The organism is Nesterenkonia sp. HG001 (assembly GCF_034438835.1).
GTDB classification, from domain to species: Bacteria; Actinomycetota; Actinomycetes; order Actinomycetales; family Micrococcaceae; genus Nesterenkonia; species Nesterenkonia xinjiangensis.
On the sequence record NZ_JAOSZD010000012.1, the window covers coordinates 1 to 55,164 of the forward strand.

51 protein-coding genes, 4 tRNA genes and 2 pseudogenes are annotated in these 55,164 nt (G+C 68.0%); 36 read left to right on the forward strand and 21 right to left on the reverse strand.

Features of this window, described 5'->3' with window-relative positions; all coding sequences use genetic code 11:
* The 6 genes and pseudogenes from ODE13_RS15840 to ODE13_RS15865 all read left to right on the forward strand — a co-directional run.
* Positions 1–242 (forward strand): annotated as a pseudogene (locus tag ODE13_RS15840) (carbohydrate ABC transporter permease); the annotation flags it as partial.
* An 81-nt stretch (positions 243–323) separates the two neighbouring features.
* On the forward strand, positions 324–2,006 hold the full coding sequence (locus ODE13_RS15845; RefSeq protein ID WP_322480130.1) for an extracellular solute-binding protein: 1,683 nt from the start codon (positions 324–326) through the stop codon (positions 2,004–2,006).
* 88 nt (positions 2,007–2,094) lie between these two features.
* Entirely contained in the window at positions 2,095–2,760 is a 666-nt protein-coding gene (locus ODE13_RS15850; RefSeq protein ID WP_322480131.1) for a hypothetical protein, read from the forward strand.
* Between the two features lie 127 nt (positions 2,761–2,887).
* A tRNA-Glu gene (locus tag ODE13_RS15855) sits at positions 2,888–2,960 on the forward strand.
* Positions 2,961–3,044: 84 nt separating this feature from the next.
* A tRNA-Asp gene (locus ODE13_RS15860) sits at positions 3,045–3,118 on the forward strand.
* 46 nt (positions 3,119–3,164) lie between these two features.
* Positions 3,165–3,240 (forward strand) — tRNA-Phe (locus ODE13_RS15865).
* A gap of 113 nt (positions 3,241–3,353) precedes the next feature.
* Here ODE13_RS15865 and ODE13_RS15870 read toward each other — a convergent pair.
* Positions 3,354–4,055 carry a hypothetical protein gene (locus ODE13_RS15870; protein WP_322480132.1) on the reverse strand — a complete coding sequence of 234 codons (702 nt, stop codon included), beginning with the start codon at positions 4,053–4,055 and terminating at the stop codon, positions 3,354–3,356.
* 261 nt (positions 4,056–4,316) lie between these two features.
* Here ODE13_RS15870 and ODE13_RS15875 point away from each other — a divergent pair, with 261 nt between their 5' ends.
* Positions 4,317–5,303 (forward strand): DUF4282 domain-containing protein, encoded by a 987-nt coding sequence (locus tag ODE13_RS15875; protein WP_322480133.1) that lies wholly within the window; start codon positions 4,317–4,319, stop codon positions 5,301–5,303.
* A 136-nt stretch (positions 5,304–5,439) separates the two neighbouring features.
* Here ODE13_RS15875 and ODE13_RS15880 read toward each other — a convergent pair whose 3' ends face one another.
* Both ODE13_RS15880 and nadE read right to left on the reverse strand, forming a co-directional pair.
* Positions 5,440–6,243, reverse strand: coding sequence for an exodeoxyribonuclease III (locus ODE13_RS15880; RefSeq protein ID WP_322480134.1), 804 nt, complete (start codon positions 6,241–6,243; stop codon positions 5,440–5,442).
* Positions 6,244–6,295: 52 nt separating this feature from the next.
* The gene (gene nadE, locus ODE13_RS15885) at positions 6,296–7,120 is read right to left on the reverse strand and encodes an ammonia-dependent NAD(+) synthetase (RefSeq protein ID WP_322480135.1); all 825 of its coding nucleotides are present in this window, start codon (positions 7,118–7,120) and stop codon (positions 6,296–6,298) included.
* A 144-nt stretch (positions 7,121–7,264) separates the two neighbouring features.
* On the opposite strand from nadE, the gene ODE13_RS15890 reads away from it, so the two are divergent.
* Positions 7,265–8,218 carry an arsenic resistance protein gene (locus tag ODE13_RS15890; RefSeq protein WP_322480136.1) on the forward strand — a complete coding sequence of 318 codons (954 nt, stop codon included), beginning with the start codon at positions 7,265–7,267 and terminating at the stop codon, positions 8,216–8,218.
* A gap of 3 nt (positions 8,219–8,221) precedes the next feature.
* Here ODE13_RS15890 and ODE13_RS15895 read toward each other — a convergent pair whose 3' ends face one another.
* Positions 8,222–9,706, reverse strand: coding sequence for a potassium/proton antiporter (locus tag ODE13_RS15895; protein ID WP_322480137.1), 1,485 nt, complete (start codon positions 9,704–9,706; stop codon positions 8,222–8,224).
* Positions 9,707–9,768: 62 nt separating this feature from the next.
* Between ODE13_RS15895 and pyrE the strand changes: the two genes are divergently transcribed.
* Both pyrE and ODE13_RS15905 read left to right on the forward strand, forming a co-directional pair.
* Positions 9,769–10,365, forward strand: a complete 597-nt coding sequence (pyrE, locus tag ODE13_RS15900; protein ID WP_322480138.1) for an orotate phosphoribosyltransferase — start codon at positions 9,769–9,771, stop codon at positions 10,363–10,365.
* 112 nt (positions 10,366–10,477) lie between these two features.
* On the forward strand, positions 10,478–12,166 hold the full coding sequence (locus tag ODE13_RS15905; RefSeq protein WP_322480139.1) for a dihydroxyacetone kinase subunit DhaK: 1,689 nt from the start codon (positions 10,478–10,480) through the stop codon (positions 12,164–12,166).
* A 98-nt stretch (positions 12,167–12,264) separates the two neighbouring features.
* Here the strand turns inward: ODE13_RS15905 and ODE13_RS15910 are convergent, their stop codons facing one another.
* Positions 12,265–12,618: a metalloregulator ArsR/SmtB family transcription factor gene (locus ODE13_RS15910; RefSeq protein ID WP_322480140.1), complete on the reverse strand. Its 354-nt coding sequence runs from the start codon at positions 12,616–12,618 to the stop codon at positions 12,265–12,267.
* A 144-nt stretch (positions 12,619–12,762) separates the two neighbouring features.
* Here ODE13_RS15910 and ODE13_RS15915 point away from each other — a divergent pair, with 144 nt between their 5' ends.
* Positions 12,763–14,142, forward strand: a complete 1,380-nt coding sequence (locus ODE13_RS15915) for an FAD-dependent oxidoreductase (protein WP_322480141.1) — start codon at positions 12,763–12,765, stop codon at positions 14,140–14,142.
* Positions 14,143–14,206: 64 nt separating this feature from the next.
* Here ODE13_RS15915 and ODE13_RS15920 read toward each other — a convergent pair whose 3' ends face one another.
* Both ODE13_RS15920 and ODE13_RS15925 read right to left on the reverse strand, forming a co-directional pair.
* On the reverse strand, positions 14,207–14,965 hold the full coding sequence (locus ODE13_RS15920; protein WP_322480142.1) for a response regulator transcription factor: 759 nt from the start codon (positions 14,963–14,965) through the stop codon (positions 14,207–14,209).
* The gene (locus ODE13_RS15925) at positions 14,949–16,346 is read right to left on the reverse strand and encodes a sensor histidine kinase (RefSeq protein WP_322480143.1); all 1,398 of its coding nucleotides are present in this window, start codon (positions 16,344–16,346) and stop codon (positions 14,949–14,951) included. Before ODE13_RS15925 ends, ODE13_RS15920 begins: the two co-directional genes overlap by 17 nt.
* 129 nt (positions 16,347–16,475) lie before the next feature.
* Here ODE13_RS15925 and ODE13_RS15930 point away from each other — a divergent pair, with 129 nt between their 5' ends.
* Positions 16,476–17,426 carry a GAP family protein gene (locus ODE13_RS15930; RefSeq protein ID WP_322480144.1) on the forward strand — a complete coding sequence of 317 codons (951 nt, stop codon included), beginning with the start codon at positions 16,476–16,478 and terminating at the stop codon, positions 17,424–17,426.
* 130 nt (positions 17,427–17,556) lie between these two features.
* Here ODE13_RS15930 and ODE13_RS15935 read toward each other — a convergent pair whose 3' ends face one another.
* Positions 17,557–17,907 (reverse strand): MerR family transcriptional regulator, encoded by a 351-nt coding sequence (locus tag ODE13_RS15935; RefSeq protein ID WP_322480145.1) that lies wholly within the window; start codon positions 17,905–17,907, stop codon positions 17,557–17,559.
* Positions 17,908–18,166: 259 nt separating this feature from the next.
* Between ODE13_RS15935 and ODE13_RS15940 the strand changes: the two genes are divergently transcribed.
* Positions 18,167–19,678, forward strand: coding sequence for a SulP family inorganic anion transporter (locus ODE13_RS15940; RefSeq protein ID WP_322480146.1), 1,512 nt, complete (start codon positions 18,167–18,169; stop codon positions 19,676–19,678).
* A 135-nt stretch (positions 19,679–19,813) separates the two neighbouring features.
* Positions 19,814–20,749, forward strand: coding sequence for an endonuclease domain-containing protein (locus tag ODE13_RS15945; RefSeq protein WP_322480147.1), 936 nt, complete (start codon positions 19,814–19,816; stop codon positions 20,747–20,749).
* Between the two features lie 129 nt (positions 20,750–20,878).
* On the opposite strand, the gene ODE13_RS15950 is transcribed toward ODE13_RS15945, so the two are convergent.
* Positions 20,879–22,153 carry a MalY/PatB family protein gene (locus tag ODE13_RS15950; RefSeq protein ID WP_322480148.1) on the reverse strand — a complete coding sequence of 425 codons (1,275 nt, stop codon included), beginning with the start codon at positions 22,151–22,153 and terminating at the stop codon, positions 20,879–20,881.
* 59 nt (positions 22,154–22,212) lie between these two features.
* Here ODE13_RS15950 and ODE13_RS15955 point away from each other — a divergent pair, with 59 nt between their 5' ends.
* The 4 genes from ODE13_RS15955 to ODE13_RS15970 all read left to right on the forward strand — a co-directional run bounded on the left by ODE13_RS15955 (position 22,213) and on the right by ODE13_RS15970 (position 26,637).
* Positions 22,213–22,866: an RNA methyltransferase gene (locus ODE13_RS15955; protein ID WP_322480149.1), complete on the forward strand. Its 654-nt coding sequence runs from the start codon at positions 22,213–22,215 to the stop codon at positions 22,864–22,866.
* 128 nt (positions 22,867–22,994) lie between these two features.
* On the forward strand, positions 22,995–24,101 hold the full coding sequence (locus ODE13_RS15960; RefSeq protein ID WP_322480150.1) for a serine hydrolase domain-containing protein: 1,107 nt from the start codon (positions 22,995–22,997) through the stop codon (positions 24,099–24,101).
* A 133-nt stretch (positions 24,102–24,234) separates the two neighbouring features.
* On the forward strand, positions 24,235–24,927 hold the full coding sequence (locus ODE13_RS15965) for a hypothetical protein (protein ID WP_322480151.1): 693 nt from the start codon (positions 24,235–24,237) through the stop codon (positions 24,925–24,927).
* 225 nt (positions 24,928–25,152) lie between these two features.
* Positions 25,153–26,637: a PepSY domain-containing protein gene (locus ODE13_RS15970; protein WP_322480152.1), complete on the forward strand. Its 1,485-nt coding sequence runs from the start codon at positions 25,153–25,155 to the stop codon at positions 26,635–26,637.
* A 369-nt stretch (positions 26,638–27,006) separates the two neighbouring features.
* Here ODE13_RS15970 and ODE13_RS15975 read toward each other — a convergent pair whose 3' ends face one another.
* On the reverse strand, positions 27,007–27,861 hold the full coding sequence (locus ODE13_RS15975; protein WP_322480153.1) for a hypothetical protein: 855 nt from the start codon (positions 27,859–27,861) through the stop codon (positions 27,007–27,009).
* Positions 27,862–28,105: 244 nt separating this feature from the next.
* On the opposite strand from ODE13_RS15975, the gene ODE13_RS15980 reads away from it, so the two are divergent.
* Together ODE13_RS15980 and ODE13_RS15985 are read left to right on the forward strand one after the other, a co-directional pair.
* Positions 28,106–28,178: transfer RNA gene (locus tag ODE13_RS15980), tRNA-Ala, on the forward strand.
* 603 nt (positions 28,179–28,781) lie between these two features.
* Positions 28,782–29,357 (forward strand): hypothetical protein, encoded by a 576-nt coding sequence (locus ODE13_RS15985; RefSeq protein WP_322480154.1) that lies wholly within the window; start codon positions 28,782–28,784, stop codon positions 29,355–29,357.
* 60 nt (positions 29,358–29,417) lie between these two features.
* Here the strand turns inward: ODE13_RS15985 and ODE13_RS15990 are convergent, their stop codons facing one another.
* A complete protein-coding gene (locus ODE13_RS15990) occupies positions 29,418–31,415 on the reverse strand; it encodes a heavy metal translocating P-type ATPase (protein ID WP_416210746.1) in 1,998 nt (665 codons plus the stop codon).
* A 30-nt stretch (positions 31,416–31,445) separates the two neighbouring features.
* Here ODE13_RS15990 and ODE13_RS15995 point away from each other — a divergent pair, with 30 nt between their 5' ends.
* Entirely contained in the window at positions 31,446–31,616 is a 171-nt protein-coding gene (locus tag ODE13_RS15995) for a hypothetical protein (protein WP_322480179.1), read from the forward strand.
* 98 nt (positions 31,617–31,714) lie between these two features.
* On the opposite strand, the gene ODE13_RS16000 is transcribed toward ODE13_RS15995, so the two are convergent.
* Together ODE13_RS16000 and ODE13_RS16005 are read right to left on the reverse strand one after the other, a co-directional pair.
* Positions 31,715–32,341 (reverse strand): YdhK family protein, encoded by a 627-nt coding sequence (locus ODE13_RS16000; RefSeq protein WP_322480155.1) that lies wholly within the window; start codon positions 32,339–32,341, stop codon positions 31,715–31,717.
* Positions 32,342–32,564: 223 nt separating this feature from the next.
* Positions 32,565–32,894 (reverse strand): annotated as a pseudogene (locus tag ODE13_RS16005) (heavy metal translocating P-type ATPase); the annotation flags it as partial.
* A gap of 143 nt (positions 32,895–33,037) precedes the next feature.
* Here ODE13_RS16005 and ODE13_RS16010 point away from each other — a divergent pair.
* A complete protein-coding gene (locus ODE13_RS16010; protein ID WP_322480156.1) occupies positions 33,038–34,288 on the forward strand; it encodes a sugar-transfer associated ATP-grasp domain-containing protein in 1,251 nt (416 codons plus the stop codon).
* 42 nt (positions 34,289–34,330) lie between these two features.
* Here the strand turns inward: ODE13_RS16010 and ODE13_RS16015 are convergent, their stop codons facing one another.
* Positions 34,331–34,567 (reverse strand): hypothetical protein, encoded by a 237-nt coding sequence (locus tag ODE13_RS16015; RefSeq protein ID WP_322480157.1) that lies wholly within the window; start codon positions 34,565–34,567, stop codon positions 34,331–34,333.
* Between the two features lie 454 nt (positions 34,568–35,021).
* Between ODE13_RS16015 and ODE13_RS16020 the strand changes: the two genes are divergently transcribed.
* Positions 35,022–35,399: a VOC family protein gene (locus tag ODE13_RS16020; protein ID WP_322480158.1), complete on the forward strand. Its 378-nt coding sequence runs from the start codon at positions 35,022–35,024 to the stop codon at positions 35,397–35,399.
* A gap of 136 nt (positions 35,400–35,535) precedes the next feature.
* On the opposite strand, the gene ODE13_RS16025 is transcribed toward ODE13_RS16020, so the two are convergent.
* Positions 35,536–36,462, reverse strand: coding sequence for a LysR family transcriptional regulator (locus ODE13_RS16025; protein ID WP_179541685.1), 927 nt, complete (start codon positions 36,460–36,462; stop codon positions 35,536–35,538).
* Between the two features lie 265 nt (positions 36,463–36,727).
* Between ODE13_RS16025 and ODE13_RS16030 the strand changes: the two genes are divergently transcribed.
* Genes ODE13_RS16030 through ODE13_RS16040 form a run of 3 tightly spaced genes read left to right on the forward strand, consistent with a single transcriptional unit; the run spans position 36,728 to position 40,929 of the window.
* Complete coding sequence (locus tag ODE13_RS16030; protein WP_322480159.1) at positions 36,728–37,849, forward strand: PrpF domain-containing protein; 1,122 nt, start codon at positions 36,728–36,730, stop codon at positions 37,847–37,849.
* Positions 37,846–38,946 carry a hypothetical protein gene (locus tag ODE13_RS16035; protein ID WP_322480160.1) on the forward strand — a complete coding sequence of 367 codons (1,101 nt, stop codon included), beginning with the start codon at positions 37,846–37,848 and terminating at the stop codon, positions 38,944–38,946. Before ODE13_RS16030 ends, ODE13_RS16035 begins: the two co-directional genes overlap by 4 nt.
* Before the next feature lie 15 nt (positions 38,947–38,961).
* The gene (locus ODE13_RS16040) at positions 38,962–40,929 is read left to right on the forward strand and encodes a tripartite tricarboxylate transporter permease (RefSeq protein ID WP_322480161.1); all 1,968 of its coding nucleotides are present in this window, start codon (positions 38,962–38,964) and stop codon (positions 40,927–40,929) included.
* 137 nt (positions 40,930–41,066) lie between these two features.
* On the opposite strand, the gene ODE13_RS16045 is transcribed toward ODE13_RS16040, so the two are convergent.
* The 5 genes from ODE13_RS16045 to ODE13_RS16065 all read right to left on the reverse strand — a co-directional run bounded on the left by ODE13_RS16045 (position 41,067) and on the right by ODE13_RS16065 (position 43,770).
* The gene (locus tag ODE13_RS16045) at positions 41,067–41,819 is read right to left on the reverse strand and encodes a Pr6Pr family membrane protein (protein ID WP_322480162.1); all 753 of its coding nucleotides are present in this window, start codon (positions 41,817–41,819) and stop codon (positions 41,067–41,069) included.
* A gap of 181 nt (positions 41,820–42,000) precedes the next feature.
* Positions 42,001–42,576, reverse strand: a complete 576-nt coding sequence (locus ODE13_RS16050; protein ID WP_322480163.1) for a dihydrofolate reductase family protein — start codon at positions 42,574–42,576, stop codon at positions 42,001–42,003.
* Entirely contained in the window at positions 42,576–43,070 is a 495-nt protein-coding gene (locus ODE13_RS16055) for an SRPBCC domain-containing protein (RefSeq protein ID WP_322480164.1), read from the reverse strand. The genes ODE13_RS16050 and ODE13_RS16055 overlap by 1 nt, the downstream gene beginning before the upstream one ends.
* Positions 43,063–43,398, reverse strand: coding sequence for a metalloregulator ArsR/SmtB family transcription factor (locus ODE13_RS16060; protein ID WP_322480165.1), 336 nt, complete (start codon positions 43,396–43,398; stop codon positions 43,063–43,065). Before ODE13_RS16060 ends, ODE13_RS16055 begins: the two co-directional genes overlap by 8 nt.
* A gap of 105 nt (positions 43,399–43,503) precedes the next feature.
* The gene (locus ODE13_RS16065; protein ID WP_322480166.1) at positions 43,504–43,770 is read right to left on the reverse strand and encodes a glutaredoxin domain-containing protein; all 267 of its coding nucleotides are present in this window, start codon (positions 43,768–43,770) and stop codon (positions 43,504–43,506) included.
* Positions 43,771–43,980: 210 nt separating this feature from the next.
* On the opposite strand from ODE13_RS16065, the gene ODE13_RS16070 reads away from it, so the two are divergent.
* The 6 genes from ODE13_RS16070 (at position 43,981) to ODE13_RS16095 (ending at position 50,047) form a co-directional block, all read left to right on the forward strand.
* Positions 43,981–44,328, forward strand: coding sequence for a YciI family protein (locus ODE13_RS16070; RefSeq protein ID WP_322480167.1), 348 nt, complete (start codon positions 43,981–43,983; stop codon positions 44,326–44,328).
* A 15-nt stretch (positions 44,329–44,343) separates the two neighbouring features.
* On the forward strand, positions 44,344–45,654 hold the full coding sequence (locus ODE13_RS16075) for an RNA polymerase sigma factor (RefSeq protein WP_322480168.1): 1,311 nt from the start codon (positions 44,344–44,346) through the stop codon (positions 45,652–45,654).
* 115 nt (positions 45,655–45,769) lie between these two features.
* A complete protein-coding gene (locus ODE13_RS16080; RefSeq protein ID WP_322480169.1) occupies positions 45,770–46,948 on the forward strand; it encodes an iron ABC transporter permease in 1,179 nt (392 codons plus the stop codon).
* Positions 46,948–47,742: an ABC transporter ATP-binding protein gene (locus ODE13_RS16085; protein WP_322480170.1), complete on the forward strand. Its 795-nt coding sequence runs from the start codon at positions 46,948–46,950 to the stop codon at positions 47,740–47,742. The genes ODE13_RS16080 and ODE13_RS16085 overlap by 1 nt, the downstream gene beginning before the upstream one ends.
* 1 nt (position 47,743) lies before the next feature.
* Entirely contained in the window at positions 47,744–48,772 is a 1,029-nt protein-coding gene (locus tag ODE13_RS16090; protein ID WP_322480171.1) for an ABC transporter substrate-binding protein, read from the forward strand.
* Between the two features lie 6 nt (positions 48,773–48,778).
* Complete coding sequence (locus ODE13_RS16095) at positions 48,779–50,047, forward strand: MFS transporter (RefSeq protein WP_322480172.1); 1,269 nt, start codon at positions 48,779–48,781, stop codon at positions 50,045–50,047.
* Positions 50,048–50,195: 148 nt separating this feature from the next.
* On the opposite strand, the gene ODE13_RS16100 is transcribed toward ODE13_RS16095, so the two are convergent.
* Positions 50,196–50,552 (reverse strand): metalloregulator ArsR/SmtB family transcription factor, encoded by a 357-nt coding sequence (locus ODE13_RS16100; protein ID WP_322480173.1) that lies wholly within the window; start codon positions 50,550–50,552, stop codon positions 50,196–50,198.
* Positions 50,553–50,568: 16 nt separating this feature from the next.
* Between ODE13_RS16100 and ODE13_RS16105 the strand changes: the two genes are divergently transcribed.
* The 4 genes from ODE13_RS16105 to ODE13_RS16120 form a co-directional block, all read left to right on the forward strand.
* Positions 50,569–51,045: an SRPBCC domain-containing protein gene (locus ODE13_RS16105; RefSeq protein ID WP_322480174.1), complete on the forward strand. Its 477-nt coding sequence runs from the start codon at positions 50,569–50,571 to the stop codon at positions 51,043–51,045.
* A gap of 178 nt (positions 51,046–51,223) precedes the next feature.
* Positions 51,224–52,798, forward strand: coding sequence for an MFS transporter (locus ODE13_RS16110; RefSeq protein WP_322480175.1), 1,575 nt, complete (start codon positions 51,224–51,226; stop codon positions 52,796–52,798).
* A gap of 222 nt (positions 52,799–53,020) precedes the next feature.
* Positions 53,021–54,835: a hypothetical protein gene (locus ODE13_RS16115; RefSeq protein ID WP_322480176.1), complete on the forward strand. Its 1,815-nt coding sequence runs from the start codon at positions 53,021–53,023 to the stop codon at positions 54,833–54,835.
* 26 nt (positions 54,836–54,861) lie between these two features.
* Positions 54,862–55,164 (forward strand): hypothetical protein (locus tag ODE13_RS16120; RefSeq protein ID WP_322480177.1); only part of this gene is annotated, 303 nt, incomplete at its 3' end.

Consider the following 55,164-nt stretch of genomic DNA (forward strand, 5'->3'; position numbering starts at 1 on the left):
TTCAGGCGTTTTTGTATCTGGATCGGCGGGAGTTGTATCCGGTGACGGTGTATCTGCGGAATCTGTTGGCTGGGGCTACTGGTACTGAGCAGATGGGTGGTGAGGCTGCGGAGGCCACTCAGATCGCCTCGAATGTGCGGGCGGTGACGATGCTGCTGACTACGTTGCCGATTATCTGTCTGTATCCGTTTCTGCAGAAGTATTTCGTGCGCGGGATCATGCTCGGCTCCGTCAAGCAGTAGCCACGGCTCCATGACGTGCATCTGTCCGACGACGGCCTGGGCTCGACGCCTCGGCCGCCACCAGAAAGGAACACTCGCATCATGATCACCACACCTTCAGCAGGACAGCGACGTCGGCTGTGCTCGGTGACGGCCGCGCTGGCGACGGGGACCCTGGTCCTCTCCGCCTGCGGCGGCACGGCCGAGGGCGACGACGGCGCTGAGGTCGACCTCGACGAGGTCGGCGTGGGCGCCATGGAGGACTACGGCGTTGGGGACACCTTCGTGGCCTCCGAGCCGGTGGACTTCTCGCTGCTGTATCGCGATCACCCCAACTACCCGCTGCGGGCGGACTGGCGGTTCTTCACCTACCTGGAGGAGGAGCACAACGTCACGCTGAACCCGGAGAACGCCCCGCTCTCCGACTGGGAGGAACGCCGCTCGCTGGTGATCGGTGCCGGCGATGCCCCGGACTTCATTCCGATCGTCTATCCCGGCGACGAGACCCCCTTCATCGCCGGTGGGGCGCTGCTGCCGGTCAGCGACTACCTGGACCAGATGCCGCACCTCACCGAGAAGATCGAGGCCTGGGACCTGGAGGAGGACTTCAACGCGCTCTACCAGGAGGACGGCAGGTTCTACATCCTGCCGGGCATCCACGAGCAGCCTCAGCACCAGTACTCGCTGGCCGTACGCGGGGACATCTGGGATGAGCTCGGCTACGAGGACCCGGAGACCTGGGAGGAGTTCGCCGAGCAGCTGCGGGGAGTCCAGGAGGCATATCCGGAGATGGTTCCGTACTCGGACCGGTGGGAACTGCAGGCCACACTGAACCTGGCCTCCCCGAACTTCGGCACCTCTGCCGGTTGGGGATTCGGTGACGGGATGTACTTCGACGACGACGCTGACGAGTTCATCTACGCCGGCGTCACCGACGAGTATCGGGAACTCCTCGAGTACTTCCACGGGCTGGTCGACGAGGGTCTGATGGACTCCGAATCCATGGTCCAGGATGACGACCAGGCGATCCAGAAGTTCGCCTCCGGGCAGTCAGCCGTCATCGGCGCCAACGATCAGGAGCTGCTGACCTACCGCACCTCCATCGAGGAGGTCGGCGATGAGGACATGGACATCCGTATGATTCGTGTCCCGGCGGGTCCGTCAGGGGACAGCGTGGCCGGCGGCCAGCTGGAGTCCGGCCTGGTGATCTCCTCCTCGGCGGCCGAGCAAGACCACTTCGTGGCGCTGCTGCAGTTCATCGATTGGCTCTACTACTCCGATGAGGGGCTGGAGCTCGCCAAATGGGGAGTCGAGGGTGAGACCTTCGAACGCGATGGTGAGGAACGTGTTCTGGCTGATGACATCGACATCAACGGCCTGAACCCGGGTGCCGGCGAAGAGCTGAACGTCGACCACGGCTTCCACAACGGCGTCTTCATGCCGGCCCATGGCTCCACCACGGACCTGGTGCAGTCGATGTTGCGGGACGAGGTCGTCGATTTCCGTGAGTCCATGGAGGACAAGGAGATCCTGCCGGTGCCCCCTGCCCGGCCGCTGGACGAGCTGGAGCGTGAGCAAGCCTCACTGACAGAGAACGCGCTGAGTGACTCGGTGGACACCGCGACTGCCCAGTTCATCCTGGGCCAGCGGGACCTCGACGACTGGGACGCCTACGTGGCCGAGTTGGAGGCGCAGGGCCTGGGCGACTTCGTGGAGCTTCAGAACGAGGCCTACCAGCGGGCACAGGAGGCGATCGACGGCATCGAGGAGGAGATCGACGAGTGACATCGTTCCTAGGTCTGCGTCCCGCAGGTTGCCTCGTCGGCGTCCCGGAGCTGGCCATCACGGCCGCTCTGGGACGCGGAGGTGCGTCATGAGCGCGTCGGGCGAGGAGCGGGAGGGCCCGCTGACGCGGGTCACGAACTTCGTCTACCGATTGCTCGTCATCGAGGTGGCCTTCGTGCTGGCCACGCTGCCGGCGCTGCTGGGGATCCTGCTGCTGGACCAGGAGCCGAGCAACATCCCGCTCTACGGGCTGTTCGCGCTGTTCTTCGGCCCGGCGATCACTGCGGGGGTTTATGCCTGGCGAGGAGATCATGACCTGATCCCCTGGCTGAGGTACTGGAAGGGCTGGGTCGAGAGCTTCCGTCAGACCCTGGCTGTCTGGACGCCGGTGGTCGGGTTCGCGACCCTGGCCTCCTTCAACGCCGCCTTCGCTCAGGTGCCGGCGTCCTTCCTGCTCGGCGGGGCAGTGCTGGCCGGGGCCGTCGTCGTCGCTGGAGTGGCCACGCTGGTGGTCATCGCGACCTTTGACTTCCGGACCCGGGACCTGTTTCGCGTGGTGATGTACGGGCTGGCCTCCGCGCCGCTCTCTGCGCTCGGTGTGCTGAGCCTGTTCCTGGTGGTCGGGGCGATCGTGGTGCTCTGGTCAGACTGGGTGGCGGTGCTGCTGGCCTCAGTGATGCTGTGGCTGTTGACCCGCACAGTAGGTCCGATGCTGGCGCAGGTCCGGCAGGACCTCGTGGTCAACCGTGGGTGAGGGCCAGCCTCGGGGCGGGCCGGACGGTTCGCTCAGATTCTGCGCACGCCGTGGCGCGGAAGCGGGAGGTGTGATTTGCTGGAGGTCAGCATGAGCGCCTAGAATTCCAGTGTCCTCACGGGATCGCGCCCCCATCGTCTAGCGGCCTAGGACACCGCCCTTTCACGGCGGCGGCACGGGTTCGAATCCCGTTGGGGGTACTGCTCAGCTTCGATTTGGAGCCGAGTGAGAAGCTCTGCTAGAGTTTCTAACCGTGCCAAGCGGCACAAACAGCTGAACAGCAAGGCCCAGTGGCGCAGTTGGTTAGCGCGCCACCCTGTCACGGTGGAGGTCGCGGGTTCAAGTCCCGTCTGGGTCGCTCCAAGCTCTCGGAAGAGGGTTCTAGTCATCATGTGATGGCGCCCGGCTCTGTAGCTCAGTTGGTAGAGCGTTCGACTGAAAATCGAAAGGTCACCGGATCGACGCCGGTCGGAGCCACCACTGGAAACCCCCGCTTCTGGCGGGGGTTTCTTCGTGTGGTCCGAGAGCAGCCGCCGGAGCCTGCTAGGTGTGGCCCAACCTGTAGCCGTTGGTCGTGGGACGCGAAGCTCGGCCTAGGGGATGCCCTCGGCGTTCTCGAAGTCGTCCCGCTCAATCTCCCAATCCACATAGTGCGACCCGCCCGCGTAGACCAACGTCCCGTCCACTTCCGGCACGTCAAATACGTAGATGCGCTCGCGGGACTCGCCCACGCGGACCGAATCCGTGGCCCCGTTGAGGTAGTCCATACACTCCCACGTGTCAGAGGTGGCGATCTGCACATCAGAGCCACCCCAGCGGAAGTCGCCATCATTGAAGTCCAGTTCCTCCTCCCCATCTGCCTCTAGCAGGAAGGTGGCGTAGACGATGAACCCGTTTTGGGAGTCTGCCGACTCGTCATCGTAGGTGTAGCATCCGTCGCCGGCCACCAGCTCCGTCATGGTCACTGTGCCCACGTAATCGCCCAAGCCCTCGAAGACGCCTTGGTCAATCTCAACCGGGTCACCCAGGTGGGCTGTCACGTCGCCTGTCATGCGGCCCGTGAATTCGTGGTCCTCCAGGATCGGGTCATCGGAGAAGTCGCGACCCTTCGGCGCGACATCCTCGTCGGCCTCACTCTCTACTTCCTCCGCGTCCTCCTCGACTGCGGGCTCAGCTTCAGATGCGGTCTCCTCCTGTTCCTGCTCAGCCTCGGTGACCGGGTCCGTATCGTCCCCACATCCGGCGAGCGCGAGCAGTCCTACCAGGCCCAGCCCAGTGATGGTGGTTCCCCTCATGGCGTCTCTCCCTCGATAGCGCCCACACGGTGCGCAGAGATGCCCCGATGCTCCCAGTATGCGTGACCCAGCTCACGGAGAACGGTGGTGTGCCATCGAGGTTGACCATGCCCAGTCCTCAGGAAGGGCGCCCATTGCCTTGGTCGGGGTGCCACTCACCACCGATGCGCGTCAGCACGGTGTGTCCAGATGATCGACTGGCGCCGATGGCCTCGTATAGGTTGAGAGGTGACGGACGGAACGCAGACCTCAGGAGGCGTCATGACGCAGCAGCCCGGCCACCCTGGCCCCGGCCCCGACGACGAGTACACCGAGCAGAATGCGGAGGAGACCCCCGAGGGTGGAGCAGGGCAGGAAGACGCCCAGCCGACTCAGCCGTACCCCGACAGTGGGTTCCCCGGCGCTCAGGAACCGGTCCCGGACCCCCTGGCGGAGCCCGTCTCCGGGACCTCTGCGGCGTCGGCGCCCGAGGCTGGCCTGCCGTACGACCAGCAGCAGCCTGAGGTGCAGCAGGGCTGGGATGCGGGGCAGCAGAGTCACTACGGCGCCCCGAGTCAGGAGCCCAGCCCTGGCCACGGATATGACCCCGCCCCGGGCTCCTATGAAGCGCAGCAGCCCGGCCAGCCTGGATACCCGCAGGGCTACGGTCAGCCCGGTCCCGAGAGCCAGGGAGCCTATGAGCAGCCGCACCAGGGCTACTACGGACAGCAGGTACCTCCGGAGCAGGCCGCTCAGTCGGCCGGGTCGGCTCAGCCGGCCTACGGCTACGGTCATCAGCAGGATCCCTATGCCGCCCAGCAGGCGCACTACGGGCCGCAGTACGGAGGCCAGCCGTATGGTCAGCCGTATGAGCAGCAGTATCAGCAGCACTACGGTCAGCAGCCGCAGGCCGGCGCCCCTGGGCATGCGCCCGCCGGCAACTCGGTGGAGGGCAAGAGCTTCATCAGTGCACTGTTCGACTTCACCTTCCAGAGCTTTGTGACGGTGAAGTTCGCCAAGTTCATCTACATCATCCTGATGGCGTTCCTGGTGCTGGGATGGGTCATCGCCGTCATCTCCGGGTTCGTGGCTGACCCGGTGGTCGGACTGCTCGCGCTGCTGCTCGGTTGGATCCCCGCAGCGATCTACCTCATCCTCATCCGGATCACCCTGGAATTCTTCATCGCGATGATCCGCACCTCGCAGAGCACCGCGGGAGTCAGGGTGGAGATCGAGGAGCTCCGCGGCGAGCTGAGAGACCGCGCCTGAGAGCCCTTCGGCGACACCTGCCCAGTGCTGAGTCAGCCAACAGGGCACGCGCGACGACGGCGCCCGCCCCTCCGTGAGGAGGAGCGGGCGCCGTCGTCGTCTGCAGGAGTCTCCGGGACCGGTGCGGGTTCCCGGTTCAGGCCAGGTCGACCACCACGGGGGCGTGGTCCGAGGCACCCTTGCCCTTGCGTTCCTCACGGTCGATGAAGGCGTGGCCCACACGCTCGGCCAGCGTCGGGCTGGCCAGCACGAAGTCGATGCGCATGCCCTCCTTCTTCGGGAAGCGCAGCTTGGTGTAATCCCAGTAGGTGTAGACGCCGGGGCCCGGGGCGTGTGGGCGGACGACGTCGGCGTAGCCGGCCTCGAGGAAGCCGCGGAACGCCTCACGCTCAGGCTCGGAGACATGGGTCAGACCTTCGTTCCGGAAATAGTCGATGTCCCAGACGTCGTCGTCCTGCGGGGCGATGTTCCAGTCACCCATCAGCGCCACCTGCGCCTGCGGGTCATCGGTGAGCCAGGCGGAGGCGTGCTCGCGCAGCTGCTTCAGCCAGGCCAGCTTATAGGCCATGTGCTCGTCCTCCAGAGCGCGCCCGTTGGGCACGTAGAGGCTCCAGATGCGGACGCCGTCGCAGGTGGCGGCGATCGCCCGCGCCTCCTGGATGGGGTCCTTGCCACCCTTGCCGAACACGGGCTGGTCCGGGAAAGTCCGCTCTACGTCGGACATCCCCACGCGGGAGGCGATGGCCACGCCGTTCCACTGGTTGAGGCCGAAGTGGGCGACGTCGTAGCCGTTGTGCTCGAAGACCTCCCAAGGGAAGTTCTCATCCTTGCACTTGGTCTCCTGGATGGCGAGGACGTCTGCGTCCGTACGCTCCAGCCAGGCTTCGACCCGGTCAGCCCGGGCCCGCATCGAGTTCACATTCCAGGTCGCGATTCTCACGGGGCAACGCTATCAGCCGAGGCTGACGCGAGGAGGGCGCGGCCGGCGACCCTCAGCCCTTCCACCAGGAGTCCTGGATGGTCACCGGCACGGTGCGCTTGTGGCGGGTCGCCAGGTAGCGACGCTCGATCTGCTCGGCTGCGTCCGCGGGGATCTCGCGGCCCTCCAGGTAGTCGTCGATGTCTGCGTAGCTCATACCCAGCTCGGCCTCGTCCAGCTGCCCCGGGCTGTCGTCGAGCAGGTCGGCGGTGGGCGCCTTGGACCATAGGAGCTCATCGGCGCCCAGATGCCGCAGCAGCTGCCGGACCTGGCGCTTGTTCAGTGTGAACAGCGGGAGGACGTCCGCACCGCCGTCCCCATACTTGGTGAAGAACCCGGTGATGGACTCTGCGGCGTGATCGGTGCCGACCACCAGCCCGGAGTGTTCTCCGGCGATCGCGTACTGGGCGGTCATCCGGATGCGGGCCTTGACGTTTCCGCGGTGATAGTCGGCCATTGGCTGACCCAGCGCCTCCGAGTAAGCGGCATCCAGCCCGGCGACCGCCTGGGCGATGTTCACGGTGTGCACGTGGTCCGGGCCGATGAAGTCCACCGCCGAGGCGGCGTCGTCCTCGTCATGCTGCACCCCGTGAGGGAGCCGGACCGCGTGGAACCGCGCCTCATGGCCCTGGGATCGCAGCTTCTCTGCCGCCAGCTGGGCCAGCTTGCCGGCCAGAGTGGAGTCCACTCCGCCGGAGATCCCCAGCACCAGGGATCGCGCCCCGGTGGTGCGCAGGTACTCGGCGAGAAACGCCACCCGGCGCTCGACCTCCTCCGCGGGGTCGATCTCCGGGCTCACGCCCATCTCTTCGATGATCGAACTTTGCAGCTCACGCATGGCAGCGAGTCTACCGATCCCTGTGTCACGCGCATATGACGTGCCCAGGAGGAAGTCTCGGCGGTGTCATGGGCGCAGATTAGGGTTGGGTCCCGGGACGAGAGCCAGGCCGCCGGGGCCGCCGAGGGTGTTGAGAGGGGACATATGACCAGGGCTGAACGCTTCCAGGGCCTGCTGGTGGCCGGCGCCGCGCTGCTGGGCCTCGGGCTTGGCACCGCCACGGAGATCGGGCACCTGGGCGAGCACGTCGTGCTGCCCGCACTGCTGGTGATGCTGACCGCGGTCTTCACCCAGATCGACCTTGGACATGTCAATGAGGTCCGCCAAGCACGGTCGATGGTCGCCGCGAGCCTCGTGCTGAACTACCTCTTCACGCCGGCGCTGGCCTGGGGGCTCGGTGCAGGGCTGCTCGGGGATCAGCCGGACCTGCGGATTGGACTGCTGCTCCTGCTGGTCACCCCCTGCACCGACTGGTATCTGGTCTTCACCGCGATGGCCCGAGGTCATACCGGCATCGCCGTCGCGCTGCTGCCCGTCAACCTCATCCTGCAGGTGCTGCTGCTCCCGGTCTACGTGCTCCTGCTGGGCGGGGACGCGGCCGCCGTCGAGCCTGCGGCCCTCGTGGGAGCCGTGCTGATCGTCCTGGTCATTCCCCTGACACTGGGATGCGGTCTGCGCTGGGGCGCAGAGCGGAGCAGGGGGCGCCGGTGGCGCGAAGAGCATCTCGACATCTGGGCCTCCCGGCTGCAGATCCCGCTGCTGTGCCTGGCGGTGCTCGCCATGTTCGCCTGGCAGGCTGAGACGATCACCCAGAGCGGCGCGGAGCTGCTGCTGCTCCTGCCGCCACTGGCGATATGGTTCGTGCTGCTGCCGCTGCTCGCCACCGGAGTCGCCCTGGCGCTGCGCCTGCCGGGAGGTCAGCGTGTCACCCTGACCATGGTCACCGTGGCCAGGAACTCGCCGCTGGCCCTGGGGATCGCCGTGGGGGCCTTCCCGGATCGGCCGCTGATCGCGCTCGCTCTGGTCATCGGGCCGCTGATCGAGCTTCCGGTGCTCGCCGTGCTGGCACAGATCGTGCGGCAGCGCAGCGATCGATGACCGTCAGCGACCGTCGCCGTGCTCGGGTCCGCCCAGGTGCCTGTGGAAGCAGGACTCCACGGCCTCCCTGTGGTCCGCCGGAGCGACCACGAGGAGCTCGTCGTGGGCACGCAGTACCGTCGCGCCGTCGGGGACGAAGACGGTGTCCTCCCGGATCACCAGAGAGATGTCGGCGTTGTCCGGCAGATCCAGCAGCTCCAGCGTGGTTCCGGCGAGGTGGGACGCTGAGGTGAGCTTGACCTTGAACAGGTCGGCGCGCTGCTCGTCCATAGGGGCCGGTTCGAAGATCACCGCCGTGGTCTCCCCGTCGTCCACCAGCCCGAGCTTCCTCGCCACCCAGGGCAGGGACGGTGCCTGGATGGCGGTGTAGGCGATCACGAACACCAGGACGACGTCGAAGAGCCTGTCCGCATCGTCCAGATGCGCGGCCATGGGCACGGTGGCGAGGATGATGGGGACCGCGCCGCGCAGCCCCGCCCAGGAGAGGAACGCCTGCTCCCGCCAGGGGATGCGGAACCACACGGCGCAGAGCACCACGGCCACCGGACGCACCACGAAGGTCAGGAACAGGCCCGCCACCAGCCCCAACAGAATGATGTCCCAGGTGATCCTGCTGGGACTGGCGAGCATGCCGAGCATGACGAACAGTCCGATCTGGGCCAGCCAGCCGGTGCCCTCGGCGAAGGCCTGGGTCGCGTGCCGGTGAGGCAGCCGCCCGTTGCCCAGGAACATCGCACAGATGTAGACGGCGGCGAATCCGGAGACGCTGATCTGAGTGGCCACACCATAGGCCAACACGGCCCAGGCCAAGGCGGCGATCGGGTAGAGGCCGGCGGCCGGGAGCGCGAACCGGCGGAGTACGAAGACTCCCAGCGCACCCAGTGCGATGCCCAGCATGATGCCGCCGACCAGCTGCGCCATGATCAGCACCGCTACCCCGGGGATGCCCCCGGGCTGGGGTTCGCCGACGGCGGCGGCAGTGGCGGCCGCGACGATCAGCACGGTCGGAGCGTCGTTGAGCCCGGACTCGCCCTCCAGAGTGGAACGGACCCTGGCGGGCAGCGGGATCCCGCGAAGTACGGAGAACACCGCAGCGGCGTCCGTGCCGGCGTTGACCGCGCCGAAGAGCAGCGCCAGGATCAGCGGCAGTCCCAACGCATAGTGGCCGATGACCGTCATCAGCCCGATGGTGACCAGCACGCCGACCGTGGCCAGCATGGCGGCCAGGCCGATGGTGGGGCGGATGTCCTCCCATTTCGTGCTGAGCCCGCCTTCGGCGAGGATCAGTGTCAGCGCCGCGTAGCCGAGCCCCTGGGCGATGACGGCGTCGTCGAATTCGAAGCCGAAGCCCGATTCGCCCAGGATGATCCCGACCAGCAGGAACAGCAGCAGCGCAGGCAGTCCCAACCTCGTTCCTACTCGCACCCCGCCGATGGCTACCAGCATCACCAAGGGGGCCACGAGCATGAAGAGGTTGATGAGGTCCATGGCCTCCATTCTTTCAGACGGGACGCGGGGCCGGGCGGGCGCGTCACCAGTAGGATGGCCCCATGATCTCGACCACCACCGGCAGCAGCATGGATGTCTCCACTCCCAGCGCCGAGCGCCGGCGGCTGAAGCAGCTCATCAGCGAGCTCGCCGTCGTCCGCGGAAAAGTGACCCTCTCCTCCGGCAATGAGGCCGACTACTACATCGACCTGCGCCGCGTCACCCTTCACCACGAGGCCTCCCGCCTGGTGGGCCGGGTGATGATGCGCCTGCTCGACGATGCCGGCATCGACTATGTGGCCGCCGGCGGCCTCACCATGGGTGCCGACCCGGTGGGCTCGGCCATCATGCACGCCGCCCACGATCAGGGCCGCGCCGTGGACTCCTACGTGGTCCGCAAGCAGCAGAAGTCCTACGGCATGGGCCGCCAGGTGGAGGGGCCCGGCGTGGAGGGCCGCAAGGTCGTGGTGCTCGAGGACACCTCCACCACCGGAGGCTCCGCGCTCACCGCGGTGGAGGCGGTGCGCAACGCCGGGGGCCTGGTGCAGGCCGTGGCGGTCATCGTGGACCGGGACACCGGTGCCCGCGAACACATCGAGGACACCGCCGGGGTGCCCTACCTCTACGCCTACTCCAAGTCCGACCTCGGACTCGACTGACCTTCTCCTCTTCTCCCGACGGCGACCGGGCCACAGTCCGCCGGTAGCGGCCGCGGGTCCCGGACCCGCGGTGGGTGAAGCACTGACGGACCACTCTGGATGGAGGAAGACCGTGGCCTTCTACAACTCTCGCGCGCAGCTGGTGCCGGACATGCTTTCCGGCCTGCTGTCCACTGCCGCCGTGGATCGGCTGGACACCTCGGACGGCACTGCCGTGCTCGTCCGCCGTGGGCATGACCCGCAGGCCGGCGTCGCGGTGATCAGCGGCGGCGGCTCCGGGCATGAGCCCGCCCACGCCGGGTTCCTCGGCGAGGGGATGCTCACCGCCGCGGTGCCCGGCTCGCTCTTCGCCTCCCCGCCGGTCAGTGCGGTGCTGGAGGCGATTCGCGCGGTCACCGGGACAGCCGGCTGCCTGCTGATCATCAAGAACTACACCGGCGACCGGCTGAACTTCGGGCTGGCCGCCGAGCGCGCCCGCGAAGAGGGCCTGGACGTGCGCACCGTGCTGGTGGCCGACGACGTCGCCCTGCCGGACCTTGACCAGCCGCGCGGACTGGCCGGCACCGTGCTGGTGCACAAGGTCGCCGGGCATCGGGCGGTCTCCGGGGCGCCGTTGTCGGAAGTCGCCGACGCCGCCCAGCGCACGGCGGAGAGTCTGCGCACCATCGGCCTGGCGAAGACTCCCGCGAACCTGCCTGGGGAGGACGTGCAGTCCAGCCGGGGTGCTGAGCTGGGCCTGGGGATCCACAACGAGCCGGGAGCGCGGGAGGTCGTCGTCGACGGCGCCGCCGGGGCCGCGCAGCAGGTCCTCGACGCCCTGGACGCCGACGAGGTCATCCGTGGTGCCGGCCAGGCCGGTGTGGTCGCCATGCTCAACGACCTCGGCGGCTGCTCCCCGCAGGAGGGCCTGGTGCTGACCCACGAGCTGCTGGACCGGCTCGGCCGGGACACCGTCACCCGGTTCATCGGCCCCGCCCGGCTGATGACCTCCCTGGACATGCATGGTTTCTCCGTGACGCTGGCGCCGGCCAGTGAGGAGCTCATCGCCGCGCTGGACGCGCCGACGTCGGCACCGGGCTGGGTGCCGCCGAGCCGACCGCAGGCCCCGCAGTCGGTGGAGGGAGCAGGTACCGCGACCGGCGCCCTGCCGGTGGTCCCCGACAGTGCCGAGGCGCTGGAGCGCACCGCGGACAGAGGGCTGGAGGACGCGGTGGTCGCCGCCTGCCGTGCCCTGGAGTCCGCGCAGACGGAGCTCGACGACCTGGACCGCGCCGCAGGGGACGCCGACGCCGGCACCACCTTCGCCGCCGGAGCACGGGCGGTGCGGGAGCTGGTGGAGTCCGGGCAGCTGGGCTTCGCAGACCCCGCGGCCGCGATGCGCAGGATCGCCCGCACCCTGGAGACCGCGATGGGCGGGTCCTCCGGGGTGCTGCTGGCCATCCTCTCCACGGCGGCAGGGCGGGCACTCGACGGTGCAGAGGGTGAGGCCCGCTCCGACTGGTCCTCTGCCCTGCAGTCCGGCATCGAGGCGGTGCAGCACCACGGCGGCGCCGCCGAGGGCGACCGCACCATGCTCGATGCGCTGATCCCCGCGCAGCGGGCGCTCGCCGAGGGTGACGGCGCCGTCGTCCCTGCCCAGGTGGCCGAAGCCGCCGAGTCCGGGGCCGAGGCGACGGTGGCCCTCACCGCCCGGGCCGGTCGCGCCGCCTATGTGCCGGACTCTGCGACCCAGGGCTCCCCGGATGCCGGGGCCGCCGCCGTCGCGAAGCTGGTGCGAGCGCTGGCTGACTCGCTGAGCTGAGGTCCGGGAGGCGTCGAGGCGTCAGAGCTGGCGCTGCCTCAGGACCGCTCCGCACGCCGGAAGATCCCGCGCTGCGGCCGGACGCACCTGCACCGGGCTCACGCGGCTGCCGCCCGCTGGCGGCGAAGAAGGGCGCCGAATTCGTCGAGCGCGGGGCGCTGGACCGCGTAGTAGGCCCAGCGGCCACGCTTGGTGCGGGTGAGCAGCCCCGCGTCCACGAGGATCTTCAGGTGGTGGGAGACGGTGGGCTGGGAGAGGTCGAGCGGTTCTGTGAGGTCGCAGACGCAGGCCTCGCCGTCCTCGGTGTGTTCGATGATCGAGAGCAGCCGCAGCCGCACCGGATCCGCGACGGCTTTGAAGACGGCGGCCAGCGGCTCGGCCTCTTCAGCGGTCAGCGGGCCCTGGAGGGTGGGAAGGCAGCAAGCGGCCTCGGCCGGTGTGGTGGTGCTCATGGACTCATCGTAGCTCACGTATTGACGGATTTCGATGGATGGATCTAGAGTCTCACGTATCGAAGTTTATCTATGCGTCCAGGGTTTCGGTTCTCCCGACGACGAGCACCTCAGAGAAGAGCACCTGCCGACAGGGGAAATCACATGTCAGCCAGCACCTCAGTCCACTCCGACCCCGCCCTTCCGATCGTGGTCATCGGCGCCGGCCCCGTGGGGCTCGCCGCCGCAGCCCATCTGCTGGAGCACGGCCTCGAGCCGCTGATCCTGGAGGCCGGTGACGACGTCGGTGCCGCGATCCGGCAATGGGGCCACATCCGGCTGTTCTCCCCCTGGCGCTATGACCTCGACGCCGCCTGCACCCGACTGCTCGAGGCCGCCGACTGGGCGCCGCCCCGACCCACCGCCCTGCCCTGGGGCCGAGAGCTCGTTGAGGACTATCTGCAGCCGTTGGCCCAGGTTCCGGCGATCCGCGATCGTCTGCGCACCCGAGCTCGGGTGCTGGCGGTGACCCGCGGCACCCGCGACAAGACCCACGCCCGAGGCAGGGAGAGCTCACCGTTCCTCCTCAGGGTGCAGGAGCAGGCCGACGAGGGGCCGCGGCTCGTGGAGATCCGGGCCCGCGCCGTGATCGACGCCTCGGGCACTTGGGGTGCCCCGAACCCCGCCGGGGCCGCCGGGCTGCCGGCCCTCGGCGAGCAGGACCCCGCGGTGATCCCGCATCTGACCGGGTCGCTGCCCGATGTGCTCGGCACGGAGCGAGAGCGTTTCGCCGGGCGGCGCACTCTGGTGGTCGGCGCCGGTCACAGTGCGATCAACACGCTGCTGGACCTCGCCCAGCTCGCCCGGCAGGACCCCGGCACCGAGGTTCACTGGGCCATCCGGGGGCAGGACCCGAGCCGCACCTACGGCGGGCGCGACGCCGACGGGCTGCCAGCCCGCGGGATGCTCGGCACCCGGCTCCAGCGCGCCGTGGAGAGCGGCGTGATCCAGCTGCACCTGGGTGCGCCCGTGCATGCGCTGCGCGCCGCCGCTCAGGGCGCTGCAGCGGAGGAGAGCGCCGGCGTCGTCGTCGAACTGGGGGAGGAGGGCTCGGGGCGGAGGCTCCTCGTGGACTCTCTGGTCACCGCCACCGGCTTCCGTCCTGAGCTGGAGATGCTGCGCGAACTGCGCCTGGAGCTCGACCCCGCCGTGGAGGCTCCGGTCCGGCTCGCGCCGCTGATCGATCCCGAGATCCACTCTTGCGGCACAGTCCCGGCGCACGGGGCGGAGGTGCTGGCTCAGCCCGAGGGTGGGTTCTTCCTGGTGGGCATGAAGTCCTATGGGCGGGCGCCCACGTTCCTGCTCGCCACCGGCTATGAGCAGGTGCGTTCCATCGCCGCCCACCTGGCCGGTGCGGACGCCGCCGCACGGGACCTCGCGCTGCCGGAGACCGGAGTCTGTTCGACCTCGGCCTCCGTGGAGGAGCTGGAGCCGGTGATGATCGGCGTTCCCACCGGGGTGCAGCACGGCCGCGCCGGGGTGTGAACGGGTGCGGTGTGAACGGGTGCGGCGGGGCCTGAACGGGCGCGGCCCGATGAGCCGAGGGCGCTCACTGGGCCAGGCCCGCCTCCCGAGCGAGGATCGCCGCCTGCATCCGGGAGTTCAGATGCAGCTTCGCGAGCACGCTGGAGACGTGCGTCTTCACGGTCGCCAGGCTGATCACCAGCTCTTCGGCGATCTGCGCGTTCGACAGTCCCCGGCCCAGCGCCCCCAGGACGTCGATCTCACGCGGGGTGAGCACCTCCGCCAGGGGCTGTGAACCAAGGGCCGGCAGTGTCGCGCGCCCGGGGCCGGCGCTCGGCCCTGTCGGGCCGTGTCCGCCAGCGCCGGCGTCACCTCGTGGGTCACCTCTGGAGTCATCTCCTGTGTCGGCGAAGGCGCGCAGCAGCTTGCGTGTCACCTCAGGGGCGACGACGCCGTCCCCGGCGCCCACCCGGCGGATCGCCTCCAGCAGCTCGCGCGGCTCGGCGGACTTCAGCAGGAACCCCGCCGCCCCGGCACGCAGCGCTCCGAAGACGACCTCGTCCAGGTCGAAGGTGGTCAGCATCAGCACCTCGCAGGCTCCGGCGCCCACGATCTGCCGGGTGGCGCTGATCCCATCGGTGCCGGGCATGCGGGCGTCCATGATCACCACATCCGGGCGCAGCGCCTGCACCTGCCGCACCGCTGCGGCACCGTCGGCGGCCTCGCCGATCACCTCGATGTCGTCTGCGGTGTCCAGCAGCAGGCGCAGGCCTGCCCGGATGCTGGCATGGTCATCGACGAGGACCACCCGGAGCGGCCGAGTCGGCTCAGCGGCGCCCATCATCCCCTCCTTCCACATGCGGAAGTTCTGCGGTCAGCACCCACTGATCCCCGTCGCGGGCGGAGTGCAGCGTGCCGCCGGCCTGGACGACCCGCTCCTGCATGGAGATCAGGCCGGTGCCGGTGGCCAGCGCACACAGCGTCGACGACGACGGAAGTCTCCTGCCGCCGAGGCCCTGGGACGGCCCCTGGTTGGGGCCCCGGTCGGGGTCCTGGTCGGCCCTCCGCAGCCCATTGATCACCCGCAGGCGCAGATGTGCGCCCGAACGGGAGAAGTCCACCCGGGCGGTGCCATCCCCATGGGCGGCGGCGTTGGTCAGCGCCTCCTGCAGGACTCGGGCCACCACGCCGCACACGGAGCGGCCCGTCGCCTCCCCGGATTCATCGCCCGCCCGCGGGGCGTGACCGCTCACCTCCAGACGCAGGCCGTGGCGTGCCGCCGAGGCCAGCACCTCCTCCACCGAGGGCGGCGCCAGCAGCTCCTCGGCCGGGCTACCTGCTCCGCGGCGCGCGCCCCACGGGCCGGCGCCGTCGTCGTCGGCTCCTTCCTGTCCGCGCAGCAGGCTCACCATGGCGCGCAGGTCCTCCAGCGCGGTGACGCTGGTGCGGCGCACCTCCTCCAGGGTCCGGCGGTCGCGGGATGAATCCGGTGCGGCCGTCAGGGCTGCTCCGGAATGCAGGGCGATCGCCGAGACGTGGGAGGAGATCACGTCGTGGAGCTCCCGGGCCATCCGTTGGCGTTCGGCGGTCACCGCGCGACGCCGGTCCAGCTCGTGGAGGCGCACCAGCACAGCGTGCCGCTCAGCGTCCAGGCGGTCACGCTCCACGTCCATGGGGCCCAGCGGGTAGCCGCGGCGGACCTCCACGGACCACCAGAGCGGCAGCAGCAGGACGCTGCCGAGCAGCAGCACCACGGAGATCACGTTCCGGAGGTCGGCTCCGAGGAGGAGCAGCGCGGCCGCGGCGGCGACCACCGCGGCGGTGAAGACACCGGTCAGCCAGGCCAGAGTGCGCCGGTCTCCGCGCAGCCCCAGGTAGTAGATCAGATCCATCAGGCAGAACCAGATGCCGGCGCTGCCGCCGATGGCCAGGTCCGCCGTCACGCAGGCTCCACCGATGAGCAGAGCGGTCAGCGGGCGGGTGCGCTTGACCAGCATCGCGACGGCGATCACCGCCAGGGGGATCAGATGCCACCAGCCGGGCGGGGTCAGGCCCAGCGCGCCGAGCCAGGGGGTGGGCAGCAGGTCGGTCCACTGCGCGACCAGCAGCACCAGCGCGATCAGCAGCGTCATCCAGGTCTGCAGGTGCTCTCGCCCCACCAGCAGGTTCTGCAGCGTCTCCCGCCACGGGCGACGCGGCGGCACGGTGCCAGATGCGTGGTCCATGATGACATCCCACCACAGCCCGACGCGGCCTGCCTCCCTCCGAAGAGGGAGACGGCGGGGCCGCACTGCGGGCCAAGATCAGACTTTCGCCCGATGCGGGGAGCCAGGCCGGAGGGCAGGATGCGGAGCATGACGATCACGATGATCCTGGCCACGGGGGTGCAGTCCGTGGATCAGCTCACCGCAGGGTTGGAGGCCGGTGGCCCCGGGGCGCTGTGGGGGATCCTGGCGGTGCTCGCGCTGATCGACTCCACCACGTTCGGGACCTTGCTGATCCCAGTCTGGCTGCTCATGGCCCCCGGGCGGCTGCGTGGTGGCCGGGTGCTGGCCTATCTGGGTACGGTCGCCGTCGGCTACGCGGCTATCGGGCTGGTGCTGCTGGCCAGTCTGACGTTCTTCGGCGAGGGGCTCGTGGACTGGTTCGCCGAGGTGCGGGACACCCGGGCGTTCCTCCTCGGGCAGGCGCTGCTCGGCGCAGGACTGCTGGCCTACAGCTTCCATCTCGACCCGATGACGAAGGCCGGGAGGGAGCGGAAGGCGCGTCGTGAGGCGCAGAGCGGCTCCACGGGGCGTGTGACCCGGTGGAGGGCTCGTGTGCTCGGCACCGAGGCCGCAGGGCCAGGTGACAGAGGGTCGGGGGACAGAGGGTCGGGGGACAGGGTGGAGGCGAGTGTGCAGATCCGCGCCGCGGGCGGCGGACCGGGCGCGTCCTCAGCCGGTTCGGTCCCTGGGGCGAGGACCGCGGCGCGACCGGCCGGGGTCGCGGCACTTATGGGCTTGGCGCTGCTGGCGGTGCTGCTGGAGATCGGGACCGTGCTGCCCTATCTGGCCGGCATCGGTATGGTCGCCGCGGTCGGGCCCGAATGGCCGGCGTCGACGGCGATGATCGGCTTCTACTGCCTGGTGATGATCCTCCCCGCCCTGGTGCTGCTGGCCGGGCGGGTCCTGGCGCGCCGGGCTGTGCAGCGGCCGCTGGAGCGGCTGGATGCGTGGCTGAGCCGTCACGCCGCCGGGATGGTCTCCTGGGTCGTGGGGATCGCTGGAGTGCTGCTGCTCCTCAACGCGCTCAACGCCCTCTGATTCCTGTGATTTTCCTCACCCCGGCAGGTAAGCGCTCGCCGCGAGCTCTCCGCTCGCGAGGGCCGGACAGGCTGGTGACGCCGGTTCGAGGAGCAGGCCGATATGTGAGGGAAGGGCTGGCTGGAATCCCTCAGATGTCGCGCAGGGACTCCAGGAGCTCATCGGCCTGGCGGAGATTCCGCGCCAGCTTCTCCCGGCGGGCGGTCAGCTCCTCCTGGAGCGCGGCGAGACCCGCGCGTGCTGCGGCGTCCTCGGGTGAGGCGGTGACGGCGTCGATCGCCTCCAGCACATGGGTGATCTCCTCCAAGGAGTAGCCCATGGGCTTGAGGGAGCGGATCGCCAGCAGGCGCTCGCAGTCGGTGGCCGTGTAGACCCGGAAGCCGCCTTCGGTGCGGGTCGCCGGCAGGAGGCCGACGTCGTCGTAATGGCGGATGGTGCGATGCGAGAGCCCGGTTCTCTCGGCCAATTCTCCGATGTGCATAGTGATATTTTCTGCTGGGCTGGAAGCTTTTTTGTGCGGGGTGCTGTGATCATTCATCGGATGTCGTCTCCGTCCATCTTCCAGTCCAACCCTCACGTGGCGTCAGGGTAGTGTCGTGCGTGGCCCCCGCGGTGGTGGGCCATGATTCGGTGCGCCCGCGCGTCAGCGGCGCGCCCTCATCGTGCTCCAGCAGGCGGATCACTCCGTCTCGGACTCACTCGCAGATCACCACGTGAAGGGACTTTCGGTGACTCAGTCTATGTCTCACACCGCCGGCTCGCTCTCCCCGGAGGAGCGCCAGTCGGTCTGGCGGACGCTGCGCTCGCCGCGGCTGCTCAAGACCGAGGTGCTCGCCGGGCTCGTCGTCGCCCTCGCGCTCATCCCGGAGGCCATCGCCTTCTCCATCATCGCCGGGGTGGACCCGCGGGTCGGGCTCTTCGCCTCCTTCACCATGGCGGTGACCATCGCCTTCCTGGGTGGGCGCCCGGCCATGATCTCCGCGGCCACGGGGGCCGTCGCGCTGGTGATCGCCCCGGTGGTGGCCGAGCACGGCATGGAGTACTTCATCGCCACCGTCATCCTCGCCGGCGTCCTGCAGGTGGGACTCTCGCTGGTGGGTGTCGCCAAGCTCATGCGGTTCATCCCCCGGTCGGTGATGATCGGCTTCGTGAATGCGCTGGCGATCCTCATCTTCAGCTCCCAGGTCCCCGAGCTGCTGGGGGTGCCCTGGCTGGTCTACCCGCTGACGATCCTCGGCCTGCTCATCGTCTTCGGGCTGCCGAAGGTCACCACCGTGGTGCCGGCCCCGCTGGTGGCCATCGTCGTGCTGACCGTCCTGGCGGTCGCGTTCTCCTGGAACGTGCCGACCGTCGGAGACAAGGGAGACCTCCCGGACAGCCTGCCGCAGCTGTTCATCCCCGATGTACCCCTCACCGTCGAGACCCTGCAGATCATCTTCCCCTTCGCGCTGGCGATGGCCTTCGTGGGGCTGCTGGAGTCGCTGATGACCGCCAAGCTGGTGGATGACATCACAGACACCCACTCGGACAAGACCCGCGAGGGCTGGGGCCAGGGTGTGGCCAACCTGGTGAGCGGGTTCTTCGGCGGCATGGGCGGCTGCGCGATGATCGGCCAGACCATGATCAACGTGAAGGCCTCCCAGGCGCGCACCCGGATCTCCACCTTCCTGGCCGGCGTCTTCCTGCTGATCCTGGTCGTGGCCCTGGGAGACGTCGTCGCGACCATCCCGATGGCCGCGCTGGTGGCAGTGATGATCTTCGTGTCCTGGGCGACCTTCGACTGGCACAGCATCCGCCCGGCCACGCTGAAGGCCATGCCGAAGTCCGAGACCACCGTGATGCTGGTGACCGTGGTGATCACCGTGTGGACCCACAACCTCGCCCTGGGCGTGGGTGCCGGCGTGCTGATGGCCATGGTGCTCTTCGCCCGCCGGGTGGCGCACTTCGTCACGGTGCACCGCCAGGTGGAGGGTGAGGGCGAGGACACGGTGGCCACCTACGTGGTGGACGGCGAGCTCTTCTTCGCCTCCTCCAACGACCTCTACTACCAGTTCTCCTATGTGGAGGACCCCGCGCAGGTGCGGATCGACATGAGCCAGTCTCACCTGTGGGACGCCTCCACGATCGCCGCCCTGGACTCGGTGACCGCGAAGTACGAGCAGTACGGCAAGACGGTGGAGGTCTTCGGGCTCAACGACGCGTCCGCCGCGATGCGTGAGCGCCTGGCAGGGAAGCTGGAGTCGGAGGGATAGGACCTGCTGCGTCGAAAGGTCGATTCGAAGGGATTTTGGGGCGTGGAGAGCGCCGAAATCGCTCCGAATTGACCGATGGATGCGAGCCTGTGGAGAACGACAGCGGAGCGACGCTGATCTGGGCACACTGACGGGGTGGCATCCATCCCTCGTGAACTCCGCAGTCGGGCCTTCACCACCGCGACGGCGGCTTCGTTCGGCCTGCCGCGCAGTCGTCTGCAGCATCGCGACGTCGTCTCCCTCGGCGCCGGCGTGTACGTGCACCGAGAGCTGGCGGAGCGGCTCAGCCCCGAGGCGCGGCTGCGGCTGACCGGGCAGGCGCTGCTGCAGGACGCGTCCCAGGCCTGGCTCTCCCACACGACTGCCGCGACGTTGCAGGACCTCTGGCTCCCGGGGCATCTCGAGGGCGACCCGCAGCTGCACCTCTCCGCGCCCGGGCCGGTGCGGATGCGGCGCCGGGGGGTGCTGGGTCATCGCGTCCGCGCCCGGCCGCGGGACATCCTGCAGGGGCCGGGCATTCGGATGAGCTCCCCGGCCCGAACGTGGCTGGACCTGGCGCCGCAGTGCACCGACCGGCAGCTCGTCATGCTCGGCGATCACCTGGTCCGCCGGCCATATCGCCACTATGAGATGCGCGATGAGCCGCACGCCACCGTGGAGGAGCTGCGTGACCTGCTCGATGATGCGCGCGGTGTCCCGGGCCGCCGTCGGAGTCTGCGCGCCCTGGAGCAGGTGCGTGTGGGTGCTGACTCCGTTCAGGAGACGCGGCTGCGCCTGGCCATCCTGGAGGCCGGGCTTCCAGAGCCGGCCCTGCAGGTGCCGGCTGACCCCACAGACCGGTGGTCTCCGTGCGCGGACCTCGGATACCCCGAGCTGATGATCGCCATCCAGTACGACGGCGGGGTGCACTACACGCCTGAACGGCACCGGGCCGACCAGCATCGGGACAACGCCTTCCTCTCCCGAGGCTGGGACGTCCTGCGGTTCCACGTGGAGGACCATCGTGACGACTTCCACCGCGCCGTGGGGCAGATCCGGATGGTCGTGAACCGGCGGCTGACCGGCGGGTGAGCGGGGGAAGTGGTCATCTGGAGGTCGATTCGAAGCGATTTCGGGGGCTGTGGAGCGCTGAAATCGCTTCGAATCGACCAATGGATGAGGGGGGGGCGGCGGAGCGGGAGTGGGCGAGCTGCGCGCAGGTCAGCCGCGGGTAGCCCGTCCCATCCGCTCCACTGCCGCCGTGAGAATCGCCTGCGACGTGGCCATGTTCAGCCGTGCATGGCCCTCGCCGCCGTCGCCGAACGCGGCCCCGCCGGTCAGCGCGACGCCGGCGTGGGTGAGCATGAACTGCGCCGGCCCGGAGAGCGGCGTCTCCTCTCCGGGGCGCGGGACGTCCTCGGCAAGGCCAGGCAGCGCGGTCCCACGGAAGTCCAGCCATGCCAGATAGGTGCCCTGCGGGGCGGTCCAGCGCACCTGCGGGAGGTGCTCGTCCAGCAGTCTGCTGAGGAGCTCACGATTGGCCCGCAGGCCCTGCAGCAGTGCGTCCAGCCACGGTTCGCCTGCCTCGAACGCGGGGGTGTGCGCGAGCACGCCCAGGTGGCTGGGCCCGTGAGTGACGATCTCGGGAAGTCTGCGGAGATCTTCGACGGCGTCCTGCCCGGCGATCATGACCGCAGCCTTCAGGCCGGCCAGATTCCAACCCTTCGAGGCGGACATCAGGCTGATCCCGCGTGGATCCACGGTCAGGTACGGGGTGAACGTGGCGTCCCCGGTGCGGGAACCGCCGTCGTCTGACTGATCGGCGGCGCCCAGCACCAGCGGGGCGTGGATCTCATCGGCGATCACCCGCACCCCGTGCCGGTCTGAGAGCACGGCGAGCTGCTCCAGCTCGGTGCGGGTGTGCACCGCCCCGGTCGGGTTGTGCGGATTCGCCAGCAGGAACGCTGGGGCGCGTGAGCTCCGCGAGACCGAGGCGAAGGTCTCCTCCAGCGCCGCGAGGTCCAACCGCCCGGACGGCGTCAAAGGCACCTGCACCACGCGGCGTCCCGCGTTGCTCGGGTACTGGAAGAACGGGGGATAGACCGGGGAGGCGACGACGACGGGGTCGCCGGGCCCGGTGACCAGCTTCAGCGCTTCGGTGGCTCCGCGCATCACATCCGGGACCGTGCTGGTGTGTGCGACGTCGACCGTCCAGCCCCAGCGTCGTTCCGCGAAGCCGGCCAGCGCCTCCGCGTAGGCGCGCCCGGCGGGGTAACCGGTGTCCCCACGGGTGATGGCCCCGTGCAGGGCCTCTGCGATCGGCTCGGCGAGCGGGACGTCCATCTCGGCGACCCAGAGGGGGAGGACCTCGTCGCCGAAAGCTCGCCACTTGGCGCTGCGCCGGCCGCGCAGGGCTTCCAGGCTGAGCTGCTCCAAGGGGTTGGAGATGGGGCGGGCGGAGTCCGTCGAGGGCGGGGTGTCCGTGCTGTCGACCATGGCTCCGAGCCTACGCCTCAGCTCGGGGGCGGGGGAGGGGCTCCGGTAGCCTCGAGCGCATGGATTCAGCGCGTGGTGCCCAGCAGGACGAGACTGCCTCCCCCTCGGAGCGGGAGGTCGGCGTCGGGCCGTGGACGGGGCCCTGGCCCGAGGGCGACCACTGGGACCCGGAGCTGCTGCGCGAAGGCGACCGGCGCAATGTCGTGGACCGGTACCGCTACTGGCGCCATGAGGCGATCGTCGCGGATCTGGACACTCGCCGCCACGGTTTCCACGTGGCCATCGAGAACTGGCAGCACGATTTCAACATCGGCACCGTGGTGCGCACCGCCAACGCCTTCCTGGCAGCTGAGGTGCACATCATCGGCCGGCGTCGCTGGAACCGCCGGGGCGCAATGGTCACCGACCGGTACCAGCATGTCCGCCACCACCCCTCCGTGGAGGAGTTCACCGCCTGGGCCCAGAAGGAAAGGCTGCCGGTGCTGGGAGTGGACCTCTTTCCGGAGTCAGTGCCGCTGGAGACCTACACCCTGCCGCGGGAGTGCGTGATGGTCTTCGGGCAGGAGGGGCCGGGGCTGAGTGAGGAGATGCGACGGGCCGCCGAGGTGACGCTGTCCATCGCGCAGTTCGGCTCCACCCGGTCCATCAACGCCGGCACTGCCGCTGGAATAGCGATGCACGCCTGGATCCGCCAGCACGCGCAGGTGGGGTAGCGCGACGGCGGCGCGGCGAGGCTCGACGCCGTCACGTCCGCGGGTGGGCAGCCACGCGGGTGCCGACGTCAGCGCGGTGGCCCCCGCTAGCATGGGCAGAGCCGACGCCTTCTGACGAAAGGGTCCCTGTGTCCAACGCACTGCACGAGCTCCTCGCCCGTCAAGTCGAGGCCGGGACGATGCCCGGAGCCGTCGGCATCTTCGGAGCACAGTATGAGCCGTTCAGCGTCGGTCTCGACGCGCCTGATGGGGCTCCTCTGGAAGTGGACGCGATCTTTCGCATCCAATCGATGACGAAGCCCATCACCGCTGTGGCGACTCTGAGGCTCGTGCAGGAGGGTGTGATCGCGCTCGATGATGCGGTCGCGACCTGGTTGCCGGAGCTGGCCGAGCCGCGCGTGCTTCCCCATCCCGATGCCCCGCTGGAGGATGCACAGCCTGCCCGGGGGCTCATCACCGTGCGCCACCTGCTGACGAACCAGTCCGGTTACGGCATGATGACCACCGATTCGCCCCTGAAGCAGGCGATGATCGAGGCGGGGGTCGAAGCGGGCTCCGAGCCGGTCGCTCTCAGTGCTCAGGAGTGGCTCGACGCACTGGCATCTCTGCCGCTGGCCTTCGACCCCGGCGACGGGTGGCGCTACCATCACTCCTTCGGTCTGCTGGGCATCCTGCTGGGCCGCCTCGGGCACGGCAGCACCTATGACGTGCTCGCTGAGACGGTGTTCACGCCGGCAGGTATGACGGACACCGAATTCACGGTGCCGCGCGATCAGGCGCATCGTCTGCCGGCCGTGTTCCAGCGCGGTGCTGAGGGCTTCGAGCAGTGCGAGCCAGCCGGTGCGGGCTTCTACGTCGCCCCGACGCCGTTCGACGTCAGCCACTCCGAGCTGGTCTCGACGCTTTCGGACTATCACGCGTTCCTCAGCGCACTGCGGGATGGTCGCTTGATCAGCCCTGACTTCAGAGATGAGCTCTGTCGCGACCAGGTCCATCCGGCGGCGAAAGCCCCGGACAGCTTCTTCCCCGGATTCTGGGACCGCGCGGGGTGGGGCTATGGCGTATCCGTGGTGACACACGGTCCACATCGTGGCCGGTTCGGCTGGTCCGGCGGACTCGGCACCGATTTCTTCGTGGAGCCCGATGGCAGGATCTGTGTGGTGATGACGCAGGTGGCGATGGACGAACGGGTGTTCGCGCTGCTCGCTGAGCTGCGGGAGCTCGGCGAGGCGTAGCACCTGATCCGGTGCAGGTCTGTCATGACGAGAGTCCTGACGACGCAACCAGCAGTCATACTTCCCAGGAAACTGACCTATGTGATGTCATGGCATTGATCACGTCGACGGGGAGGCGCTGGTGGTGCATGCGGTGAGGGGTACGGGAGCCCATCGGCTCTCTGCGCGCCCACTGCCGCCGCTGACCCGCCTTGCCCGCGGCTCAGGGGCCTCCCTGATCTCAGTGGGCGGTGCCGGCCTGGCCCATGTGGCGGCCGGGCATCATGCCCCGCATTGGGTGGTGGTCCTCCTCGCGCTGGCGGTGAGCACTCCGCTCGGCGTCGCTCTGACGTCAGTGCGGCACAGCCGGGTGCGCCTGGCGGCGGCCGTGCTGCTGAGCCAAGCAGTGCTGCATGGCCTGTACGCACTGTTCCCTGCCCACTCCGGTTCCGGGACCAGCCTCAGCACCGGCGCCGCTGCCGGGGGAGGCCTCGCCGGTGCCCACCCTGGAGACCGCGGAGACCTCACTCTCCTGGCGGCCGGGGAGCTGCAGGCCAGCCCTCACGGCACACACGTCTCGGTGATGCCGGATGCGTCGATGGCTGCCGCTCATCTGCTGGCGGCCGTGATCACCTATGCGCTCCTGCGCCGAGGCGAGATCCTGATGACCTCGCTGCGAGAGCTGCTGGACGTCGCGCGGGTGCTCCTGCTGGTCGTCGCCGCACCTCTCGTCCCGGTCAGAGCGGTGCGGCGCATGCCGCTCACCTTCGATCGTCCGCGGCTGGCGGATCAGTGGTCGGGCCGCAGCTCACGGACCCTGCGCGGTCCGCCGGCTCTGGCTGCCTGACACGTTCATGGTGCGCCGCCAGATGGCAGCACCAGCCTGTGAGCCCGCCTGGCCGGGCACATGCGCGTGATGAATCGGACGTCCAGTCGGTGGCCCAGCTCGGGCGCCGGCTGATCGAGCAGTCCCCGCTCACCGTCGCGTTCACGTGCTGTGCCCTGAGAAGCCCCTGCCACGAGGCGGCCACAGGTCTGACTGACCCGATCGACTTTCTTCCTGGAGACAGACATGACATTGACGACCGAGAACCCGGAGACGGCGCGTCCTCCGGTCGGTGCGACGCGCGGCTGGCTGCCAGCCATGCTGCGCCGCCTTCATTTCTACGCCGGGGTGCTGGTCGGCCCCTTCATCCTGGTCGCTGCGGCGACCGGAGCGCTCTACGCGTTCTCCCCTCAGCTGGAACGGGCCCTCTACGCGGATCTGTTGGAGGCACCCTCGTCCGAGACCGCGCTGCCGTTGGCGGATCAGGTGGAGGCCGCTGTGCAGTCGGTGGGCGGCGATGTGGTCCCGACGGTGGTGCGGCCAGCTCCGGAGCCCGGGGACACCACTCGGGTGATGTTCACCCTGGATGAGGAGGCCCAGATCCACGGATCGGAGCTGCTGGGGGTCTTCGTGGACCCGGGCACCGCCGAGGTGCTGGGGCAGGATCAGGTCTATGGCACCAGCGGCTCGTTGCCGCTGCGCACGGACATCGCTCAGGCGCATCGGCATATGTTCCTGGGCGACTGGGGCCGGCTGTACAGCGAGCTCGCGGCCTCCTGGCTCGGCGTCGTCGTGCTCGCCGGGGTGGGTCTCTGGGCGCTGCGGTGGAGGCGGCTTCGGGCCTCACGCCGTTCGGCCCGGGGACTGCTGGTTCCCCAGGGTGGGGAGCGCGGGTACCGTCGGACGCGCTCCTGGCACGCAGCGCTGGGGATCTGGATCGCGGCGGGTGGACTCTTCCTGGCCGCGACCGGGATCACCTGGTCCACCTATGGGGGGTCGAACGTGACGGACCTGCGTCAGGCACTGAGCTGGGAGACCCCCTCGGTGCAGACAGACCTCGGCGACGCGGCCCACGCCGAGGACGAACATGCGGGACATGAGCACCATGGCGGTGACCACGGTGCATCTGATGAGGCCGACGTCGACCCGGCCGCAATCGACGAGGTGCTGCAGGCAGGACGGGACGCCGGGTTCACCTCGACCCGGCTGGAGATCATCCTGCCCAGGGAAGCGGACCAGGCGTGGACCATCCAGGACGTGAGCATGCGTGCCCCGGCTCCGGAGGTGTTCTCGGTGGCGGTGGACCCCGATGCGGCGAGTGCCACCGACGTGCTGAGATTCGAGGACTACCCGTTCGTGGCGCAGCTGGCCCAGTGGGGCATCTGGCTGCACATGGGCACGCTGTTCGGACTGGCGAATCAGGCCCTGCTGTTCGGGCTCTCCACGGGGCTGGCGCTGATGGTGATCTGGGGCTACGTGATGTGGTGGCAGCGACGACCCCGGCATGGCGGGCGCGCCATGGGTCCGGCGCCTGCTCCTGGGGCGCTGAGGCGGGCTCCCTGGTGGGGTGTGCTCCTCACCGTGGGGTCGGCGGCGCTGGTGGCCTGGTTCCTGCCGGTGCTGGGGGTGAGCCTGGTGGCGTTCGTGATCGGGGACGTGCTCTGGCAGGCGCATCTGCGCCGACGGTTCCGCCAGGAAGTGGACAGGTGGGAACCATCGGTGAGGGAGTGAGCGGGGACGAGTGATCTGCGGCGCCGGCGGTAAAGATCTGCGCAGCGTGCATCGGAGGGATTGTGACTATCGTTGGATCTGCCACCGAACTTATGGTCAGGGGGTACTTCAATTGACACGAGCAGACCGGACATTCGTGGCCTGGCTGATCGGCCTGGTCGTGTCGACGGTAGTTCTGATGTTTCTCGTCGTCACGCTGTTCAGCTCGTATGACTCTTGGGTGCTGCTCGCCTCCCTGGTCACGGGTGCCCTATACGTGACCTGCATGGCGGGGATGTGGATGACCAGGCCTTCGCTGAGGTCGAGTTAGTGCAGCTCCGAGCCAGGCCGTGTACGAACGTCCTGGATTGAACCCGCGGCTCTCTGGCCTCAGCCCAGCGAACGGGCCCAGCGGCTGAGGAACTCGGCGCCGGCGTCGTCATGGATGGCGCCGGTGTCCGAGGTCAGCACCGGATGCGCGGTCTCGGGGACGCCGTCTGCGGGGCGGACGTCCACGTGGCTGACCTGGTGACCGCGCTCGTGCAACCAGGACGCCATCGCGTAGTCGGTGCGGGAGTCGCCCATGGTGAACCAGGACTGCGGGGTGATGCCGCGGGCTTTGAGCAGTTCGAGGGCGCGGGCCGCGCCCAGGTCCTTGCCGAGACGTTCGTGCTCCACATCTGTGGAGATGATGGTCGGATCGATGCGCACCTGGCCGACGTCGTGCTTGTCCAGCAGGAGCGGGATGGCGGCGTCGAAGTCCGACTGGACCGCCAGGTAGTCGTCATTGTCGACGTCGGTCCGCTGCTCCACGGAGATCATCGCCCGCTTGGTCTCGTCGAAGAACATGTGCCCGCTGAACCGCTCGGCCACCATGTCGCGGACCTCGTCGCCCAGGGCGGTGGGCAGCCGCAGCTCCGCGTCGATGTGAATCTCGCCCAGGCCCTCCGGGGTGACCTCGGCCCACACCGCGCCCTTCTCGCTGATGGTGAAGACGGGCGTGCCGTGCCGGAGCCCAGCCTCGCGCAGGGGTGGGACCACCTGCTGGGCGATGAAGTCGTCGGAGCGGCCGGTGTTGAAGATGACCGGGATGCCCTGGTTCGCCATGTCGGCCAGATCCTGGGCGATGGAGGCGATCGCCACGGTGCGGGAGATCGGCGAGGCGATGGGACCGTCCACATCCAGCAGCAGCCCGAAGGCGGGCTCGGCGACGACGGCAGGGGAGGGTGCGGTGGAGGTGGTCATGACTCCAGTATCGGGGATCACGGCGCGCTCAGCAGTGGTGGCGCTCACGCTGTGCGGGTTCGGTGGAGTGAGCCTGCGGTGTGACAGATCCAGGGTGTGGAGCTGACCAGCGACGACGACGGCGGCAGTGTCCGTGGTGGTGTCATCTGCGCGGCCGGAATTTCTGTGAGTGGGTCTACGGTTATATCCTGGTGTGGTCGTCCGCGGCGCCTACCGGGGGTTACGGAGCGGCAGAACTGCATACGGGGCTATAGCTCAGCTGGTAGAGCGCGTCGTTCGCATCGACGAGGTCAGGGGTTCGACTCCCCTTAGCTCCACAACTGAAGACGTCCGAACCCTGCCCCGCGGCGACGCCGGGCAGGGTTCGTCCGTTGCGGGTGCGTCCTCCTCGAGCTCTTCGGCCTCGATCCCCGAACCTCGGGCTGCCCTTCTTCGGGGGTTGCCTACCCTTCCGCTCTGAGGCCGCGGAACGAACGCTGTCGCCTGCGACCAACCGCGATCCGACGGACGGTGGCCAGACAATCGAGATGGCAGCAGGTACAGGTCCGGTGCCCCACTCCGCCGAACCTTCCTCTGGAGCGATCGAGAACATGTGGCTCCAGGTCGGCGCGTCGTGGTCCCATTCCAGTCCCTACCGATTCGCGCCTGGTTCGGAGACCGTCCGAGGGCCTGCAACGGGCCGGGACACCCGTTCGAGCGGACCGATGGCTGCCCGTGCGACGCCTCAGTCGATCTGACGCGGAACGATTTTCGATCGTGTTCTCGCCGAGTATGCCCGCAGGCCTGTGAACCCAGCGGCGTGTCTATGTCAGGGTGGGTGAACTGGCCGTGCGGTCGTTCAGAAGTGTCCCCACGCACTGCATACTGTCGGGGTCGTCTGACCGACCCTGACACTAACTGGAACGGGAGGCGGAGAGCAAGTGGAGGTTGATCACTCTTCGAAGGGTCAGTGTGTTGTCATCATCGGGGGCACCGGGATGCTCAGGCCAGCCGTACGGACTCTCATGGAGCGGGGAATCTCCGTCGTAGTGGTGGCCCGCCGTCCCCTCCGCGGCGTCGCACCGCAGGTCAACGGAGGGGCATACATTCCCGTCGAGGGAGAGTGGAGCGCTCCTCAGTCGTTGGCTGAAGCGGTTCGTGATGCGCTTGACGACCGAGGAATCTCGCGCTCGAAAGTCTGCGGCGCGATCATCTGGGTGCACTCGCCGCACCGCCAGAGCGTCCTGGACGAGCTCAATCGCGTATTGAATCCCGACGCCCGGGTCCTGCAGCTTTGGGGAAGCGCAGCTCAAGACCCCCGGGAGGTCATGGACAACGAAGACCGTTCAGGCAGGCCCTGGAGAATGCGCCATCTGTTCCTCGGCTACCACCGTGACAGCGGTGGATCGCGATGGCTTACAGATGGTGAGATCTCGCGCGCGACCGTGCTCGCCTGGGACAGCGGGAGCGAGTACGCCAGCGCCGGTCAACTCGACCCCTGGGAGCTCCGTCCCTGAGTGAACCGCCTGTAAGTCTTGTGGTGGCCGGCCTGGGGCTGGCTGGCAGGGTTGGTGTTGTCACCTGATCCCAGGCGTGACCCTTGAATCGCCTGACCTCCCCGGAGTGTCTTTCCCAGGATCTGTCCGTCTGGCTTCGGGGGTCAGGTCGAGACGCCGCAATAGCTGAGCGTTGAGGGCGACGACGACGGTGGAGACCGACATCAGGATTGCGCCGATGCTCATGGGTAGGACGAACCCGATCGGTGCCAGGACCCCGGCGGCCAAGGGGACAGCGGCAAGGTTGTAGCCGGCGGCCCACCACAGGTTCTGCTTCATCTTGCGGTAGCTCGCGCTAGAGAGTTCGAAGACTGACAGGACCGAGCGTGGGTCAGAGGAGGCCAGGATGACTCCGGCGGAGCCGATGGCGACGTCGGTACCGGCCCCGATCGCGATGCCGACGTCGGCCTGGGCCAGGGCGGGGGCGTCGTTGACTCCGTCGCCGACCATGGCGACCTTGCGACCCTCGTCCTGGAGCTCGGCGACCTTGGCCGCTTTGTCTTCGGGTCGCACGCCGGCGAAGACCCGGTCGATGCCGAGGTCCTTGGCGACGGTGTCGGCCACGGCTTGGGCGTCGCCGGTGATCATCACCACCTGCACGCCGCGGGCGTGGAGAGCGTCGACGGCGTCGCGGGATTCGGGGCGGATCTCATCGGCCAGCCGCAGGGCGCCGATGACGTCCTCGTCGGCCAGGACGTGCAGGATGATCGCGCCCTCATCGCGCCAGGCCTCGGCGACGCCCAGCTCGTCACGGTCGTGCTGTTCGAGCAGGTGGGGGCCTCCGACTTCGACCACCGTGCCGGATCCGTCGGAGGTGACGGTGGCCTTGACCCCGACTGCGGGAGAGGAGGAGAAGTCCTTGGCCTTGGGCACTGAGAGGTCCTTATCGCGCGCGGCTCTGACGATCGCCCGGGCGAGCGGGTGCTCGCTGTCGGATTCGGCGGCAGCAGCCAATGCGAGGATCTCGTCGGCGTCACGGCTGCCCGCAGGGTCGACAGCGGTGACGGTGGGCTCGCCCTTGGTCAAAGTGCCGGTCTTGTCGAACAGCACCGAATCGACTGTCCGCATGGATTCAAGCGCGAGCCGGTCTTTGACGAGGACGCCGCCGCGGGCGGCGCGTTCGGTGGCGATAGACACCACGAGTGGGATCGCCAGGCCCAGGGCGTGCGGGCAGGCGATGACCAGGACGGTGATCGTGCGCACCACCGCGGCATCAGGCACGCCCAGCAGGGCCCAGACGATCGCGGTGATCGCCGCCGCGCCCAGGGCGAACCAGAACAGCCACGCGGCCGCGGTATCGGCGATCCGCTGCGCCCGTGAGGAGGATGCTTGGGCGTCTGTGACGAGCTTCTGGATGCCGGCCAGGGCTGTGTCCTGACCGATCGCGGTGACCTCGACCCGCACCCCGGAGTCGGTCGCGACGGTCCCGGCGACGACGTGGTCGCCGCTCTCGCGGCGGACGGGCTTGGACTCGCCGGTGACCATGGATTCATCCATGCTGGCGGAGCCGTCGACGATCTTCCCGTCGGCGGGGACCGAGGATCCGGGACGGACGATCACAACATCTCCGACCGCCAGGTCGGCCGGGGCGACCTTGATCACGCCATCACCCTCGACCTTCTCGGCCTCATCCGGCAGGAGAGCGGCCAGGGAGTCCAGCGCGGAAGTTGTCTGGGCCAGGGAGCGCATCTCGATCCAGTGGCCCAGTAGCATGATGACGACCAGGAGCGCCAGCTCCCACCAGAAGTTCAGCTCATGGTCCAGGATGTGCAGGGACGCGCCCCAGGAGGCGATGAAAGCCACTGTGATGGCCAGCCCGATCAGCAGCATCATGCCGGGTTTGCGGGAGCGGATCTCGTCAATCGCTCCGGTCAGGAACGGCCAGCCGCCCCAGAAGTAGATGACAGTGCCCAGGATCGGAGAGACCCACCACACCCACTCGGCCTCGGGTAGCTGGTATCCGACCAGGTGGGCGAACATCTCGTTGAACCCAACCACCGGGATGGCCACGATGAGCATGATCCAGAACAGCCGGCGGAACTGGCCCACGTGATCACCATGCCCGCTGTGGCCTCCATGACCGGCATGGGCATCGTGCCCACTGTGCCCGTGATGATCGTCATGCACGGGCTCGTGCTCGTTGTGAGTGCTGCGCTCGCCGCCTGGCCCGTGGCGGGTGTGGTCAGGGTCAGCGGCGAATTCTCTCGTGCTGTGGCCTGAACGGCCGGAATGGTCTCGGTGGTGGTTGGTCATGCTCTACTCGGCTTCCTGGTGTGCTCCGTTCCGGAGGCGGGGCGCTGCGTTGGGATGAGGGTCGATCAGAGCGAAGGATCGATCTCGCTCTCGGTGACCCACTTGTGATTGGTCATCGCCATCCCGTCGGATTCGAAATCGACGACGTACACGGTCTCCTGAGTCGAGGAGGCGATGGTGGCGGTGGCACCGTCCATCCCGCTCATGTGCTCCGCAGCCAAGGTCACCTCGGTCCCATCGGCCAGGCGCTCCTGACCGACATTCTGAAGCTCTTCGTGGACGACCCACCGATGGTCGAGGACCGGGTCACCGCCGGTGGTGGGGGTGTAGTTCACGGCGTAGGTGTAGGTGTCATAGGCACCGACTATGGTGGCGGTGGCGCCGTCCATGCCGGACATGTGGTCCGCGGTGAGCACCGCCTCGCTGCCGACAGGGTAGAGCGGGTCTGTTGCCTCGCTCATGCCCTGAGGCACCGGTCCACCATCGACGGGGTGGTCATGGCCATCATGGTCCTGACCAGCCTCGCCCTCAGTCGCAGTGTCGTCCGTGGTGTCGCCGTTGTGGCCGTTGTCGTGGTTGCCGTGATCCTGGGCGCCGGTGCTCTCATTGGTGTTGTCGCTGGCGCAGCCTGCCAGGACCAGCGTCGCGGTCAGCGCGCCGGTGGCCAGGGTTGTGGTGAGTGTTCGGGCCATGAGTGGTGTCCTTTCTGGGGTGTCGCGGGTGACGTCAGAATGGGAGCGAAACCGCGCTCGCGCCGGCGGCGGGTCAGGAAGCATCCGCGTACCGGTCGGGGTCGGCGTCGACCCACCAGTCGAGGTGTTCAGGTCCGGACCGACTCCTTCGTCTGGTTCTGAATGTCGGTGGGGTTGGTCGAGTCCGTGACAGAAGGGGCGGCGTGGGCAGCGCGGCCGGAGTGGCCATCTGCGCCAGCTGAGTGTCCGAACCGATGCGGGTGGCCCTCACGACTATCCGGTCGCCAGCGTGCACGGGGGCACCGGTGACGGCATCGCCGTCGGTGGCGATCTTCTCACCGGGCCGGACCACGAACTCATCCCCGACCGTCAGCTCCTCGATTGAGATGCGCTCCTCGGCACTCTTGCCGTCCGGGCCATCGCGCAGAACGGGAAACTCTTTCGCCCCGAGTTCCAGCAGTGCACGCAGCGCGGCGCCGGCCTGAGGCGTGGAGCGCCTCTCGAAGTAGCGGCCCAGCAGAATGAAGGGGATGACTCCGGCCGCGATTGCCATGACCCACAACTCCTTCATCTATGTGCGACTTCTACGACAGTATACCCCAAGGGGGTATATCTCAGCCTGAGCCGGTGTCCTCGACTTCAACGGGTTCGCGGTCCGCTCCGGTGGGCCTCACGTGACGTAGCCGGGTGGCCGCGATGAGCGCTGCCAGGGAAGCAATGGCGGCCGAGGCGATCGCTGCCGGGTTCAATCCGCCGCTGAACGCCGTCTGGGTCGCGGCGAAGCCTTACTCGCAGAGCAGTCAGGACATCAGTCCAACCTCCACCAGACCCGCCCCTGGTAGCTTGGCCTCACATCCCCTCAGAGGAGTCGCCGTGAATCTGGACACGATAGAGCGAGCCGAGAGTGACCTGCGGATGCGAATCCGCGCCCGTCTGAACAGCCGGACCGCTGCGAAGGTGCTCAAGTCGATCGAAGCCGCGAAGGGTTTGCTTCCGGAGCATCTCAGGGCGCAGGCCGATGAATACGCCGCCGACGTGCTGGGCTCCACAAAGTATGCGCCGTGGCTGTACGTCTACTCCGCGATAGCCGGTGAGTTCCGAGAGGGGTGGATCCCCGACAACTACTACATGTCTGTGGTCCTTCCGGCGGTCGAAGGTCGGTATGGCGGCCTCTCTGACATGCGGTCGATGACAGCGTGCATCTTCGGGCAGGAGAAAGAGATTCCGGACCGCGGCTACGTGGTCAAAGGGAGGATGCTCAACGCGTCGCTCGAACCGGTCACATCGCTGGAGGAGTTCGCCGACCTCGTCTTTGCCGGTGGTGAACGAGTGGCTTTCAAGGCTGACGCGAGTGCTCGCGGCCGAGGGGTGCAGATCCTTGATCGGGACAGGTTCACGCAGAGTGCTGAGGACCTGCCCGACGGCGTCATCCAGCCCTTCATCGACCAGCACGAGACCTTCGCTCAGGTCGCGTCACGCTCCGTCGGGACGCTGCGGATGACGACTGTCGTCGAGCCAGACGGGCAGACCACCGTCAGGGATGCCTACCTGCGCTTCGGTCGGGATACGGAAGACCACGTCGCGTCAGATTCGAACATCCGCGTTCTTCTCGATACTGCCACAGGCGCCTTCAGCCCGATCGGATACTCGGTGGACTGGCTCGAGATCGACCGGCATCCCGACTCCGGCGTCGTGTTCGCCGGGAACGAGGTGCCGAACTATGCCGCATGCCGCGAGGCCGTGGAACGGCTGCATCAGCGAATCCCGATGGCTCCGGTGATCGGCTGGGATCTGACGGTGGCCCGCGACGGCTCAGTCCACGTGCTCGAGTGGAACAACGGCCACAACGACATCAAGTTCTCGGAAGCGACGTCGGGGCCGTGCTTCTCCGGCCTGGGCTGGGAGCATCTTGGCCGGAACCGCGGAGCCACCCGGTTCACCGGGTGATCTCCGACGGCGGCCATGCCTGCCCATGGTCCAGCCGCTCGATCAGCGGCGCTCCTGCCGATGCATCATCACTGTCACGACACCATCGGCGACGAACAAACCCATCATGGCGAGCGCGCCCGGCGTCCGGCCGTGGCGCGCATACTCTGAGGCGATGACCAGGTGAAGACCCTCACGCGCCAGCAGGGCGGGCCAACGCCGTCGTGGCCAGATCCGCGAGGATGTCAAGATCGCCGTACCGAGGCCGACGTCGGTGGCACCGATGAGGCGAGTCCGCACCGGCGATGTCTTATCGAGACCCAGAAGGCTCCCGACCCGCCGTGGGGCCAGGGTGAGACCCAGACCGAGAGTCACAGAGGTGCCTCCGATCAGATCGGCCAGCACACCGACGGCCCGCTGATCAGGGGACGGCCCGCCTCGATCATCGTCAGCGGCGGACGAATCTGGGGGCGGGAGCAAGCCTGGCTGGGGGAAGGCAGCGGCGCGCGCGTCCGTGTCAGGAAGGATCACCTTCGCAGGTTCTGACGGCAGCACTGGAGAGTCAAGAGCGCCCGCCCGAACAGCTGGCGCGGGGCGTCGACACCATCCCCGCTGAGGAGCATCGCCCGCACCGGCGGGGAGTTCGGCCGGGTGCACTGCACCAGGCCCAGGCATAGACTCGAACCCCAGCCCCGACGCTGCGACCACCGAGTGAGGTCACCGACGGGGTCCCGGCCACATGAGGGAGCAGACCATGCCACGCGTGATCGGAATCGGAGGATTCTTCTTTCGGGCACGGGATCCGGAACGGCTCAGTGCTTGGTATGCCGAGCATCTCGACGTGCTCCGGCCACCGGCCTCCTATGAGGCGCCAGTCTGGACTCAGGCGGCCGGACCGACGGTGTTCGCCCCATTCGGCGACGACGGCCCGAATGAGCACCTCGGCCCGTCGGGCTGGGGGCTGAACCTCCGCGTCGACGACCTCGACGGGATGGTCGCGCGCCTTCTCGACGCCGGGCTCGACGTCACCATCGACTCCCAGATCTATCCCAACGGACGGTTCGCCTCGCTGCACGATCCCGAGGGCAACCCCATCCAGCTCTGGGAGGTCGCTGAACACCCCGCCCGGTGATGATCCGCTGCGCAGGGGCTCGTGGTCCACGGGACATTCTGGCCTGATCGTTGAGCAGGCCCGAGCGCGTCCTGAAGGTCGACGGCTCGGCATCACCCCCCCCCTGAGCCGCCACCGGTCATCGGAGACCAGCTCATCAACCCCGGAGCATATGGGGCCAGAGTTCACGGACGGTATCGAAGAGTGAAGCCTTGAATGCGACCTCAGCGGGTGAATAGACACGTTCCTCGCGCTGGCCCACCATGATGCGGCGTTCAGGAGCCTGGGCTCCCAGACTCAGTACCCGGACGCCGGGGTGCTTGACCGTGACGGCACTTTGGGGAGCCAGCGCGACTCCGATGCCGGCGCTCACCATCGCCTGGGCCTCTTGGTAGTCGTTGGCGTACATGGCGATCACGGGACGGAATCCCGCAGCCGTGGCGGCACGGTCGAGGACTTCGACCACAGGGTGCTGGGATGCGCGTACCACCCACGACTCCTGCGCCAGCTCAGACATGCTGACGTCCTGAGCCTGGCTCAGATGGTGGTGGCTGGAGACCAGGACGACGAAGGGCTCACGGAAGAGCTCCTCGATCTTGATGCCATCCGTGTTGAACGGCCTCCAAGGGTGGTCCCAGAGCAGGCTGAGATGCATCTGCCCTCGTTCCAGACCAGTGACCAGCTGGTCGATGCGCGTGCTGCGGATTGAGAGAGAGACAGAAGGGTACTGGCTGGAGAAGCGCTCGATGACCAGTGGCAGAAACGACGACGCCACGGTGGGGAACGCACCGATCACCAGGGAACCGCGCTTGCCGGCCGTCAGGTCGTCCAGGTCCGCCTGAGCCGCATCCATCTGGCGCAGGATCTTGCGGGCGTGGGCGGCCAAGACCATGCCCGCTTCAGTGGGGACCACGCCGCGGGACCGTCGGCGGAGCAAGGGTTGTCCCACCTCCTGCTCCAGACGACGCAACTGCTGTGAAACAGCCGATGCCGTGTAGGCCAGTTCATCGGCGGCCGCCGTGATGGAACCAGCCTCGACCGTGCGAACGAAGACCTCTAGCCGCCTGGTGTCAAAGAGCGTCATGACGATCAGTCTAGCCTTCGCCGCAACGAATGAAGACTTGCTACATCAAGAGAAATTGCGCGTAACGACTTGATGGGTTCCTGGCGCGCAGGGGATCACACGTCGACGATCTATCGATCCCACTGCTCCCGACCCGAGTCTTCTTACCCAGAAATGGCATGTACTTAAGTAGTCCTACGTTTAGCGCGACAATTTGTACATTGTGCTTAAGTGATGCCGCACACGACACTGGACCTAGAAGTCGGCCGTGTGACAGGAGTAACAATTGAAGCTGATCAATGCCCGCTGGATGCGCGGCGGAACAAGCAAGTGCTGGGTCTTCGAAGCCACCGAGCTGGAAGCTGCGGGGTTCACGGCGGACACCGTCCTTCCGCGCATCTTTGGCAGTCCAGACATCCGCCAGCTTGATGGGGTGGGTGGGGCTACCTCGACCACCAGCAAGGCACTCATTCTGACCCGCGAGAACGGTGCGGCTTCAGACGTGAGCTTCACATTTGCTCAAGTCGGGATCGAGGAGGCGACGGTGGACTGGGGCAGCAACTGCGGAAACTGCTCCGCCGCCGTCGGACTGTACGCGATCGAAGAAGGCTGGGTGCCGCGAGGAGACGCCGTCACCGAAGTTCGCACCTTCAACACGAACACAGGGCAGATGATCATTCAGACCATTCCCACGCCCGGGGGCCAGCTGCCCGACGACCCCCAGGCAACGATCCCCGGAGCTCGCTTCCCCGGCCATAGGGTGGCGCTGGGATTCTTGGAGCCGGAAGGACGCACCACCGGGTCGTTGCTGCCGTCCGGACAGACCCGGACGCGGCTCGCATACGGTGCAGGCAAGACCGCACTGGTGAGCATGGTGGATGCTGGTGCACCCATTGTGATGATCGATGCGCAGAGTTTCGGTCTCGACGCCCAGGACTTCCTGTCATGGACTGCTGCTGCCAACACGCGGCTGCCTGAACTGGAGGAGATCCGCCGCGCGGCTTCGGTGGCGATGGGGCTCGCCGACTCTCCTGAGGCGGCCGAACGAGCGATACCCAAAGTGGGCCTGGTGAGTGAATCCCCTGACGAGGAAGCCGATCTGCAGGTCATGATGATGTCGATGGGCAAACCTCATCCGGCAATGCCCATCACCGGCAGCGTGGGAGTGACTGTCGCGGCGCGTACTGCTGGCACTGTCGTCGCTGAGAAGATCAGCTACGCGCTCCCCAGGGAGCTGAGACTCCGGATACCAGTAGGGGTGCTGGTCACTCTCACCGATGACAGCTCGTTGGGCCAGACCGTCGGGGTTCATCGGACCGCTCGGACGTTGGCCGATGCTCGTCTGCCCATCTCGAACGGCGAGCTGGAGCGAGCGTCACGCTCGATGCGGCAGGAGGTCGTACTGTGAACCCTACGATCTCGCGCAGAGCTCTTCTCGGAACTGGCGCCGCCGCGGCCCTGCTGAGTGCCGTCGGGTGCGCACCCCCGCAGACCAAGTACCAGCCATCCGGGGCAGGCATCGTGGACGTGGTGGTGCCCTACGGCACCGGTGGCGGCACGGATACCTGGGCGCGTTTCATCACCCCCTACTTCGCGGACAGGCAACCTGATGTCGACCGGTATCAGGTGGAGAACGTCCCTGGCGGAGAGTCGATCACCGGAACCAACGCCTTCGTGCGATCCAACGTGACCGATGGACGGCAGACACTCGTCGCCTCGGCTACGACTTACTTCCAGAGCATGTTGGGTCAGAGCACGGTCGAGTTCGACTTCGGCCGGATGGAGCCTTTGGCGCTGAACGGCACGGGCGCGGTGCTGTGGACCAGTGCTGAGAGTGGCATCACCTCCGTCGAAGATCTGGTCGGCAACACCGAGCCGTATCGCTACGGAGGAATGTCAGCCTCTGGACTGGACCTCGTCCCCTTGCTTGCCTTGGAGGCCCTGGGGGCCAACATTCGTGGTGTCTTCGGGATGGAAGGGCGAGGGCCCAGCCGGCTGGCCGTCCAGCGAGGAGAATCCGACCTGGACTTCCAAACCACCTCCGCATACCTCTCGCAGGTCCAACCGATGGTCGATTCCGGCGAGGCGTTGCCCTTGTTTGCCGTCGGCAGCCTGGTGGACGGACAGGTCGTCCGGGACACCAACCTTCCGAAGGTTCCAACCTTTGCCGAGATCTACGAGGGGTTGGACAACCGCACACCCCAGCAGGAACTGGCGTACAACGCGTTCCAAGCGTTCGTGGTCCCCGGGTTCTTCTACCAGAAGGGGCTGTGGGCCAACGAGGGTACGGATGCGGCGGTCATCGAGACCTACGGTCGAATGGTCGCGGACCTGAACGCCGACGAGGACTTCATCACGGAGGCCAAGGACGCCTTGGGCGGATATGAACTCGTCTCCGGGACCGACGCACGGGCCGATTTCCGCAGGGCACTGCAGCTGGACGAGGACGTCTTGGTCTTCACCAAGAACCTCCTCGAGGACAAGTACGACGCCGTACTGGACTGATCTGAGGGGACTGACATGTTAGATGCAGCAACAGAGGCCCTCGTGGCCTTCACAGATCCAACCATGCTCCTCTTCCTCGGGGTCGGCGTGCTCGTGGGCATCATCATCGGAGTCATACCCGGTCTGGGCGGCACAGGAGCAGTGGCCGTTCTGATGCCGTTCGTGTTCGTACTTGAACCGAACCAAGCGATCGCCATGATCATCGGGGCGGTCGCGGTAGTCCATACCTCCGATGTGATCACGTCGGTGGTACTCGGAATCCCGGGCTCCGCATCGGCCTCCGTGTTCCTTCTGGACGGTCACGAGATGGCGAAGAAGGGCCAAGGCGGACGCGCGTTGTCCACCAGCTTCATCTCATCCATGATCGGGGGCCTCATCGGCATTGTGGTCCTGACGCTGATAGTCCCGATCGCCGCGCCCATCGTCACGGCTTTCGGTTCGCCAGAGATCTTCGCACTGATCGTCATGGGCATCTTCCTCACGGCCCTGCTGTCCAAAGGCAACGTCGCCAAGGGCCTACTGATCTCCGCCTTCGGCCTGGCGCTGGGGCTCATCGGCGTGTCACCGGTGTCTGCGGAATACCGCTACACCTTCAATTCGGAGTTCCTGACCGACGGCATCGGTCTCGTCGCCGCCGCCTTGGGAATCTTCGGCCTGGCAGAGATCATCGACCTTGTGGCCAAGCGGGGCGCCGTCTCCAAGGAACGCGTCGCCCTGGGCGGCGGATGGAGACAAGGAATGAAGGACGTGGGGACCTATAAGTCGGACGTACTTCGGGGATCGGCGGTCGGCGTCGGCGTCGGAATGCTACCTGGCGTGGGGACCACGGCCGGCGCGTGGCTGGCCTATGGTCAGGCCCAGGCCTTCGCCGGTCGACGGAAAGATTCGACGTTCGGAAAGGGCGATCCCCGGGGGGTCATCGCCCCGTCAGCAGCAAGCAACGGGATTGAATCCGGTGCACTGATCCCCACGCTGCTGTTCGGGGTTCCGGGTGCGGCCCCCTTCGCGCTGCTCCTGGGCGTGCTGCTCATCTTCGGTGTTCAGCCTGGCCCGTCACTGATCACGAATGACCTCGACTTGGTCTACCTCATCGTGTGGGCCTTCGCCATCGCGAGCGTCATCGGCGCCGCCCTGGCATTCTTCCTGGCCCGTCCGTTGGCACGCCTGAGCTTCGTCTCCTTTCCTGTCCTGGCCGCGGCGCTCATCCCGATCCTCTTCATGAGCGGTTTCCAAGAGCCACTGCACTTGAACGTCTTCTACCTCATGTTGGCCTTGGGGATCGTGGGCTGGATCTGCAAGGTCACCCACATCCCCCGGGCCCCATTTCTGATCGCCTTCGTGCTCGCTGAGCCCTTGGAGCGCTACTACTTCCTGACCGTCAATGCCTTTTCACCAGACGAGTGGATGACCCGTCCCTTCGTCATCGTCATCGCGATCATCCTGACCGGCGCGATCATCGTGCCGCTGGTCCGCCGGCAGAGGAAGCGGACGAGCAAGGTCGAGGAGACGATGCAGTTCTCTGAGAAGTCGGACATGGCCGTCCCTCCGTTCGTCGAGTTGGCCGTCTCGATAGCAGCGCTGCTGTTCTTCACCGCCGCCATCGTGATGTCCCGGGATTTCTCAGAGAACGGACAGCTGTTCCCGCTGGCAGTGGGAGGGGTGGGTCTCCTTCTGGCCCTGATCAGCCTGGGATGGGATATCTCCCGGGTGAGAGGCGAGGGCAGACTGGGCCGATTCGACGATGTCTGGCTGCAGCGACTGAAGATCGTCGGGATGTCCATCGCGTGGATCCTGGCATACATCTGGCTGGTCTTCCTCGTCGGCATGCTGGTGGGGTCCGCCGCGTTCGCTCTCATCTTCTTGCTTGTGGTGGCGAGGATGAAGGTGGTGCCCACGATCATCTACGCCGCCTGCATCGTGGGTGCGTTGTACCTGCTCGCCGAGTTCGCTCAGCTGGTTCCGCCCGCCGGGTATTTGCTCTAGCGCGTCGTCAACCGGCGCATCGCAGTCGAGGGTGCAGCCGGGGCTGGTGGTTCGTCGGAGGACTCCTCCTCGGCTGCACGGTCTGGAGATTACCTGAGGCACGGAAGGCCCCACGGGCGGACCCCGCGCCGGTGGTGCTACAGCCCCGGAGCCCGTCGCCCCCACCAGATGACCAGTGCGCTGACCGCGATCATCGCGACGGCGATGCCGATCACGTGGATCATCACTCCGGGGTACCCCGCGATCGGGGCCAGGCCCGGGTCGTGGGGGTCCAGGAACGGATAGGGGTACCAGTACGGGGCGCCGGACTCCGGGTTCGTGACCAGCGGGCCGCGGACCATCGTGTAGATCGCCCAGACCAGGGGGAAGCCCACGACGACCCACAGGGAGCGCCAGGGAAGCGCACGGCGCCGTGGCCCCAGCAGCAGGTCGGCGAAGAGGAACAGCGGGACCACCAGGTGCAGGACTTCGTTGGACCAGTCCGGCGGCTCGGTGCCCTGCGGCAGCGGCAGGTGGCGCAGCAAGGTGTTGTAGACCGCTCCGGTGATCAGCGTGCAGCTGGTCACACAGGCCAGCCCGATGGCCAGGGCCGGCGGGTCCTCCCTGATCCTCCGGCCCTGCAGCAGATGCCGCAGCCCGGCCCAGATCAGGAACACGGCAGCCGCGGAATTGGACAGGATCGTGAAGTAGCTGAAGAAATTGCCGATCGTGGTGCCGATGTCGCGCTTCAGCTCGACGGCGGCACTCACGGAGGAATCGAAGTGGGCAATCACCGCCGCTGCACCCAGCACGGCCACGCCGACGCGCAGCACGGCCCAGATCGTCGCGCTGGGAGGCGCGGCCTGATCCCGCGTCGCTGCGCGGGATGGGATCGCTTCAGCCTCGGCCACGTGGTCGCCTCTTCCTTCTCTTCGGCTCCCGCCGGTGCCGCCGCCGGGCAAGAGGGCTCGAGGCGGACACGCGAGTGATCATCTCAGCATTTGTACCGCAAGCATAGGGGAAACGCCATGGTCGGGATGCTGCACGGCGCGGTCCGCGGCCCCGTGTGGGACGCGGCGTCTCCGCCGTCGCTCAGGTGTGGTCGGAGATGCGGTACTCGAGGATCTGCTGGCCTGCGGAGTAGCTGCGCGAATGGACGAGCTCGAGGTCCCGCACTCCGAGACCGTGTGGTGTGAAGCTGCGTCGGCCTCCAGCCAGGGTCGGCACGATCCGCAGCCTCAGCCCGTCGACCTCACCCGCCTCGAACAGGCTCGAGACCAGGCTCAGGCTGCCCCACACCACCACCTCGCCGGAGCTGTGCTCCTTGATCCGGCGCACGCTCGCGACGCCGTCGCCGCTCTCGACCCTCGCCGGGGCCAGCGAGCCCCATGGAGCTTCCTCCAGGCGGGAGGACACCACGTGCTTGGGCCGCGGGTTGATGATCCCGGCCAGGAGATCCTGCTCCGGGGTGACCTTCGGCCAGTGCCCGGCGAACAGCCGGTAGGTGTTCGCCCCGAGGATGATGGCGTCCACGTCCGTCCATCGGGCGACGGTGTCGACGTCGCAGCCTCCGGCGTCCACGGTGGGCGGCACGTGGTCCATGCCCCCGTCGGCGTCCTGGGCGCAGCCGTCGGCCGACACGATGAGGTCCACGATCAGCCGCCCCATCAGAGACCCTCGCGATGCAGAGCCGGTCCGGACGTCTCCTCGAGTGCTCCCAGGTGGACGGCGAGGATCTCCACGGCCTGCTGCCACCCGTCGTGGACGCCGTCGTCGCCGGGCCGGCCGGCTGTGCCACGCAGGGTGAAGACCATCCTTGTCCTCTCTCCGTCACCGTCCAGCGTCACGGTCGCCACCGGTGAGGCCCCGGGTGCGGCCTCGGGCGAGGCCCAGGTGAACACCAGGCGGGAGGGCGGTGCGACCTCCAGGAATTCACCTCCGGTGGGATGGGCGGCGCCGGTCGCGTCCTCGATCATCGTGTAGCGATACCGTCCACCGACCCTGAGGTCCACGTGGATCGAGTCCAACGGCGTGGAGAATCCGGCCGGATGGAACCAGTGGGTGAGATGCCGCGGATCGGTCCAGGCCTGCCAGACCGTGGTCACGGGGGCCTCGAAGGTACGGGTCAGGGTGAATTCGGGGGATTCGGTCTCGTCAGTCATCGTTCTCCTCCAGTGTGGTCAGGTGGTGCTCGAGCAGGTCGAAGCGCTCACTCCACTCGCGGCGGTGCTGCTCGACCCATGCGGCAGCGGTGTCCAGGGTCTCTGTGCGCAACGACAGGGTTCGCCATTGCCCGTGGGCCGTGCGTTCGATCAATCCTGCGGTCTCCAGCACCTTCAGATGCTGGGAGATCGCCGGGGCGCTCATCTCGAAGGCGCCGGCCACCTCGCCGACGGTCGCGGGCCGCGTGGAGAGGCGGGTGAGGATCTCACGCCGGGTGGGATCTGCCAGCGCTGAGAAGGTTCTGCTCAGGGGGTCCTTGCCAGCCAATGTAGTATCTCCTTAATTAAGGAATAGCTTAACTATAGCTCGAGATCCGGTGCCGTCAAGGGCGAGGATCCCGTCAAGCCTCCGCGAGACCTGCTCCCGCCGGGATCAGATCAGCGTCAGCTCGCGCAGTTTGGCGGCGACGTCGTCGTTGCTCGGCTCCACATGGTGGGAGCCGTCCGGGTAGACCACCACCGGGATGTTGGTGCGTCCGGAGATGTCCCGGGCGACGTCGGCGGCGTCCACGTCCTGCTCCAGATCGATGTACTCGCAGTCGAGGCCCAGGCCGTCCAGCTGGGCCTTGGTGCGTCGGCAGTCGCCGCACCACTGGGCGCCGAACATGCGGATCTTCGGAGTCGGTTCAGCAGTCGTCATCGTGTCCTCTCGACATGTCCGGAGCGGAGCGCTCCACACTCTCGCTGGAAGCAACCGTCGCGATCGTCGAAGAATTTCCTCCGCAGCTGTCGATCTGGCACACCCCTGTGCGTCATGATGTTGTCGGGCCATACGGTGCGACATCCGTCGACCCCGCAGAAGGCTGACCGCCCGTGTGCGGCGCCCGGGGCCAGAGACTGAGGAGTCACCATGAAATACGCACTGCTGCTGATGGGCCGCACCGACGACGCCGGCTGCGGCGATCACGGAGGGGCCGACCCGGAGGAGTTCTTCGTCTTCGATAAGGAGATCACCGAGGCCGGCGTCGTCGTCACCTCCTTCGCCCTGGAGGACCCGGAGCACGGGGTCCGGGTGAGCAGCGACGACGACGGCGCCCGTGTGGTCACGTCAGGTCCCTTCGCCGAGGTCCAGGAGTTCGTCGGCGGAACCTACATCATCGAGGTCGCTGACATCGACGAGGCCCTCTCCTGGGCACGTCGCAGCCCCGGCTCGGCACCCGGCGGGCACGTCGAGGTCCGCCCGGTGGCCCCCTACTGAGCCCTGTGAATCCAGGTGACCATCGCACACGACGCCCCTGGGAGCGCCGCTGAGGATGCCGCGCACCGGGTGATCACCGGCCTCGGTCGGGACGCCCGGGCGCGGATCCTCTCCGCGCTCGCCCGCCGCTTCGGCGACCTCGACCTGGCCGAGGACATGATGCAGGAGGCGCTCCTCCAGGCCCTCCAGGTGTGGCCCGAGACAGGGGTTCCGGACTCGCCCGAGGCGTGGCTGATGACCACCGCTCGGCATCGGGGCATCGATGCCCTGCGGCGCCGGAGCGTGCTGAGGCAGAAGCTGCCGCGGCTGCGCGTGGAGCAGGAGCGCGCCCCGGTGCCGCAGGCCCTGGACGACCCCGCCGCCGTCGTCGGCGATGAGCATGATCTCATCCACGACGACAGGCTGGGACTGTTCTTCGCCTGCGCGCACCCGCTGCTCAGCCAGGAGGACCGGATCGCGCTGACCCTTCGGTTCCTGGGCGGACTGAGCACCACCGAGGTGGCCCACGCGCTGCTGCGGCCGGTGCCCACCATGCAGCAGCGCATCGTGCGGGCCAAGCGGCGCATCCGCACGTTGGGCATCGCCTTCGGAGTGCCCCGCCGAGACGATCTGCCCGAACGCCTGGCCGGGGTCCAGCGCGTCATCTACCTCCTCTACGCGGAGGGCTTCACACGCTCGGAGGGAACCACCCACACCCGCGAGGACCTCACCGCCGAGGCCGTCCGGCTCGCCCGGGTGCTCCGCGAGCTGATGCCCGGCTCTGCGGAGACCGCCGGACTGCTCGGGCTGATGCTCCTCACCCAGGCCCGTCGCCCGGCGCGCACCGACGACGACGGCAGGCCGGTTCCGCTCGCTGAGCAGGACCGGACCCGCTGGGACGGGCGGATGATCGATGAGGGCATCACGCTGACCGAGTCCGCCGTGGCAGCTCCGGGTGCGGGCCCATACGCCATCCAGGCGGCGATCGCCGCTGTCCACGCTGAGGCCGATGGCTGGGAGACCACCGACTGGGCTCAGATCACCGTGCTCTATCAGCTGCTCCAGACCCACGACGACGGCCCTGTGGTGCGTCTGGCCGGTGCGGTCGCCCATGGGCGGGCCCACGGGATGGATGCGGGCCTCCGGCGGCTCGACGCGCTCGCCGCGGAGCCCGCTCTGGACCGGTTCCGACCCTTCCACATCGCCCGTGCCCTCACCCTGCAGGAGCTCGGCGAGCCGCACGATGCCGCCGCCGCGTACCGGCGTGCCCTGGAGCTTCCCGGCAACGAAGCCGAGGGGGAATATCTCGCGGCCGCGCTCGCCGGGCTGGAGGATCAGCGCGGCTGAGGGTCCGACGTGAGGGGCAGCAGCACCGGCGATGTCTGCTGATGCGCATTCGCGCAGGGGAGATGAATCCATTACGCTCGTGCGAGTTGAGAACTATTCGCATTAGAGGGGTGCCATGCGACCTGGAGCCGATGCCGCCGTCCACAGGCCACCGCCCCGTCCAGATGCCATCACCAGGCCGGGGAGCCTGACAGCCCTGATCCCCACATCGGGTGCGACCCCAGAGCACTCGGACCCCCGTGGCTCGACGCCGTCACCCAGGTCCTGGAAGATCGGGCTGCTCGCCACCGGGCTGCTGCTGATCCTTGCCTTCTCCGTCCTGATCGCCATCGGGCTGGGCTCCGCCGTCGTGCCCCCGCAGGATACCGCGCGCTACCTCTGGACCGCCGTCGTCGGCGGCACCATCACCCCGGAGGAGCTCACGCGGTACCAGATCGTCTGGAACATCCGCGTGCCACGGGTCCTGCTCGCCGCCGTGGTCGGCGCCGGTCTCGCCGCCGTCGGCGCCGCTATCCAGGCGCTGGTCCGCAACCCGCTGGCGGACCCCTACATCCTCGGGGTCTCCTCCGGCGCGTCCGTGGGAGCGGTGACGGTCTCACTGTTCGGGGCGCTGTCCCTCCTGGGCATCTACGCGGTCTCCGTCGGGGCCTTCCTCGGAGCGCTGGGCGCGACCCTGCTGGTCTACGCCATCGCACACAGCCGGTCCGGCATCACTCCGTTGAAGCTGGTGCTCACCGGAGTGGCGCTCTCCTTCGGCTTCCAGGCGATCATGAGCGTGCTGATCTACTTCGCGCCCAGCGCCGAGGCCACCTCCATGGTCCTGTTCTGGACGATGGGCTCCTTCGGTGCGGCCACCTGGGGAGGGCTCCCCGTCGTGGTGGTCGTGGTCGGGCTCGGAATCCTGGTGCTGCGTCGGTCCAGCCGCGCCCTCGACGTCATGTCCCTCGGAGACGAGTCCGCGGCCTCCCTCGGGGTGGACACCGCGCGGACACGCCGGCTGCTCTTCGCCGTCACCGCGGTGATGACCGGAGCGATGGTGGCCCTCAGCGGAGCCATCGGATTCGTCGGCCTGGTGATCCCACACATCACCCGGATGATCATCGGCGCCTCCCATACCCGGCTGCTGCTGATCTCCCCGCTGATCGGCAGCATCTTGATGGTCTGGGTAGACCTGCTCGCGCGCACCGTCGTCGCTCCGCGAGAGCTGCCGCTGGGCGCCCTGACCGCGCTGATCGGGGTCCCGGTGTTCATCCTCCTGATGCGTCGGCGCGGCTACGTCTTCGGAGGCCGCTGATGGAGATCACCTTCGACGACGTCACCGTGGACATCCACGGCGCCCGGCTGCTGGACGCCCTGCAGCTGAGCGCCGGCTCCGGAGAGGTCCTTGGCCTGATCGGGCCCAACGGCTCAGGGAAGTCCACCGCGCTGCGCTGCGTCTACCGCGCGTTGAAGCCCACCTCAGGAGCAGTTCTGGCGGGGGAGCGGGACGTGCGAGCTGTCTCCATCCGGCAGACGGCCCAGCAGATCGCGGCCCTCACCCAGGAAGGTTCCGCGGACTTCGACTTCACCGTCGAGGAGGTCATCGCCTTCGGCCGGGCCCCGCACAAACGCGGCAACGAGCCGCTGACCATCCGCGAGCAGGCGATGTGTGCGGAGGCCATGAGGCGGGTCGACGTCGCCCATCTGGCCGGGCGCGGAATCCTCGCCCTCTCCGGTGGGGGGCGTCAACGGGTGCTCATCGCCCGCGCCCTGGTGCAGCAGCCGCAGGTGCTCATCCTCGATGAGCCCACCAATCACCTCGACATCCGACATCAGGTGGAGCTGCTCTCCATGGTGCGGGCCGCCGGGCTCACGGTCCTGGTGGTCCTCCACGATCTCAATCTCGCCGCGGCGGTCTGCCACCGGCTCGGGGTGCTGCACGAGGGGCGTCTGGTCACCTCCGGAACACCGGAGGAGGTGCTGACCCCGGAGCTGCTGGAACGGGTGTTCGGCGTCGAGGCGACCGTGGTGACCCATCCGCTGACCGGAGCCCCGCAGGTGCTCTTCTCGCTGACCACTCCTCACCACGCCAAGGAAAGGACCACCTGAGATGAACCCCCACCCACACCATGCCGCTCCGCCCACCCTGCGGCGCAGCGGCACTGCGGCGGCCTGTGCCGGGATGCTGCTGCTGACCGCCTGCGGCGCCACTGTGGAGGCGGAGGACGGCGATGCCGGCGTGCAGACCACCACTGTGGACAGATGCGGGGAGGCTGTGGAGTACACCACTCCGCAGCGCGCCGTGGTCTACGAAGGCGGCAGCGCCGACAAGCTCTTCGCCCTGGGCCTGGTCGACCACGTCCACGGCTACGTGATGCCCCCGGCCAATCCACCGGTGGAGGAGTCCCCCTGGGCCGAGGACTACGCCGCCGTCGAGTTCCTCTCCGACGACCTGCTCAACCGTGAGCTGGTGGTGGACGAGAACGCCGACCTCGTCGTCGCCGGATGGAACTCCGGCTTCTCCGATGACCGGGGGATCACTCCGGAGATCCTCGACGGCCTGGGGATCCAGAGCTTCATGCACGCAGAATCCTGCTTCAACTACCCCGGCCACGCGGAGCAGCACGCCCCCTTCGAAGGGCTCTACACGGACCTGGAGAGGCTGGGGCAGATCTTCGCCGTGGAGGACCGGGCCACCGAGCTGGTCGCCGAGTACCGAGACCGTGAGGAGGCCGTCCGGGACGCCGCGCCGGAGGGAGACCCCGTGCCGGTCTTCCTCTATGACTTCGGCACCGACCAGCCCTTCACCGCAGCCAATCAGGTGCCTCCGCACGAGATCATCGAAATCGCCGGCGGGGAGAACATCTTCGGGGAGGTCGACGCGCGGTGGACCGAGGCCAGCTGGGAGGCCGTCGTCGACGGCGAGCCGGAGGTGATCATCATTCTGGAGTACGGGGATCAGCCCGCGGAGGACAAGATCGAGTTCCTGAAACAGAACCCGACGACGGCCAACCTGCCGGCCGTCCAGGCCGACGAGTTCTACATCATGGACTACAACGAGGCGATCTCCGGACCACGGAACATCGATGGCCTGGAGAGCTTCGCGGAGTACCTGAAGGACTACGTGGAGCGACGCTGAGCACCGATGCGAGAACAAGCCTCCCCGATCCGCACGCCGGTTGTCGCGGACCATGCCTCCGACCGGGTGATCATCGCCAAGATCTGGCCCCTGCTGATCGCCGCCGTCGTCGGCCTGCTGCCCTTCACCGCGTTCTCCACGTTTCTGGTGCCGATCTCCGCCACGGCCGGAGCCCAGGAGTCGGTGGTGGGTGGGCTGCGCGGCCTCGGAGGTGTCACCGCATTGCTCACCGGCGTGATCATCGCCCCTCTGCTGGAGCGCTGGTCACCGCGGGTGGCGGCACCCGGGGCCCTTGTGCTGCTGGCGATCGCGAGTCTGCTGGCCGCCACCGGCAGCCTGGTGCCCCTGGTGCTGTTCTGTCTGCTGGTCGGAACGGCGACGGCTCTGCTGACCCCGGTGCTGCTCGCGGGGGCGACCCGCAGCTTCACCCGGGCGGGCGACGGCGGCCGAGCAGCCACCCTGGTCACCGCGACCCAGACGCTGGCCGCCGTGCTGGCGGCCCCGCTGCTGGGGGCACTCGCGCTGGCCGGCGGGTGGCGCATCCCCTTCGGCGCGGTGGCGCTGCTCGCGCTGCTGACGGCGTGCGCGCTCGCCGTCTCGTCCCGAGCCTCCTCAGCCACCCGCGGGGGCGCGTCGGGGCAGCAGCATGCGCCTCCTCGATACCTCCAGGCCTTCCGCCTGGTGAAGGGACGGAGGGATCTGCTGGCCGCCATCGGTGTCTCGACCATGCGCACCACTGCCTTCATGGGTCAGCTCGCCTTCCTGGCTGCCGTCTATGACCAGCGATTCGGCCTGCAGGCGGAGCTGTTCACTGTGGTGTGGACGCTTTCCGGAGCGGCCTTCTTCCTGGGCAACTATCTGGCTGGCCGGTGGGCCCGCCAGGTCGCAGGCTCGCGACGCAGGACCCTGATGCTGCTGGCCTCCGGCACGATCGGGGGACTGGCCGCGCTGCCTGTGGTGGTCCTCGTCCCGGGGCTTGGGGCGGCACTGGCCGGCACGGCTGTGCTCAGCTTCAGCCACGCGGTGCTGGCCGCGGGGGTGACCACGCTGATCGCACAGCACGGGGGTGAGCTCACCTCCGTGACGTTCAGCCTCAACGCCGCAGGTCAGAGCCTCGGAGTCTTCCTCGGTGCCGCTGTGGGCGGGCTCGGGCTGGCGTTGGCGGGACTGCCCGGGCTCGTGATCGCCCTTTCCGCTCCGATGCTCCTGGCCCTGGGGATGCTGACGTGGATGGGGCCGGCCGGAGCTTCAGCGGAGCCCGCCGAGACCCGGTGAGGGTGTGGCCACTCCCGCTCCTGCCCCATCGAGTGGTCGATTCGAAGGGATTCTCCCGGCCTCGTGCCCAGAAAATCCAGTCGAATCGACCACTCGATGGAAGCGGGGTAGTTCTGCCCGCCTCGGAGCCGACGCCTGGGTCGGCGGCTCACTTGGAGTCGAGTTCGTCGAGCAGCTCGACGGCGGCTCGGGCGTACTCACCGATCCAGCGGTCGTGGATCCGTTTGATGGGCAGCGGCGCCAGCGTGAGGTGACGTTCCCGGCCGATGCGCGTGCCGATCACCAGGCCTGCCCGCTCGAGCACCCGGAGGTGCTGGAGGACGGTGGTGCGATCCAACTCCGGGAAGTGCTCACACAGCTGCCCGGTGCTGCAGGAGCCGGACTTCAGGGCATCCAGCATCCTCCGGCGCGTGGAGTTGGCGAGAGCCTTGAAGACTCGATCGTCATCGGATCCCTCGGCAGGGGAATCCGCATCCGTGGAACCATTGACCTGCTGCGACGACATGTTGTAAAAATATCACATGAATACCACTGAGGAACTCACCGAACTGAGCTTCACCGTCTCCGCGTACATCGCGCGGCCCAGCGCGGAGGTGTACGACGCCGTCGCGGACCCCGCCCAGCTGTCGAGATACTTCACCACCGGCGGCGCCCGCGGGCGGCTCGAGCCTGAGGCGGAGGTGTCCTGGGACTTCGAAGACTTCCCCGGCCGCTTCCCTGTCACCGTGCTGGAGGCTGACCCACCCCGGCGCATCGTCATCGAATGGGAGGGCGAAGCCACCACGGACAGCCGCTCGGTCACCACTACGACCTTCACCTTTGAAGCAGTCGACGGCGACACCCGCACCCTGGTGACCATCAGCGAGTCCGGCTGGAGGGTCACCCCTGAGGGGGCGACCCAGGCCTTCGGCAACTGCGGAGGCTGGACCGGGATGCTGGCCGCTCTGAAGGCCTGGACTGAGCATGGGATCAATCTGCGCGAGGGCTTCTACCAGTAGGAGGGCCTCAGCCGGGAGCCGGGACGGTTCTGGAGGTGTCGGCGCGTTTCGGAAGGTGCTGGGCGGCCGCTCCGGCTGAGGCCGCCGAGTCAGGCATGGAACGGAACCGGAGCATTCCCGGAGCGGGTTCGGCCGATCATCGAGGCCCATGACACCTCGATGAAAGGCCGTGATGGCGATGACCGACGACTCCCTTCCCTCCTCCATCAGAGCCACCGCCCGCGAATGGGCCGGGCTCGTGCTGCTGGCGCTGCCCATGATGGCCCTGGCCACCGATCTGACGGTGCTCTTCTTCGCGTTGCCGACCATCAGCGCCGACCTGGCGCCCAGTGCCACGCAGAGCCTGTGGATCACCCACGTCTATGGGTTCCTCATCGCGGGGTTCCTGGTCACCGCCGGCCGTGTCGCGGACCGGGTCGGGCCGCGCCGGGTGCTCCTGATGGGCTCGGCGGCGTTCGCGGGGCTGTCGGTGATGGCCGCCTTCTCCACGAGCGCAGAGATGCTGATCGCCGCCCGTGCTGCTCTCGGCATCGCGGGAGCGAGCCTGATGCCCTCGCTGTTCTCCTTGCTGCGCACCATGTTTCAGGAGGAGACCCAGCGGCGGACGGCGATTGCGATCATGTTCAGCACCTTCACCGTCGGCGGGGCGGTCGGGCCGCTGCTCGGCGGAGTCCTGCTGGAGTCCTTTCTGTGGGGCTCGGTGTTCCTGATCAACGTTCCTCCGATCGTCCTGCTTCTGCTGGGCGGGCTGAAGCTGCTGCCGGAGCGGACCGAACGCAATCGCAGCCGCATCGACATGCTCAGTGTGGCCCTCTCCGTGGCGGGCATGTTGGCAATCATCTTCGGGTTCCAGGAGCTCGCCGTCCTGCAGGAGACCGGCGACGGGGTCGCCTGGCCCTACCTGCTCAGCATCGGCTTGGGTGCGGGGGTCATGACCCTGTTCGTGCTCCGGCAGCGCAGGCTCGCCGAGCCGCTCTTCGACCTGGCTCTGTTGCGCAGCCGCGGCGTCGCGGTCTCGCTGGGTGTGCTGCTGATGATGGGGGTCAGCGTCACCGGGATGTTCTACCTCTTCACCCAGCACCTGCAGTGGGTCGGAGGGCTGTCCCCGCTGCACGGCGCGTTCTGGACCTTGCCCTACATCGGTCTCAACATCGTCGGGGCGATGCTGGCTCCTCGCGCCGCGCAGCGGTTCTCCGCAGGGGCTGTCACCCTCTTCGGGCTGCTGGTCGCGGCCGGCGGTGCCTGCGGGCTGGCACTGACCACCGGGCTCGGGTCGTCGGTGGCCGCCATGGCGGTCGGCATCGCCGTCGTCGGGCTGGGTCAGGGGGCGGCGGGTGCGCTGATCGTGGATCTGATCATCTCCAGCGCTCCGGAGGAGAAGACCGGGTCGGCGGCGTCCGCCCAGGAGATCGGCGGAGAGCTGGGCAGTGCGCTGGGCATTGCGGCAGGTGGGGTGGTGGCTCTGCTCGCCTATCAGGTCGGTATGGCGGATGTGGACGTCCCGGGGGCTCCGAGATCGGTGGTGGAGACCGCGCGCCACAGCGTCCATGAGGGGGTCAGTGCGGCTCAGCACCTCACCGTGGGCGGGGGTCAGCTCCTGGAGCAGGTCCGTGACGCCTTCAGCCTGGGGCAGGTGGTCTATGCAGGTCTCGGAGCCGCCGTACTGATGACATCGGCTATCCTGCTGCTGGTGTCGCGGCGCGCGAGGCGGGGGTCCGTGACGGAGGCGGCCGCTCCGAGCGACTCGCGGTGACTTCCGGCGACGCACTGTGACTCACCGTGATCCCCGAGACGGTCTCACACGCGAGGATGGGGTCAGGCATGGGGACGTGGGCCGAACACCGGCCCGCGAGAAGAAGATCGCCCCGTTCGAAGAGAACCGGGCCTAGGATGTGGTCGGGAGCGACGATCATTCTTCAGGGTCATCGGACCAGGGAGAGGACCACCGCTGCGAAGCGGTGAGGAAGAGACTGACGTGGCAGGTGATCAGGGAACCCCGGGGCGGGCCGCCGCCGACGACGGGTCCGAGGGTGCTCTGCACCTCGTCGTGCACGTCAGGGCCGCCGTGATCCTGACGGACCAGCAGGGCGAGAGGTCCCGGCACCCGGACATGGCCGCCGCGCTGGACGCCGTCCGCAGATCCCATCAGGGTCACCTCTCGCCCATGCTCAGCGTGCAGGTGGACCCCTCGGTTCGGGACATCGTCGACGAGGGCTGCTGGACCCTGGACTACATCGAACCCGAACGGTGCGAGGGCCGCCCTCGGCAGGCGATGGACTTCCAGATCACCTATGACTCCTGGAGCATCCAGGCCCCCGGTGCGACCCCGCGGGACATCCCCGTGGAGCGCCTGCGAGACGAGATCGCCACAATCATCGTCTCCAGCGGGAAACCTGTGGAGGTGCTCGGTGACCTGCTGGGCATGACACCGGTCATGTTCGGGCTGGACCCCTCCGGGCACGTCGTCGCGATGCCTGAGGAGCTGGCCGTGCGGATCCGTACGGCCGAACCCGTGGAACCTGAGCCGGCCCCGATGTCGGCGGGGGGCTCCCGAAAAGCGCCCGAGGACTCCGCCGTCCCCGAGGGGCCCTCCGCCGCGGAGGCCGAGGGTGAGGGCGGCGAGGCGACCTCCAGTGAGGTCCGCACGCGCAGCGAGCGTCGGGCTCGTGAGGAACAGCAGGCCAAGAGACAGCGTCGACGGCGCGTGGCTGCCGCCGTCGTGCTGACCGGGGTGGTCGCCGTCGCCGGCTGGTTCTTCCTGATGAGGCCGGATGACGGTCAGGCAGATCCCGTGGCCACGCCCTGGCCGGAGCTGGTGGACACCGACGCCGATCTGCAGGCTGAGCATCCGATGCGGCTGTGGAGTCTCGATCCCTCAGAGGCTGACCAGCTCTCGGTCTTCTCCGCCGGGGTGCTCAGCTTTGACTCCGATGAGCAGACGCTGCTCCTGCGGAACGCGTTGACCGGTGAGATCGACGTCGAGTATGCGCTGGACTCCGAGCTTCTGTGGACCACTGAACTGCGGATCCACGGCGACGCCGCAGTCGGCGTGCGCACCCAGGAGGAGTTCGTGATCCTGACCATCGACGGGATCCAGCAGCGCTGGCCGATCCCGGAGGGCGCCGAGGTCACCGTCATGGGTGAGCTGCCGCTGCTCCATGATGGAGATGACGTCCATGTCCTTGTGGTGGATTCTGAGGATCCTGTGCGTCAGGAGGTTAACCCTGAGCTGATCACCGGTGCCGCGGACGGGGAAGGGGTCATCCAGGCTCGCCCGGGAGAGCCGGAGATCGTGTTCATCCCCTTCGACGAGGACGAATCTTCTCAGCGTACGGAGCTGGCCGCCCCTGCGGAGGAGGCGGACTTCAGCAAGCATCTCGCGGTGGGCCACGGTCATGCTCTCTCCCACTGGATGATCGAGGAGGACAGCTACTACGTGGTCCACACGGTGTCCGCTGGAGAGGTGACGGCCGTTCTCGAGACCACGACCCAACCGGCCGAGTCTCCTGCGTGGGAGATCGGACGGGGGATGGACCTGGCGATCATCGAGAATTATGCTGTGTCACTGACGACCGGTGAGCTGGTGGCTGCTTGGGAGAACGGGGAGTTCGCCGCCGCGCTGGGGCCTGCGGCGATCATAAAGACCGACGGGCACCGTCAGATCTTGCTTGACCAGCACGTCTATTCGGAATCAGACAGAGTGATAGGGGTGTCCCCTCGGGGGACGTTATGGGTGCGGCAGCCGGACGGATCGGTGGTTGCTCTCTCCCGGGATCGAGGGGATGCATGATGGTGCCAGTGAATCGTCCTTCAGGCATGCGTGCTGGCCTGGCCGCGGCAGTCGTGGTCGGCCTGGGGGCACCGTTGTCGACGATGCCGGCCCACGCGGACGTGGAGGAGCAGGTCTCGGAGATCCCCGCCGAGGTCGGGGTGGCGGAGGCCAGCGACGACGCGGAGCAGCAGGACCTGAGTACTCTCGACGAGCCGGGTGACGACGAGCCGGGTGACGACGAGCCGGGTGACGACGAGCCGGGTGACGACGAGCCGGGTGACGACGAGCCGGGTGACGACGAGCCGGGTGACGACGAGCCGGGTGACGACGAGCCGGGTGACGACGAG

Excerpts from the sequence above, each read along its gene's own strand:
- ODE13_RS15955 (WP_322480149.1), top strand. The coding sequence starts at position 22,213 with ATGGATTCAGCGCGTGGTGCCCAGCAGGACGAGACTGCCTCCCCCTCG.
- ODE13_RS16040 (WP_322480161.1), top strand. The coding sequence starts at position 38,962 with ATGTTAGATGCAGCAACAGAGGCCCTCGTGGCCTTCACAGATCCAACC.
- ODE13_RS16010 (WP_322480156.1), top strand. The coding sequence starts at position 33,038 with ATGAGCGCTGCCAGGGAAGCAATGGCGGCCGAGGCGATCGCTGCCGGG.
- ODE13_RS15920 (WP_322480142.1), bottom strand. The coding sequence starts at position 14,965 with ATGATGGGCGCCGCTGAGCCGACTCGGCCGCTCCGGGTGGTCCTCGTC.
- ODE13_RS16085 (WP_322480170.1), top strand. The coding sequence starts at position 46,948 with ATGGAGATCACCTTCGACGACGTCACCGTGGACATCCACGGCGCCCGG.
- ODE13_RS16095 (WP_322480172.1), top strand. The coding sequence starts at position 48,779 with ATGCGAGAACAAGCCTCCCCGATCCGCACGCCGGTTGTCGCGGACCAT.
- ODE13_RS15940 (WP_322480146.1), top strand. The coding sequence starts at position 18,167 with ATGTCTCACACCGCCGGCTCGCTCTCCCCGGAGGAGCGCCAGTCGGTC.
- ODE13_RS15930 (WP_322480144.1), top strand. The coding sequence starts at position 16,476 with ATGACGATCACGATGATCCTGGCCACGGGGGTGCAGTCCGTGGATCAG.
- ODE13_RS15970 (WP_322480152.1), top strand. The coding sequence starts at position 25,153 with ATGACATTGACGACCGAGAACCCGGAGACGGCGCGTCCTCCGGTCGGT.
- ODE13_RS16020 (WP_322480158.1), top strand. The coding sequence starts at position 35,022 with ATGCCACGCGTGATCGGAATCGGAGGATTCTTCTTTCGGGCACGGGAT.
- ODE13_RS15910 (WP_322480140.1), bottom strand. The coding sequence starts at position 12,618 with ATGAGCACCACCACACCGGCCGAGGCCGCTTGCTGCCTTCCCACCCTC.
- ODE13_RS16065 (WP_322480166.1), bottom strand. The coding sequence starts at position 43,770 with ATGACGACTGCTGAACCGACTCCGAAGATCCGCATGTTCGGCGCCCAG.
- ODE13_RS15950 (WP_322480148.1), bottom strand. The coding sequence starts at position 22,153 with ATGGTCGACAGCACGGACACCCCGCCCTCGACGGACTCCGCCCGCCCC.
- ODE13_RS15875 (WP_322480133.1), top strand. The coding sequence starts at position 4,317 with ATGACGCAGCAGCCCGGCCACCCTGGCCCCGGCCCCGACGACGAGTAC.
- ODE13_RS15845 (WP_322480130.1), top strand. The coding sequence starts at position 324 with ATGATCACCACACCTTCAGCAGGACAGCGACGTCGGCTGTGCTCGGTG.
- ODE13_RS15925 (WP_322480143.1), bottom strand. The coding sequence starts at position 16,346 with ATGGACCACGCATCTGGCACCGTGCCGCCGCGTCGCCCGTGGCGGGAG.
- pyrE (WP_322480138.1), top strand. The coding sequence starts at position 9,769 with ATGATCTCGACCACCACCGGCAGCAGCATGGATGTCTCCACTCCCAGC.
- ODE13_RS15895 (WP_322480137.1), bottom strand. The coding sequence starts at position 9,706 with ATGGACCTCATCAACCTCTTCATGCTCGTGGCCCCCTTGGTGATGCTG.
- ODE13_RS16100 (WP_322480173.1), bottom strand. The coding sequence starts at position 50,552 with ATGTCGTCGCAGCAGGTCAATGGTTCCACGGATGCGGATTCCCCTGCC.
- ODE13_RS16080 (WP_322480169.1), top strand. The coding sequence starts at position 45,770 with ATGCGACCTGGAGCCGATGCCGCCGTCCACAGGCCACCGCCCCGTCCA.
- ODE13_RS15990 (WP_416210746.1), bottom strand. The coding sequence starts at position 31,415 with ATGCTCATCGTGGCCATCCCGGTGGTTGGGTTCAACGAGATGTTCGCC.
- ODE13_RS16105 (WP_322480174.1), top strand. The coding sequence starts at position 50,569 with ATGAATACCACTGAGGAACTCACCGAACTGAGCTTCACCGTCTCCGCG.
- ODE13_RS16025 (WP_179541685.1), bottom strand. The coding sequence starts at position 36,462 with ATGACGCTCTTTGACACCAGGCGGCTAGAGGTCTTCGTTCGCACGGTC.
- nadE (WP_322480135.1), bottom strand. The coding sequence starts at position 7,120 with ATGCGTGAGCTGCAAAGTTCGATCATCGAAGAGATGGGCGTGAGCCCG.
- ODE13_RS15870 (WP_322480132.1), bottom strand. The coding sequence starts at position 4,055 with ATGAGGGGAACCACCATCACTGGGCTGGGCCTGGTAGGACTGCTCGCG.
- ODE13_RS16110 (WP_322480175.1), top strand. The coding sequence starts at position 51,224 with ATGACCGACGACTCCCTTCCCTCCTCCATCAGAGCCACCGCCCGCGAA.
- ODE13_RS15975 (WP_322480153.1), bottom strand. The coding sequence starts at position 27,861 with ATGACCACCTCCACCGCACCCTCCCCTGCCGTCGTCGCCGAGCCCGCC.
- ODE13_RS16070 (WP_322480167.1), top strand. The coding sequence starts at position 43,981 with ATGAAATACGCACTGCTGCTGATGGGCCGCACCGACGACGCCGGCTGC.
- ODE13_RS15935 (WP_322480145.1), bottom strand. The coding sequence starts at position 17,907 with ATGCACATCGGAGAATTGGCCGAGAGAACCGGGCTCTCGCATCGCACC.
- ODE13_RS15915 (WP_322480141.1), top strand. The coding sequence starts at position 12,763 with ATGTCAGCCAGCACCTCAGTCCACTCCGACCCCGCCCTTCCGATCGTG.
- ODE13_RS15890 (WP_322480136.1), top strand. The coding sequence starts at position 7,265 with ATGACCAGGGCTGAACGCTTCCAGGGCCTGCTGGTGGCCGGCGCCGCG.
- ODE13_RS16050 (WP_322480163.1), bottom strand. The coding sequence starts at position 42,576 with ATGGGGCGGCTGATCGTGGACCTCATCGTGTCGGCCGACGGCTGCGCC.
- ODE13_RS16055 (WP_322480164.1), bottom strand. The coding sequence starts at position 43,070 with ATGACTGACGAGACCGAATCCCCCGAATTCACCCTGACCCGTACCTTC.
- ODE13_RS16000 (WP_322480155.1), bottom strand. The coding sequence starts at position 32,341 with ATGGCCCGAACACTCACCACAACCCTGGCCACCGGCGCGCTGACCGCG.
- ODE13_RS16090 (WP_322480171.1), top strand. The coding sequence starts at position 47,744 with ATGAACCCCCACCCACACCATGCCGCTCCGCCCACCCTGCGGCGCAGC.
- ODE13_RS15850 (WP_322480131.1), top strand. The coding sequence starts at position 2,095 with ATGAGCGCGTCGGGCGAGGAGCGGGAGGGCCCGCTGACGCGGGTCACG.